Annotated in this window: 49 protein-coding genes, 1 tRNA gene and 1 other annotated feature (1 of these 51 cut by a window edge); of the genes, 33 read left to right on the forward strand and 17 right to left on the reverse strand. The window is 62.3% G+C overall.

Annotated features, from left to right (window positions below; all coding sequences use genetic code 11):
• Positions 1–12: 12 nt before the first annotated feature.
• From ACRTG1_RS18155 to ACRTG1_RS18165, 3 genes are all read right to left on the reverse strand, one after another.
• Entirely contained in the window at positions 13–1,128 is a 1,116-nt protein-coding gene (locus ACRTG1_RS18155; RefSeq protein WP_432516646.1) for a porin, read from the reverse strand.
• Between the two features lie 1,042 nt (positions 1,129–2,170).
• Positions 2,171–2,247: transfer RNA gene (locus tag ACRTG1_RS18160), tRNA-Arg, on the reverse strand.
• A gap of 114 nt (positions 2,248–2,361) precedes the next feature.
• Positions 2,362–3,525, reverse strand: coding sequence for a M20 aminoacylase family protein (locus ACRTG1_RS18165; protein ID WP_206553950.1), 1,164 nt, complete (start codon positions 3,523–3,525; stop codon positions 2,362–2,364).
• Between the two features lie 429 nt (positions 3,526–3,954).
• Here ACRTG1_RS18165 and ACRTG1_RS18170 point away from each other — a divergent pair, with 429 nt between their 5' ends.
• Both ACRTG1_RS18170 and ACRTG1_RS18175 read left to right on the forward strand, forming a co-directional pair.
• Entirely contained in the window at positions 3,955–5,082 is a 1,128-nt protein-coding gene (locus ACRTG1_RS18170; RefSeq protein ID WP_206546071.1) for a D-alanyl-D-alanine carboxypeptidase family protein, read from the forward strand.
• 4 nt (positions 5,083–5,086) lie between these two features.
• Positions 5,087–6,178: a CobW family GTP-binding protein gene (locus ACRTG1_RS18175; protein WP_432516787.1), complete on the forward strand. Its 1,092-nt coding sequence runs from the start codon at positions 5,087–5,089 to the stop codon at positions 6,176–6,178.
• Between the two features lie 320 nt (positions 6,179–6,498).
• Here the strand turns inward: ACRTG1_RS18175 and ACRTG1_RS18180 are convergent, their stop codons facing one another.
• From ACRTG1_RS18180 to ACRTG1_RS18190, 3 genes are all read right to left on the reverse strand, one after another.
• On the reverse strand, positions 6,499–6,729 hold the full coding sequence (locus ACRTG1_RS18180) for a sulfurtransferase TusA family protein (RefSeq protein WP_432516788.1): 231 nt from the start codon (positions 6,727–6,729) through the stop codon (positions 6,499–6,501).
• Positions 6,730–6,731: 2 nt separating this feature from the next.
• Entirely contained in the window at positions 6,732–7,991 is a 1,260-nt protein-coding gene (locus tag ACRTG1_RS18185) for a L,D-transpeptidase family protein (RefSeq protein WP_432516789.1), read from the reverse strand.
• Positions 7,992–8,199: 208 nt separating this feature from the next.
• Positions 8,200–8,379 carry a hypothetical protein gene (locus ACRTG1_RS18190; protein WP_283799917.1) on the reverse strand — a complete coding sequence of 60 codons (180 nt, stop codon included), beginning with the start codon at positions 8,377–8,379 and terminating at the stop codon, positions 8,200–8,202.
• 59 nt (positions 8,380–8,438) lie between these two features.
• On the opposite strand from ACRTG1_RS18190, the gene ACRTG1_RS18195 reads away from it, so the two are divergent.
• From ACRTG1_RS18195 to ACRTG1_RS18205, 3 genes are read left to right on the forward strand one after another with little or no spacing between them, the layout of a single operon-like run.
• Positions 8,439–9,182: an amino acid ABC transporter substrate-binding protein gene (locus ACRTG1_RS18195; protein ID WP_432516790.1), complete on the forward strand. Its 744-nt coding sequence runs from the start codon at positions 8,439–8,441 to the stop codon at positions 9,180–9,182.
• 39 nt (positions 9,183–9,221) lie between these two features.
• Entirely contained in the window at positions 9,222–9,896 is a 675-nt protein-coding gene (locus tag ACRTG1_RS18200) for an amino acid ABC transporter permease (protein WP_432516791.1), read from the forward strand.
• Positions 9,893–10,627, forward strand: coding sequence for an amino acid ABC transporter ATP-binding protein (locus ACRTG1_RS18205; RefSeq protein WP_432516792.1), 735 nt, complete (start codon positions 9,893–9,895; stop codon positions 10,625–10,627). Before ACRTG1_RS18200 ends, ACRTG1_RS18205 begins: the two co-directional genes overlap by 4 nt.
• Positions 10,628–10,735: 108 nt before the next feature.
• Here the strand turns inward: ACRTG1_RS18205 and ACRTG1_RS18210 are convergent, their stop codons facing one another.
• Both ACRTG1_RS18210 and ACRTG1_RS18215 read right to left on the reverse strand, forming a co-directional pair.
• Positions 10,736–11,686 (reverse strand): acetyl-CoA carboxylase carboxyltransferase subunit alpha, encoded by a 951-nt coding sequence (locus tag ACRTG1_RS18210; protein ID WP_113153337.1) that lies wholly within the window; start codon positions 11,684–11,686, stop codon positions 10,736–10,738.
• A gap of 100 nt (positions 11,687–11,786) precedes the next feature.
• On the reverse strand, positions 11,787–12,713 hold the full coding sequence (locus ACRTG1_RS18215; RefSeq protein WP_162742365.1) for a site-specific tyrosine recombinase XerD: 927 nt from the start codon (positions 12,711–12,713) through the stop codon (positions 11,787–11,789).
• A 314-nt stretch (positions 12,714–13,027) separates the two neighbouring features.
• Here ACRTG1_RS18215 and ACRTG1_RS18220 point away from each other — a divergent pair, with 314 nt between their 5' ends.
• The 5 genes from ACRTG1_RS18220 to ACRTG1_RS18240 all read left to right on the forward strand — a co-directional run bounded on the left by ACRTG1_RS18220 (position 13,028) and on the right by ACRTG1_RS18240 (position 16,776).
• Positions 13,028–13,648, forward strand: a complete 621-nt coding sequence (locus tag ACRTG1_RS18220) for a shikimate kinase (RefSeq protein ID WP_297565412.1) — start codon at positions 13,028–13,030, stop codon at positions 13,646–13,648.
• Positions 13,645–14,772 carry a 3-dehydroquinate synthase gene (aroB, locus tag ACRTG1_RS18225; RefSeq protein ID WP_113153333.1) on the forward strand — a complete coding sequence of 376 codons (1,128 nt, stop codon included), beginning with the start codon at positions 13,645–13,647 and terminating at the stop codon, positions 14,770–14,772. Before ACRTG1_RS18220 ends, aroB begins: the two co-directional genes overlap by 4 nt.
• Positions 14,769–16,034, forward strand: coding sequence for an HlyC/CorC family transporter (locus ACRTG1_RS18230; protein WP_113153332.1), 1,266 nt, complete (start codon positions 14,769–14,771; stop codon positions 16,032–16,034). The genes aroB and ACRTG1_RS18230 overlap by 4 nt, the downstream gene beginning before the upstream one ends.
• A 107-nt stretch (positions 16,035–16,141) precedes the next feature.
• Entirely contained in the window at positions 16,142–16,381 is a 240-nt protein-coding gene (locus tag ACRTG1_RS18235) for a type II toxin-antitoxin system Phd/YefM family antitoxin (protein ID WP_113153331.1), read from the forward strand.
• Entirely contained in the window at positions 16,378–16,776 is a 399-nt protein-coding gene (locus ACRTG1_RS18240) for a type II toxin-antitoxin system VapC family toxin (RefSeq protein ID WP_206994956.1), read from the forward strand. The genes ACRTG1_RS18235 and ACRTG1_RS18240 overlap by 4 nt, the downstream gene beginning before the upstream one ends.
• 9 nt (positions 16,777–16,785) lie before the next feature.
• Here the strand turns inward: ACRTG1_RS18240 and ACRTG1_RS18245 are convergent, their stop codons facing one another.
• Positions 16,786–17,067, reverse strand: a complete 282-nt coding sequence (locus ACRTG1_RS18245; protein ID WP_113153329.1) for a BolA family protein — start codon at positions 17,065–17,067, stop codon at positions 16,786–16,788.
• 145 nt (positions 17,068–17,212) lie between these two features.
• Here ACRTG1_RS18245 and ACRTG1_RS18250 point away from each other — a divergent pair, with 145 nt between their 5' ends.
• The 5 genes from ACRTG1_RS18250 to ACRTG1_RS18270 all read left to right on the forward strand — a co-directional run bounded on the left by ACRTG1_RS18250 (position 17,213) and on the right by ACRTG1_RS18270 (position 22,712).
• Positions 17,213–17,830, forward strand: coding sequence for a J domain-containing protein (locus tag ACRTG1_RS18250; protein WP_432516793.1), 618 nt, complete (start codon positions 17,213–17,215; stop codon positions 17,828–17,830).
• A 102-nt stretch (positions 17,831–17,932) separates the two neighbouring features.
• Positions 17,933–18,919 (forward strand): cobaltochelatase subunit CobS, encoded by a 987-nt coding sequence (gene cobS / locus ACRTG1_RS18255; RefSeq protein ID WP_206546232.1) that lies wholly within the window; start codon positions 17,933–17,935, stop codon positions 18,917–18,919.
• 211 nt (positions 18,920–19,130) lie between these two features.
• Positions 19,131–19,478, forward strand: a complete 348-nt coding sequence (locus ACRTG1_RS18260) for a GFA family protein (RefSeq protein ID WP_206548436.1) — start codon at positions 19,131–19,133, stop codon at positions 19,476–19,478.
• A complete protein-coding gene (gene cobT, locus ACRTG1_RS18265) occupies positions 19,475–21,388 on the forward strand; it encodes a cobaltochelatase subunit CobT (protein ID WP_432516871.1) in 1,914 nt (637 codons plus the stop codon). Before ACRTG1_RS18260 ends, cobT begins: the two co-directional genes overlap by 4 nt.
• Positions 21,389–21,743: 355 nt before the next feature.
• Positions 21,744–22,712 (forward strand): esterase-like activity of phytase family protein, encoded by a 969-nt coding sequence (locus tag ACRTG1_RS18270; RefSeq protein ID WP_432516872.1) that lies wholly within the window; start codon positions 21,744–21,746, stop codon positions 22,710–22,712.
• A gap of 259 nt (positions 22,713–22,971) precedes the next feature.
• Here ACRTG1_RS18270 and ACRTG1_RS18275 read toward each other — a convergent pair whose 3' ends face one another.
• Positions 22,972–24,729: a hydantoinase B/oxoprolinase family protein gene (locus ACRTG1_RS18275; protein WP_432516794.1), complete on the reverse strand. Its 1,758-nt coding sequence runs from the start codon at positions 24,727–24,729 to the stop codon at positions 22,972–22,974.
• Between the two features lie 166 nt (positions 24,730–24,895).
• Positions 24,896–26,980: a hydantoinase/oxoprolinase family protein gene (locus ACRTG1_RS18280; protein ID WP_432516795.1), complete on the reverse strand. Its 2,085-nt coding sequence runs from the start codon at positions 26,978–26,980 to the stop codon at positions 24,896–24,898.
• Positions 26,981–27,175: 195 nt separating this feature from the next.
• On the opposite strand from ACRTG1_RS18280, the gene ACRTG1_RS18285 reads away from it, so the two are divergent.
• The 9 genes from ACRTG1_RS18285 (at position 27,176) to ACRTG1_RS18325 (ending at position 37,449) form a co-directional block, all read left to right on the forward strand.
• On the forward strand, positions 27,176–28,003 hold the full coding sequence (locus tag ACRTG1_RS18285; RefSeq protein WP_206546083.1) for a ferredoxin--NADP reductase: 828 nt from the start codon (positions 27,176–27,178) through the stop codon (positions 28,001–28,003).
• Positions 28,004–29,214: 1,211 nt separating this feature from the next.
• On the forward strand, positions 29,215–29,547 hold the full coding sequence (locus tag ACRTG1_RS18290; protein WP_206548431.1) for an ArsR/SmtB family transcription factor: 333 nt from the start codon (positions 29,215–29,217) through the stop codon (positions 29,545–29,547).
• Positions 29,548–29,558: 11 nt separating this feature from the next.
• Positions 29,559–30,068 (forward strand): arsenate reductase ArsC, encoded by a 510-nt coding sequence (locus ACRTG1_RS18295; protein WP_206546085.1) that lies wholly within the window; start codon positions 29,559–29,561, stop codon positions 30,066–30,068.
• A gap of 12 nt (positions 30,069–30,080) precedes the next feature.
• Positions 30,081–31,160 (forward strand): ACR3 family arsenite efflux transporter, encoded by a 1,080-nt coding sequence (arsB, locus tag ACRTG1_RS18300; RefSeq protein ID WP_206546086.1) that lies wholly within the window; start codon positions 30,081–30,083, stop codon positions 31,158–31,160.
• Between the two features lie 11 nt (positions 31,161–31,171).
• Complete coding sequence (gene arsC / locus ACRTG1_RS18305; protein WP_113153320.1) at positions 31,172–31,570, forward strand: arsenate reductase (glutaredoxin); 399 nt, start codon at positions 31,172–31,174, stop codon at positions 31,568–31,570.
• Positions 31,571–31,738: 168 nt separating this feature from the next.
• Positions 31,739–33,544, forward strand: coding sequence for a DEAD/DEAH box helicase (locus ACRTG1_RS18310; RefSeq protein ID WP_432516796.1), 1,806 nt, complete (start codon positions 31,739–31,741; stop codon positions 33,542–33,544).
• Between the two features lie 71 nt (positions 33,545–33,615).
• Positions 33,616–33,671: a sequence feature (sul1 is cis-regulatory element that is thought to sense ions involved in sulfur or methionine metabolism; They are found in Alphaproteobacteria), on the forward strand.
• Between the two features lie 72 nt (positions 33,672–33,743).
• The gene (locus tag ACRTG1_RS18315) at positions 33,744–35,228 is read left to right on the forward strand and encodes a SulP family inorganic anion transporter (protein ID WP_206546088.1); all 1,485 of its coding nucleotides are present in this window, start codon (positions 33,744–33,746) and stop codon (positions 35,226–35,228) included.
• 9 nt (positions 35,229–35,237) lie between these two features.
• On the forward strand, positions 35,238–36,092 hold the full coding sequence (locus ACRTG1_RS18320) for a universal stress protein (protein WP_206994944.1): 855 nt from the start codon (positions 35,238–35,240) through the stop codon (positions 36,090–36,092).
• A gap of 190 nt (positions 36,093–36,282) precedes the next feature.
• Positions 36,283–37,449, forward strand: coding sequence for a diphosphate--fructose-6-phosphate 1-phosphotransferase (locus ACRTG1_RS18325; protein ID WP_206994943.1), 1,167 nt, complete (start codon positions 36,283–36,285; stop codon positions 37,447–37,449).
• A gap of 104 nt (positions 37,450–37,553) precedes the next feature.
• Here the strand turns inward: ACRTG1_RS18325 and ACRTG1_RS18330 are convergent, their stop codons facing one another.
• The 3 genes from ACRTG1_RS18330 to ACRTG1_RS18340 all read right to left on the reverse strand — a co-directional run bounded on the left by ACRTG1_RS18330 (position 37,554) and on the right by ACRTG1_RS18340 (position 40,456).
• Positions 37,554–37,856 (reverse strand): alkylphosphonate utilization protein, encoded by a 303-nt coding sequence (locus ACRTG1_RS18330; protein WP_113153315.1) that lies wholly within the window; start codon positions 37,854–37,856, stop codon positions 37,554–37,556.
• A 68-nt stretch (positions 37,857–37,924) separates the two neighbouring features.
• Positions 37,925–39,487 carry a serine hydrolase gene (locus tag ACRTG1_RS18335; RefSeq protein ID WP_432516797.1) on the reverse strand — a complete coding sequence of 521 codons (1,563 nt, stop codon included), beginning with the start codon at positions 39,485–39,487 and terminating at the stop codon, positions 37,925–37,927.
• Between the two features lie 87 nt (positions 39,488–39,574).
• Positions 39,575–40,456, reverse strand: coding sequence for a LysR family transcriptional regulator (locus tag ACRTG1_RS18340; protein WP_113153313.1), 882 nt, complete (start codon positions 40,454–40,456; stop codon positions 39,575–39,577).
• 145 nt (positions 40,457–40,601) lie between these two features.
• On the opposite strand from ACRTG1_RS18340, the gene ACRTG1_RS18345 reads away from it, so the two are divergent.
• From ACRTG1_RS18345 to ACRTG1_RS18385, 9 genes are all read left to right on the forward strand, one after another.
• Positions 40,602–42,098 (forward strand): CoA-acylating methylmalonate-semialdehyde dehydrogenase, encoded by a 1,497-nt coding sequence (locus ACRTG1_RS18345; RefSeq protein ID WP_113153312.1) that lies wholly within the window; start codon positions 40,602–40,604, stop codon positions 42,096–42,098.
• Positions 42,099–42,469: 371 nt separating this feature from the next.
• Entirely contained in the window at positions 42,470–43,393 is a 924-nt protein-coding gene (locus ACRTG1_RS18350) for an ABC transporter permease subunit (protein ID WP_113153311.1), read from the forward strand.
• A complete protein-coding gene (livM, locus tag ACRTG1_RS18355) occupies positions 43,393–44,784 on the forward strand; it encodes a high-affinity branched-chain amino acid ABC transporter permease LivM (protein WP_113153310.1) in 1,392 nt (463 codons plus the stop codon). Before ACRTG1_RS18350 ends, livM begins: the two co-directional genes overlap by 1 nt.
• Positions 44,784–46,349: an ATP-binding cassette domain-containing protein gene (locus tag ACRTG1_RS18360; RefSeq protein WP_432516798.1), complete on the forward strand. Its 1,566-nt coding sequence runs from the start codon at positions 44,784–44,786 to the stop codon at positions 46,347–46,349. The genes livM and ACRTG1_RS18360 overlap by 1 nt, the downstream gene beginning before the upstream one ends.
• Positions 46,346–47,080 carry an ABC transporter ATP-binding protein gene (locus tag ACRTG1_RS18365; RefSeq protein WP_113153308.1) on the forward strand — a complete coding sequence of 245 codons (735 nt, stop codon included), beginning with the start codon at positions 46,346–46,348 and terminating at the stop codon, positions 47,078–47,080. The genes ACRTG1_RS18360 and ACRTG1_RS18365 overlap by 4 nt, the downstream gene beginning before the upstream one ends.
• Entirely contained in the window at positions 47,080–47,433 is a 354-nt protein-coding gene (locus tag ACRTG1_RS18370; protein ID WP_206546094.1) for a DUF6867 family protein, read from the forward strand. Before ACRTG1_RS18365 ends, ACRTG1_RS18370 begins: the two co-directional genes overlap by 1 nt.
• A 158-nt stretch (positions 47,434–47,591) precedes the next feature.
• Positions 47,592–48,692, forward strand: a complete 1,101-nt coding sequence (locus ACRTG1_RS18375; protein WP_113153306.1) for a branched-chain amino acid ABC transporter substrate-binding protein — start codon at positions 47,592–47,594, stop codon at positions 48,690–48,692.
• A gap of 262 nt (positions 48,693–48,954) precedes the next feature.
• On the forward strand, positions 48,955–52,422 hold the full coding sequence (gene pyc, locus ACRTG1_RS18380; protein WP_432516799.1) for a pyruvate carboxylase: 3,468 nt from the start codon (positions 48,955–48,957) through the stop codon (positions 52,420–52,422).
• A 125-nt stretch (positions 52,423–52,547) separates the two neighbouring features.
• Positions 52,548–53,714, forward strand: coding sequence for an MFS transporter (locus tag ACRTG1_RS18385; RefSeq protein WP_206548422.1), 1,167 nt, complete (start codon positions 52,548–52,550; stop codon positions 53,712–53,714).
• A gap of 11 nt (positions 53,715–53,725) precedes the next feature.
• On the opposite strand, the gene ACRTG1_RS18390 is transcribed toward ACRTG1_RS18385, so the two are convergent.
• The 3 genes from ACRTG1_RS18390 to ACRTG1_RS18400 form a co-directional block, all read right to left on the reverse strand.
• Positions 53,726–53,884, reverse strand: a complete 159-nt coding sequence (locus tag ACRTG1_RS18390; RefSeq protein ID WP_206553936.1) for a DUF3309 family protein — start codon at positions 53,882–53,884, stop codon at positions 53,726–53,728.
• Between the two features lie 133 nt (positions 53,885–54,017).
• The gene (locus ACRTG1_RS18395) at positions 54,018–57,179 is read right to left on the reverse strand and encodes an efflux RND transporter permease subunit (RefSeq protein ID WP_206546098.1); all 3,162 of its coding nucleotides are present in this window, start codon (positions 57,177–57,179) and stop codon (positions 54,018–54,020) included.
• A gap of 115 nt (positions 57,180–57,294) precedes the next feature.
• Positions 57,295–57,403, reverse strand: the 3' end of a protein-coding gene (locus ACRTG1_RS18400) for an efflux RND transporter periplasmic adaptor subunit (protein WP_206546099.1). The gene runs 1,031 nt beyond the window's last position; the window shows 109 of its 1,140 coding nt (coding positions 1,032–1,140); the start codon falls outside the window, past its right edge — the gene reads right to left on this strand; it ends in the stop codon at positions 57,295–57,297.

The following is a 57,403-nucleotide window of genomic DNA, read 5'->3' on the forward strand; positions in this document are numbered from 1 at the left end:
CGTAACTTCTGATTAGAAGTTGCGCTGGAAGCGGATGAAGCCGCTCCAGTGGTCGTCCATGATCGGAGTACCAGCCGGCGCATCAATGTTGGTGTAGTTGACTGCGAGCTTCGCGTCGAAGTTCTCGACGATCTCGTAATCCACGGTCAGACCAGCGTTGATGACATCAACGTCGCCGCCTGCGAGGTTCGAGATGAAGTCATGACCAACGGCGTCGTAGTACTGAGCACCGATAGAAGCCTTCAGCTTCGGCGTGAACTTGTAGCCGATGAGGCCGCCAACGGACCACTCCGAACCGAAGCGAGCAACGTTCGGCGTGCCGAAGCCGCCGAGATCGAACGGATCGGTCGAGTAGAAGTTGATGCCGCTTTCGTAGATCGCCATTGCCTGTGCAAACAGACGCTCGGTCAGGTCAGCCTTGACGATTGCCTTAAGAGCGAACTCTTCTGCAGTTGCGTCGTAAGCAGCGTAGAAGTCTGCAGTGCCCCAACCCTGAGCAACGCCAACCTTACCGACGAAGTTCGGCGTGTAGTCGTAGTTGCTGTCAGCCTCTTCGAGAGCGAGCGTGGCGGTGAAGCCGTTGCCTGCTGCGAAGGTGTAGTTGATGAAGTGAACGCGATCACCACCGCCATTGTCGAACTCACCCGAGATGGATGCGTCGTACAGCGTGTCGGAGAGACCCATGGAGAGGCCGCCGAGCGAGATGATTGCCTGCTGCAGACCAACGGTCGAGCCAACACCCGTGGAGTAGGCGTTGCCGTCGTTGACGTCCCAAGCAGCCGGGAACGTAGCGGTCGCACCGGTCGTGGACGTTGCGCGCAGCTTGATGAAGCCGCCGAGCGTGCCGTATTCGGTCTCGGAGCGGGCGTCGATGTTGAGCTCGCCGCGAGCGTACTTGCGCCAGCCGTCGTCGTTCTCGTTCCAGTTGATCTGGTAACGGACCATGCCGCCGATCTTCAGGCAGGTTTCGGTGCCCGGGATGTAGAAGAAGCCTGCGCCGTAGACGTCGCAAACGCGAACGTATTCCATCGGCTCCGGCTCGGGAACGACAATCGGGTCGGCTGCTTTTGCGCCGGTGGCAGCAGCTGCGAGAGCTGCGGAGCCGATGAGAAGGCTCTTGAGTTTCATGTGTGACCTCCAAAGTCAAACTTACAAACGAAAGCGAAGAGCCTGTAACTCAGACCCCCGTGAAAAGACGTGTGATTCACCCCTCTTTCCGGGAGCATTAATCATCCCGTCATAGAGATAGGCAAGCGCGTAGAGGCCAATTTGACGCCAGTTAGGTGGGTATGTGGCGAGGGCGTGGCAAAAATGCTACACAAGTGCTGGTCACGTTAATCTTCTGTTTACACATTGATCTCCACCGAAATTCAAATCCAGGTGGACCGGAGAACTTCCTTCTGTTTAATTGCGGTTCTCGATCTCCAGTCGAGAGTTGCCCTCAGTCAACGGCTCCAATTCCTGCGGGGCTGCTGGCTGGGTGGCGCTGCCGACATAATGGGGGTGGCGTCTCCTCCGATAACGCGTTGACTCTTGTTGCTGCGGCGCGGTGGCGTACATAGTTTCCTACCTTGCAAAACTTGCGGTGAAGTCTCCATTCTTCGAAATCGCTTCGAAGGTGAGAGCTCGTACTCAACACAATGCAGCGCTCGCAGATCGCAGCTGACCACGATTGTATCTGGCTGAAAGAAATGAAGCCGTCACGCCGTTCTAGACAAATCCAAGAAGTGGTTTGAGAGGTTTCGGGCGCCCTGAGTTGGTTCCGGGTTCGACTAAAATGTTCGCAGTCTAGGCTATCCGCAATTCACCGACGCAATGCTGGATGGCGGTAGTTTCTGATTTGAGTAATCGTTCAGTGACCAATTCAAGGGGCCGGTTCGTCTGAGGTTGGTCAGGGCGCGGTTGCTGAATATGGCGGCAGAGAAGCTTGGTCACCTGTTCAAAGTGAGTGAGTCTCGTCAGCCTGACGCGACGTGCGCGTATTAATTGCCAATCAGAATGTCGACACTTCACGCAATGATCTTCGGTACGAAGAGGGCGAATCTATGTTGCGTCCATGTCGCGTGGAGTAGCCGAGTGCCGCCGGAAGTCCTTGGAAATCAAGGATAGCCAGTTGCAACACAGTGCAACATGGTTTTTGGGGTTGGTTTTGATAAAGCATTGAATTTATTGGCGATCCCGACAGGATTCGAACCTGTGACCCTCAGATTAGGAATCTGATGCTCTATCCTGCTGAGCTACGGGACCGCTGACGCCTCTCATAACGCGATGAGGCCGCTTCGCCAAGAATGAAATGGCATGATCCCCCTGTGGCAGGCATTGCCTGCCACAGCCTTTATGGTCATGCGCTTTTCAGGAGCTTCAGGCCGCGAGCGCCTTTTCGGCGAGGCGCACCCAATAGCTCACGCCATGGGGGATCACTTCGTCGTTGAAGTCGTAGCGCGTGTTGTGAAGTGCTGCGCTGTCGCCGTTTCCGATGAAGATGAACGCGCCGGGGCGCGCCTCCAGCATGTAGGAAAAATCCTCGCCGCCCATGGTCGGGGTGACATTGGTGTCGACCTGCGCCGCACCCGCCACGTCGCTGGCGACGCCGCTGGCGAAAACCGTTTCCTCGGCATGGTTGAAGGTCACGGGATAGTTGGAGTCATAATACACATCCACCTCCGCGCCATGGGCGGCGGCAACGCCTTCGCAGATGGTGCGCATGCGCTTTTCGGCGTCCGCGTTCACCTCTTTCTTGAGGGTGCGTACGGTGCCGGCAAGCTCCACCGTGTCGGGGATGACGTTCAGCGCATCGCCGGCATGGAACTTCGTCACAGACACGACGACCGAATCAAGCGGATGCACATTGCGCGATGCGATGCTCTGCAGCGCCGTCACGATCTGGCTGGCCGCCAGGATCGGATCAACCACCGTATGCGGCATGGCGGCGTGTCCGCCGCGCCCTTTCACCGTGATCACGAACTCGGCCGTCGCCGCCATGATCGGGCCGGGGCAGATGGCGAACTCGCCGACCGGCAGTCCCGGCAGATTGTGCATGCCGAACACGCGCTCAATGGCGAAACGGTCCATCATCCCGTCCTTCACCATTTCGTTGCCGCCGCCGCCGCCTTCTTCGGCGGGCTGGAAGATCACCGCCACGCGGCCTTTGAAATTGCGCGTCTCGCTCAGATATTTTGCTGCGCCCAGAAGCATGGCCGTGTGCCCGTCATGGCCGCAGGCATGCATCTTGCCGGGCACGGTGGAAGCCCAGGGCTTGCCCGTCATCTCGGTCATCGGCAGGGCATCCATGTCGGCGCGCATGCCGATGGTGGGGCCTTCGCCGAGATTGCCCTGAATGATGCCGACCACGCCCGTCTGGCCGAGCCCGGTCACCACTTCATCGCAGCCGAATTCCGCAAGCTTCTCCGCCACGAAGGCGGCGGTGCGATGCACATCGAAGAGAAGTTCGGGATTGCGATGGAGATCGCGTCGCCATTCGGCGATTTCCGGCTGCAATTCGGCAGAACGGTTCAAAATGGGCATGACTTGCGGTTCCCTTCAAAATTTTGCCTGCATTCGGATTTCATTGTCGGCCGATTGTGGTCGTTCCGTTGGAATGCCGCATGGCGGGCTTTGCGGTGGCGTGGTTGTCGGATGGCGGCGCGCCCTGCCGGGACGTCTTTCCGAGATCGGGAATAGGTAAGATGTGGCGATGCCTGATTGCAAGCCGATCCGTTTGGACCAGACGGGGCTTTGCGTATTCGGGTATCACGGGCGGGTATCGCAGGCATCGGCATTTCGGGCGACGGGATGCACGGTTTTTTGCTATAAGCTTCAGCTTCGCGTTAAATGGCCGGGCTGATCTGGACAGGCCGGACAGGATTGACGCCGCCCGTCGAAAAAGTGTCATCGGCACGTAGGACAACGAGAGCGCCTGACGATGCAGGCGGATATGAAATTCGGATAAAGCGCATGTGTTTCTCAAGGGTGGTCACGCCGATCGTGGCCGGGACTGTGGCCGGGGCAGTGATGGGGATGGTGGCGGCAGTCGCACCGGCATCCGCCGGGCCGACGATCGTGATCGACGTCAACAGTGGCAGGGTTCTGTCGCATGAAGATGCGTTCCAGCGCTGGTACCCGGCTTCCATCACCAAGCTGATGACGGCCTATGTGGCTTTCGAAGCGGTGCAGAAGGGCGAGCTGCAGTTCAACTCGCCGATCACCATAAGCAAGAAAGCCACCCGCGAGCCGCCGAGCAAGATGGGCTATCCGGCGGGCTCTGTTCTGACCCTCGACAACGCCATCAAGCTGATCATGGTGAAGTCCGCCAACGACGTTTCGACGGCGATTGCCGAGAATGTCGGTGGATCGGTGGGCGCGTTTGCCGAGCGCATGAACGCCGCCGCCCGCAAGCTGGGCATGACCGGCACGAATTATGTGAACCCGCACGGCCTGTTCTCCACCGAGCAATACACGACGGCGCGTGATCTCGCCCTTCTGGTGCGCGCCATTCGCACCGAGTTTCCGCAGCATGCGCATTATTTCTCGATGGAAGCCGTGCGCGCTGGCGACAAGATTCTGCCGAACTACAACTGGCTGGTTGGCCGTTTCCCCGGCGCTGACGGCATGAAGACGGGCTATATCTGCTCGTCCGGTTTCAATCTGGCAGCCACGGCCACGCGCAACGGGCGCACACTGGCGACCATCGTTCTTGGCGCGCCCTCCCAGGTGGAGCGCGGCGAGGAGGCTGCACGCCTTCTGGCTGAAGGGTTCCAGATTCAGGGCGCGGTTGCGCCCTCGCTTCAGAATTTCGCACCCTATGGCAATGGCCGGAACGTCGCTGTCGACCTGCGTCCGCAGATCTGCTCGGAAGCTGCGGTGAAGGCCCGTTATGAGCGCGGTGATGATGATGGCATGCTTGTGCAGCGTTCGCCCTATCTCACGGCGATGGATCATGAGCCGCGCGCCGTGACGATCGGTCTGGGCGGAGCGACCGGCCCTGCGCCTTCGGTGCCGCGTTTTGCAGATGTGCCCATCCCCACGCCACGGCCCGATTACCCGTTCAAGAGCGCCACGGCCGAAACGGGGCAGGGTGGCTGAGGCGATGGCCGCAAAAATAGCGCTCACGCTGGTCACCGGCTTTCTCGGGGCAGGCAAGACGACCCTGATCAACCGGTTGCTGCGCGATCCGGCTCTTTCGGACACGGCCGTCATCGTCAATGAGTTCGGCGCGGTCGGCATCGATCACCTGCTGGTGGAAGAAGCATCCGACGGTGTCATCGAACTCTCCGATGGATGTCTGTGCTGCACCGTGCGCGGGGCGCTGGTGGACACGCTTCTCGGGCTTGATGAGCGCCTGTCGGACGGGCGCGCGGATGCGTTGAAGCGCGTGGTGATCGAGACCACCGGCCTTGCCGATCCGGTGCCTGTGCTGCAGGCGCTGGCGGCGCATCCGGCGTTGGCCGCGCGCTTCCGGCTGGATGGCGTCGTGACGCTGGTTGACGCGGTGCATGGGCTGGAAACCCTGAAAGCGCATGAAGAGGCCCGCCATCAGGTGGCGGTGGCTGACAGGCTGCTCCTGACAAAGGTGGATATGGCCGATGCCGCGACCCTGTCTCGCCTGAAGGCGCAGCTCGCCACGCTTGCGCCCGGGCTCGAACCGCTCATTGCCGCCGAGCTGGAGCCGGTGGCGGTCATCGATTGCAGCGCGCTGGATATCGGTGCGCGCGCCGCCGGGGCGATGCGCCATCATCATACCCATGAGCACCATCACCATGGCCATGATCATCACGACCACGACCACGACCATGATCACGCGCACAGCGCGGCGTTCGATACGATCCTGCTCACGCATGACCGGCCTATCGGCGGCGCGGCGCTTGAAGGTTTTCTCGACCTCCTGCGCAGCCAGTGCGGGGCGCAGATCCTGCGGCTGAAAGGGCTTGTAGAGCTGGTTGAAAATCCGGAAAGGCCGCTCGTGGTGCAGGGCGTTCGTCAGGTGCTGCACGAGCCGCGTTGGCTGCCTGCCTGGCCCGACGAGACACGCGGCGTGCGCCTGGTGATCATCGGAGCCGGACTGGACGAGCGCTATATACGCGGGCTGTTCTCAGCCTTTGTGGGCGAGGCAAGGGTGGATACGCCCGACAGGGCCGCGCTGGAAGACAACCCTCTCGCCATCGCCGGTTTCCGACGCTGACAGGCGGGGCCGGCCTCCGGTGCTCCATCAAACGCTGCTCGTCCCCTGTGGGGCTGAAGATGGTATACGATAAGCGATACGGTGATGCCGTGCGTGGTTCGACAGGCTCACCATGAGGGATGGCGCTGGTTGTGAAACCTGCGGCGACGCCTCTGGTTGAGACGCTCTGTCAGGCTCTCCATCCCTCATGGTGAGCCTGTCGAACCACGCACGGCGATCTACAGCAGTTTCAGGAAAAGTGGGAACCGGTTTTCCGTCCGGAATTGCGCAAAAACAATAAATCAGAGCGTTTTCGCAATTCCAGCAAAAGCGGAAACGCTCTAGCCCCGCTCGATGAGAAAGCGATGCCCGTCCGGCGTCGCTTCGCTCTCCACCAGTAGGTGCCCGCTCTCATTGCAAAAGGCGGGAATGTCGATCACGGCCAGCGGGTCGGTGGTTTCGAGCCACAAATGCTCGCCCGTCGCCATGCCGGCAAGGCGCTTCTTGGCGCGGAGCACCGGCAAGGGGCAATTCAGCCCCTTGAGGTCGTATGTTTCGGCGATGACCGTCACGCTCAGCGGCTGAACAGGTTCTGGATGCGACGGCGCAGCGAGGTGCCCTGGCTGCCCGCTTCGGGAGCCGGGACGGATGCCGTGCGTTCGGGGCTGGTGTTCGGCCGTGGTGCGGGGCTTGGAACCGTGCCCGCAGCCGGCGTCTCGGTCGCAGCGGTTGTCGTCTCTTCCTGCTGCTCTCCTGCCACGGCTTCCAGAGCCGTCTGAAGCCGCGAGGCGGGCTCGGCCGTGTAGGCAGAGGCCGTTGCGGCAACGGCTGGCGTGGGCGCTGCTTCCGGCGCTTCGGCAACAGCAGTTGGCGAAGGAATGTTCGGCGGCAGGCGCGAAACCTTCTCGCCACGCGCGCGGCGCTTGCTCCAGTCAGCCACGAGGCGCGCCTCGCTGTGTCCGGCAATCGTCTCCGACTGCTTGGACGAGGACTGTTTCTTGAGCGCTGCATTGAAGGCGAAGTCGTACTTTGCCTTATGCTGCTTGTAGGCGGTCAGAAGCGATTCCGGCTGGCTCATCGGCGGGCAGGATGCCGCCGGCGAGAACTTGCCGCCATTTGCGGGCTCGCTGTTGAACACGTAGCGTTTGCCGCAGACATCCACCTTTGGCGGAACCTTGGTCAGCTCGAAATGGTCGTAGCCGACCTTGAGCATCTTCCAGAAATCGTAATTCGGGTCGTTGCGGTAGCGCGCCATGTTTTCCGCTGTCATGCGGAAGGGAAACGCCTGAACCTGAAACTCCCGCTGCCCGCCCTTGAAGGAATCGCGGGCAAACGCGTAAATCTCGGAAATCTGTTCGTCGGTCATCGAATAGCAGCCGGCCGAAGAGCAGGCGCCATGCACCATCAGATGCTTGCCGGTGCGGCCGTTCGCCTGGTCATAGGCGTTCGGGAAGCCGATGTTGAAGGCGAGGTAATAGCTGGACTTCGGATTCATCTGCCCCGGACGGACGGTGTAGAAACCTTCCGGCGCCTGGCGGTCACCCTCGGTGAATTTCGGCCCGAGCTGGCCCGACCATTTGCAGATGTCATAGCTGGCGATGACGTCGTAGCGGCCATTCTGCTTGGCCTTCCAGACTTCCAGCTTTCCCTCTTCCTTGAAGATGCGCATCATCACGGGAGAGGTCTTGCTCATCCCCTTGGCCTTCATCGTCTGAACGACGCGAGACGGCAGCTGCCGCTCGGCCTTGGGCGCGATGTCTTCAAGCGTTTCGTTGCAGGCGGTCAGCGCAATCGCTGCCGACATGAGAAAGGCATATTTGATCAGGCGTGTCATGGGTATTTCGTGTCCCGCCTATTGGCCCCCGCGCGGAGAACTTAGATTGGCATTCTGCTTATAGAAAATGAAGCCTTATGCTTTCTAAAAGATTACCGATCGCACCATGCAATGAAGCCATGCTGTGACCATTTCGCGGCATTTTGTCTGTATTTATGGCCTTTTCGCGGCTTTTAGGCGAGGAAAGGCCTGCGTGCAAGCCTTGTCGTTAGCCGACGGTTGTGCGGAAGCCCGGTTGTCTGCGGGTTTGCGTCGCTATTCTGACGTTGAAAATATGCTCGCCGCTCCGCGCATGGTTGGGTGTGTTTTTCTCCATTTTGAAGCTTTCGACAAAATTTTTGCTTTCTGATTTCGCTGTATCGGCGACCCATAGAAAAATCTTCTCCAATCCCTATTTTCCCGGCACTCATCAATCGGATTGGCGCGCAACGCGCCCTGGAGAACTCAATGCGTAAACTGGCATTTGCAGCAGCCGTCCTCGCCGCCACCGTTTCGGCGTCTCATGCCGAGACGATCCGCGTCGGCATGTCCGGCGGCTATTTCCCCTTCACTTTCGTCAAGCAGGACAAGCTGCAGGGCTTCGAGGTCGATGTCCTGAACGCCGTCGCCGAGGAAACGGGCGATGAAGTTGAATTCGTCACGATGAGCTTTTCGGGTCTGATCGGTGCGCTCGAATCCAACCGGATCGACACCATCGCCAATCAGATCACCATCACGCCGGAGCGCGAGGCGAAGTTTGCATTCTCGCAGCCCTATGTGATCGACGGTGCGCAGGTGGTGGTGAAGAAGGGCAACGAGACCGAGATCACCGGACCGGAAAGCCTGAAGGGGCGCACCGTGGCCGTCAACCTGGGCTCCAATTTCGAGGCGCTTCTGCGTGAACTGCCCTATGCCGACGAGATCGACATCAAGACCTATGAGAGCAATCTCGAGCAGGAGACGGCGCTTGGCCGTGTCGACGCTTTCGTCATGGACCGGGTCAGCGCCACCCAGGTGATCAAGGAAACGCCGCTGCCGCTGGCGCTCGCCGGCAAGCCCTTCTCCGAACTGCGCAACGCGCTTCCTTTCCGCAATGACGATGAGGGCAAGGCCCTGCGCGACCGCGTGAATGCGGCCATCGCCACGCTGAAAGAGAACGGCAAGCTCACCGAGATTTCGCAAAAGTGGTTTGCCGCCGACATCACCCGATAGGCGATCAAGCCTGTCTATAGAGCATGAGAGGCGGGGACCATGAGGCCGCTTGATCTCGAATATATGCTGGGGCTCGTCCCCGTGCTTCTCAAATATGTGCCGCTGACGCTTGCCATGGCGTCGGTGGCCATGATCCTCGCGCTGGTGCTTGCCTCGCTCATGGCCGTTGTCCGCGTCATGCGTGTGCCGCTGCTCGATGGTTTCGTACAGTTCTTCATCAGCTTCTTTCGCGGCACGCCGTTACTGGTGCAGCTGTTCCTGTTCTATTACGGCCTGCCGCAGGTCTTCTCGTCGCTGACCGCGATCAATGGCGTGACGGCTGCGATCATGGGCATCACGCTGCATTTCGCCGCCTACATGGCCGAGAGCATCCGCGCCGCCATTCTCGGCGTCGACCGCTCCCAGTGGGAAGCCTCTTTGTCCGTGGGTATGACCACGCCGCAGATGATGCGCCGCATCGTGTTGCCGCAGGCCGCGCGCATCGCCGCGCCCACGCTGGTCAATTACTTCGTCGATATCATCAAGAGCACATCGCTTGCCTTCACGCTGGGCGTGACGGAGCTGATGGGCGCGGCGCAGAAAGAGGCCGCCGGCAGCTTTCTCTATTTCGAGGCCTTCATCCTGGTGGCGCTCATCTACTGGGGGATTGTCGAGGCTCTGACGATCGTTCAGCGGCAGCTTGAGGCGCGGCTCGGAAAGGCGGTGGCGCGATGATTTCGGTCAAGGGGCTCACCAAGCGTTTCGGCGAGAACACCGTTCTCGATGGCATCGATCTCGATATCCAGGCGGGTGAACGGGTTGCCATCATCGGCCCGTCCGGCACCGGCAAGTCCACCCTGCTGCGCTCGCTGAATTTTCTGGAAACGCCCGATGCGGGAACGATCACGGTGGGGCCGGTCACGGTGGATGCGGCCAGCGCAAAGCCTGCCGACAGGCTCGCGCTCAGGCGGCAGACATCCTTCGTGTTCCAGAACTACGCGCTGTTTGCCAACAAGACCGCGCGCGACAACATCGCCGAAGGGCTGATCACGGTTCGCGGCTGGGAAAAGGCGAGGGCATATGCCCGCGCCGAAGAAATCCTCGCGACCATCGGTCTTGCCGACAAGGCGCAGAGCTATCCGGCCTCCCTGTCAGGCGGCCAGCAGCAGCGCGTCGGCATCGGCCGCGCCATGGCGGCGGAAGCCGAGATCATGCTGATCGATGAGCCCACATCGGCGCTTGATCCGGAGTGGGTGGACGAAGTTCTTCAGCTTCTGAAACGCGTCGCGGATGCGCGCCAGACCATGCTGATCGTCACGCATGAGATGCAGTTTGCCCGCGACATTGCAGACCGCATTCTGTTCATGGATGGCGGGCGGATCGTCGAGCAGGGGCCGCCCGAGGCGATCTTCAGCAATCCGAAAGACCCGCGCACCCGCGCATTCCTGCGCAAGGTTTTGCGATAGCCTCGATCCCGAAACCAGAACGGGCCGCGTTTCCATGAAACGCGGCCCGTTCTGTCATTTTCGTATTCACGGGGGGCGGCAGGTGAGGTCGCCTGACCGCCGGGTGTCTTAGAGCGTGCGGCCGATGGCGAGGAACTTCTCGCGGCGGTGCTCGCGGTAGTCCATCTCTTTGCCCGAAAGCTCGGCGAAGCCCTTCTCGATCTGGGCAGCCGTCGCCTCGAGCACCTTCTCAGGTCCGCGATGCGCGCCGCCGATGGGCTCGGGGATGATCCCGTCGATCACCTTCAGGTTCATGAGATCCTGCGCGGTGATCTTCATGTTGGTCGCCGCATCCTTGGCGCGCGATGCATCGCGCCACAGGATCGAGGCCGCGCCCTCGGGCGAGATCACCGAATAGATCGAATGCTCAAGCATGTAGACCTGGTTGGCGGTGGCGATGGCAATCGCGCCACCCGAGCCGCCTTCGCCGATCACGACGGCAATGTTCGGAACCTTGAGGCCAAGGGACCTGGAGGTCGACTGGGCGATGGCTTCGGCCTGGCCGCGCTCTTCCGCGCCAATGCCGGGATAAGCGCCGGTCGTGTCCACGATGCTGATCAGCGGAATGCCGAAGCGGTCGGCCAGGTCCATCACGCGCACCGCCTTGCGGTAGCCTTCGGGACGGGCCATGCCGAAATTGTGCTTCAGGCGGCTCTGCGTGTCATTGCCCTTTTCCTGACCGAGCACCGCAACGGACTCGCCGTTGAACCGGGCAAAGCCGGCGATGACGGCATTGTCTTCGCCATAGGCGCGGTCGCCGGCCAGCGGCGTGAAATCGGTGAACAGGCCGCGCACATAGTCAAGGCAATGCGGCCGGTCGGGATGGCGCGCCACCTGGGCCTTCTGCCACGGCGTCAGGGAGCGGTAGATTTCTATGAGCGCATCCTTGGAGCGCTTCTCAAGGCGTGCGATCTCGTCGGCAACGTCCACCGCTTCACCGCTTTCGGCGAGCTTTTTCAGTTCGAGGATCTGTCCTTCGAGATCGGCAACGGGCTTTTCAAAATCGAGATAGTTGTACATTCACTCGCCAAATCGAACACGAGACACTGCGATAAAGGCATCTCTAGGTTGAACACGGCCTGCCGCCGGTAATGTGACGCTCCACATAACGTTGATGAAGCTAATCGGCAAGCGGATGGTGCTTTTGAACCAGCTCGGCAAGGCGTTTTTCAAGCACATGCGTATAGATTTGCGTCGTTGATATGTCCGAATGGCCGAGCAATTCCTGTACTGCGCGCAGATCTGCGCCATTCTGCAGGAGATGGCTTGCAAAGGCGTGACGCAACACATGCGGAGAGATTTTGGAGGTCTCTATGCCTGCGCGCGCGGCGACTTTCTTCAACTCCCGCGCAAAGACCTGGCGCGGCAGATACCCGCTTTCCGAGCTCGCCGGAAACAGCCAGGTGCTCTCCGCACAGGCCGGTTTTTCAGCCCTAACGGAAAGCCAGGCCTGCATTGCGGTGCGGGCCTTTCCCGAAAGGGGCACGATGCGCTCCTTGCCGCCCTTGCCGCGCACGGCGAAGAAGCGCTCGTCGCGCAGCGCAACGGTTACCGGCAGGCTCACCAGCTCCGAGACACGCAGACCCGAGGCATAGAGCACTTCCAGAAGCGCATGCAGCCTGACGGCGGCAAGATGCTCCGGCGCGCCTTTCGCGGCTTCGCGCGCTTCGGTCTCGGCCTGTTCGAGCAGGCGGCCGGTCTCTTCCTCGCTCAGCGTCTTGGGCAGGCCGCGCCCCTTTTTCGGGCTGTCCAGAACGCCCGTCGGGTCGTCGCCGCGCAGACCTTCCGCATAGAGGAACTGAAAGAACTGCCTGAGCGCGGAGAGCTTTCGCGTCTGCGTCGTGGCGGCAAACCCCTGTGCCGAAAGCGCGCCCAGAAAATCGCGCAGTTCGTCCGCGCCCGCATCCTGAAGGGCGTTTCCACCGGCGGCGATGTGCAGGGCGGCGTCTTCCAGATCGCGGCGATAGGAGGCCAGCGTGTTGTCGCTCGCACCGCGTTCGGCCGCCATCATTTCCAGAAAGGCTTCGATGCGCGCGCCGCTGCCGATCTTCATTGTCATTGCGTGGGGTTTAGCCTGTCCACGGGAACGCGTACGCTCATCTCGCCGGTCTCCGGTTCAACGAATGTCGCAAGTGCAATCATGGCGCCGTAAACAAGGCCAACCAGGATCGCCACGATAACCAAAAGCCGAAAAAGTGTCGGCATGCATCAAGACCCGATCTGTTTCTTCTGCCCCTGCGCGTTTTATGGGGTGCCGGCCCATTCATTGCAAGCATGTGGGAAAGTATCTGGACCGCCAGCCTGTCAATCGCTTGACGGATCACGGCTTTTGTGTCGAAACCGGCGCACAGAGGCGCGAGTATGACAGTCACCGAATACCCTTCCGTTCCCGATCCCGAGAAACTGGCCCGCCGGCTGGGCAGGCGGTCGCTTGTCTTCGTCGGTCTCATGGGCGCCGGCAAGACGGTGATCGGCCGCCGCGTCGCCGATGCGCTGAAACTTCCGTTCATAGACAGCGATCACGAGATCGAAACGGTCTCCCGCATGACGGTGCCGGATCTGTTCGCCACCTATGGCGAGGCCGAGTTCCGCTCGCTGGAGCGGCGCGTGATCGCCCGGCTTCTGAAGAGCGGCCCGCGCGTGGTCTCCACCGGCGGCGGCGCGTTCATGAACCCGCTGACGCGCCGCGCCGTTGCGCGCCGGGGCGTTTCCGTCTGGCTCAAGGCCGATCTGCCCACTTTGATGGAGCGGGTCAGCCGCCGTTCCCACCGGCCGCTCCTGAACAACAGCGATCCCGAAGGCGTGATGCGGCGTCTCATGGAAGAGCGCTATCCACTCTACGAGGAATCCGACATCACCGTGCACTCGCGCGATGAAGCCAAGGATGTCATCGTCAGCGAGGTCATCGCCGCGCTCGATGAGCATCTGCGCGAGCAGGCAAGGCGACGGGAAGAAGAAAAGCAGAAGGAAAGCCGGTCATGAACGATGCCACGAAGGCGCTTGCCACCGTCAATGTTTCGCTTGGTGCGCGCGCCTATGACATCCTGATCGGGCCTGGCCTCCTGCAGAGCGCGGGTGAGGAAATTGCACGCCGCCTTCCGGGCGTGCGCGCCGCCATTGTGACGGACAGCAATGTCGCGGAAGGTCATCTCGCCACGCTGCAGGCCGGGCTTGAAGCGGCCGGCATCGAGGCGACCGCCATCACCGTTGCACCCGGCGAGCGCTCGAAGCGTTTCGCCACGCTTGAAGAGGTGGTGTCCGGCATTCTCGACGCCCGTCTGGAGCGCGGCGATATCGTCATTCCGCTGGGCGGTGGCGTTGTCGGCGATCTCGCGGGCTTCGCCGCAGGCATCGTGCGGCGCGGCATGCACTTCGTTCAGGCCCCGACATCGCTTCTCGCACAGGTGGATTCCTCGGTCGGCGGCAAGACCGGCATCAACACGGCGCATGGCAAGAACCTTGTGGGCGTCTTCCATCAGCCGCAGCTGGTCATCGCCGACACGGCGGTGCTCGACACGCTGCCACCGCGCGAATTCCGCGCCGGCTATGCCGAAGTCGCCAAATACGGGCTGATCGACCGGCCGGATTTCTTCGCCTGGCTGGAGAAGAACTGGCAGGCGGTGTTCGATGGCGGGCCTGAGCGCGTGGAAGCCATTGCGCAGTCCTGTCAGGCAAAGGCCGATGTGGTGGCGCGCGACGAGCTGGAAATGGGCGACCGCGCGCTGCTCAATCTCGGACACACTTTCGGTCACGCGCTGGAAGCGGCCACGGGCTATGACAGCGCGCGTCTGGTGCATGGCGAGGGCGTGGCCATCGGCATGGCGCTGGCGCACCGCTTCTCGGCCAGGCTCAACCTGGCGAGCCCCGACGATGCCGGGCGCGTCGAGGCCCATCTTTCAGCGGTTGGCCTGCCGACCCGGCTTTCCGATGTTCCCGGCGGCCTCCCTGGCGCGGAGCAGCTTTTGACCTATATCGCGCAGGACAAGAAGGTGTCGCGCGGCGCGCTCACCTTCATTCTCACTCGCGGCATCGGCCAGTCTTTCGTGGCGAAAGACGTGCCGACCAGCCAGGTTCTTTCCTTCCTTGAGGAGTCTCTTCCCCAATGACACCAGAGATGTGGATCACCGGCGGCATCATTCTGGGCCTGATCGCGCTCTCTTTCCTGTTTTCAGGAACCGAAACCGGCATGACCGCTGTTTCGCGGGCCAGGCTGCACACTATGGAGGCCAATGGCGACGCGCGCGCCGGTCTTGTCGACCGCCTGATCCAGCGTCGCGACCGGCTTGTCGGCGCATTGCTGATCGGCAACAATCTGGTCAACATCCTTGCCTCGGCGCTCACCACCAGCCTGTTCCTGAAGCTCTTCGGCGATGCCGGCGTGGTCTACGCCACCATCATCATGACCGTGCTTCTGGTGATCTTCGCGGAAATCCTGCCCAAGTCCTGGGCGCTTGCGAAGCCGGAGCAGTTCGCGCTCACCGTGTCGCCCTTCGCGCGCGTCGTGGTGATGATGTTCGGCCTCCTGTCGTCGCTCGCCAACGGCATTGTGCGGCTGCTCCTGTCCATCTTCGGGGTCGATCTGCAAAGCCGCGAATCCATGCTTTCCGCCCATGAGGAGCTGCGCGGCACCGTCGAGGTTCTGCACCGCGAGGGCGCGGTGGTGAAGCAGGATCGCGACCGCGTTGGCGGTCTGCTCGACCTGCACGAGCTGGAACTTTCCGACGTGATGATCCACCGCACCAACATGCGCTCCGTCAATGCCGACGAAGCGCCGGAAGTGGTGGTGCGTGAAATCCTGCGCAGCCCCTATACGCGCATTCCCATCTGGAAGGGCTCCACGGAAAACATCGTCGGCGTCGTCCACGCCAAGGATCTCCTGCGCGCGCTGGGCGATGTGCAGAACGATTATTCCAGGATCGACATTGCCAAGGTCGCTTCAAAGCCGTGGTTCGTGCCCGACACGACAACCCTGCAAGACCAGCTCAACGCCTTCCTGCGGCGCAAGGCACACATCGCCATCGTCGTCGACGAATATGGCGAGGTGGAAGGCCTGGTCACGCTTGAGGACATCATCGAAGAAATCGTCGGCGATATTGCCGATGAGCACGATGTGGAGGTTCAGGGCGTCAAGCAGGAGGCCGATGGCTCCATCGTGGTGGAAGGCTCCGTGCCGATCCGCGACCTGAACCGCGCGCTCGACTGGAACCTGCCGGACGAGGAGGCAACCACGATTGCCGGTCTCGTCATCCACGAGACGCAGACCATTCCCGACGAGAAGCAGGCCTTCACCTTCTTCGGCAAGCGCTTCATCGTCATGAAGCGCGACAAGAACCGCATCACGAGACTTCGGATCAGGCCGCTTGCCTGATCCGGGCGATTGGACCTGTCAGTGATCGTTGCTCCTAAAATGACCATAGTCATTGCCTATGGTCATTTTCGTTTCTATCTTTCGACAGCAGACGCTGGAGTGTCGATATGACTGTTGAGATATCCAAATCCCGTTTCAAGGCGCGTGCACTTGAGTATTTCCGCGAGGTGGAAAGAACCGGCCAGCCGATAACCATTACGGATCACGGCAGGCCGACACTGGAAATCCGCGCGCTTGAGAAAAAGACAGGTGCGCGCGACGCGCTCGAGCGCCTCAGGGGATCGGTGAAATCCTACGAGCGCCCTTTCGAGCCCGTCGATGAGGCTGACTGGGATGCGTTGAATTGATCGGGATCGACACGCATGTGCTTGTCTGGTGGGCCAATGGCGACACCGACAGACTAAGCCCGGCGGCGCTTGATGCGCTTGATGCTGCTCTGTCGGGCGGAAAAATCTTCATGTCGTCCATTACGGCATGGGAAATCGCCATGCTGGCCGCCCGTGGCAGGCTCCTTCTATCGGAAGATGTCCGCCACTGGCTGGATGTGGTCGCGGAGGTCCCTGCCGTCGAGTTTGTGCCCGTCGACAATGAGATCGCGGTTTTGAGCACCCGCCTCGGGGATGGCTTCCACCGCGATCCCGCAGACCGTTTTATCGTGGCGACATGCCAGAAGCTTGCGGTGCCTCTGGTTACAGCCGATGAGAAAATCAGGCGATACCCGCATCTCACCACAATCTGGTGACAGCGAGCCTTACCAGCGCGTCGGTTCGCCCGGCGCTGCCGGTTCGATGGCGAGTGCGTGCACGCTGTCTTTCAGCTCTTCGGCGAGCAGTTCGTTGACGGCGCGGTGGCGCTCGACGCGGTTCATCTTCGCAAACGCATCGGCGACGATGCGCACGCGGAAATGCGTTTCGCCCGTGCCGTCGAAATGTTCCTGATGGCCCGCATGCAGGTGGCTCTCATTGATCACGGCAAGCCGCTCCGGCGAAAATGCATCCGTGAGCTTGCTTTCTATCGTCGACTGGATGGACAATGACGTCTCCTCACACCATATGGGGGCTATCCCCAAATTCACGTTCGATTCAAGCGCTAGGTCGAACTTTGGCCAAAAGTCAATTCTTGTATCCCGGCGCTGAGCGGCCATACTTCCACACTGATTTGGTGACACGCAGTCCGATATGAAACCCTACTCGAAATATTTCGAGAAAATTCGCATTCGACCCGACCCGCAGGCGGAGGCGAAATCTCGCGCGCCACGCTGCCAGTGGGATGGCTGTGATGAGCCGGGCATGCATCGCGCGCCTGTCGGGCGTCACGCGGAGGGGCAGTATTTCCGCTTCTGCGTCGATCACGCCCGGCAATACAACAAGGGCTACAACTATTTCTCCGGTCTCAGCGATTCCGAGGTCGCGCGCTATCAGAAGGAAGCGCTGACCGGCCACCGTCCGACCTGGAAAATGGGTGGCAGCGGAGAGACACGGGCTGCGGCTGATTTCTCCTCCTATCGGTCGGGCCGCGCGGCTTATCACAACCGGGTGGGTGACCCGTTCAACATGTTTGGCGAGCAGCAGGCCGCGCGCAAGCCGCGCGAAAAGCGGTTGAAGCCGCTTGAGGCCAAGGCGCTCGAAACACTGGGCCTGGGCGCACAAGCGACTGGCGAACAGATCAAGTCGCGGTATAAGAACCTGGTGAAGCAGCACCATCCCGATGCGAATGGTGGCGACCGGGGTTCTGAAGACCGGCTCAGAAGCGTGCTTGAAGCATACCGTCTGTTGAAACAGGCGGGTTTCTGTTAAAGCGGGCGTCTGATAAGACGCGTTGAACAAAGTCTGATGAGACGCTCCGGAAAAACGAACAGTTCAAGCGATGCAGGCAAGGGCCTGGCCGCTGGAGGCATGATGAACAAGATTGACCGCGATATCGCCAATTTGCCCGATACGACCGTTTCGGTGAAAGACACGTTCGGCTTTGAGTCCGACATGGTTGTGCCAGCCTATTCCGTGGCCGATTCCCACGTGCCGGACGTCGATCCCGACTATCTGTTCGACAAGCAGACGACGCTCGCCATTCTGGCGGGCTTTGCGCACAATCGCCGCGTGATGGTTTCCGGTTATCACGGCACCGGCAAGTCGACCCATATCGAGCAGGTCGCCGCGCGTCTCAACTGGCCCTGCGTCCGCATCAATCTCGACAGCCATGTCAGCCGTATCGACCTCGTCGGCAAGGACGCCATCGTGGTCAAGGACGGCAAGCAGGTCACCGAGTTCAAGGACGGTATCCTGCCCTGGGCTTATCAGCACAATGTCGCGCTCGTTTTCGACGAGTATGACGCCGGCCGCCCGGATGTGATGTTCGTCATCCAGCGTGTTCTGGAATCGTCCGGCCGCCTGACCCTGCTCGACCAGAGCCGCGTCATCCGCCCGCATCCCGCCTTCCGCATCTTTGCCACGGCCAACACCGTCGGTCTTGGCGACACGACCGGCCTCTATCACGGCACGCAGCAGATCAACCAGGCGCAGATGGACCGCTGGTCCATCGTCACCACGCTCAACTATCTGCCGCATGACGACGAAGTCGCCATCGTTCAGGCAAAGAACAAGCATTTCCAGAACGAGAAGGGCCGCGAGACGATCTCGCGCATGGTGCGCGTTGCCGACCTCACGCGTTCGGCCTTCATGAATGGCGACCTGTCGACCGTCATGAGCCCGCGTACGGTGATCATGTGGGCCGAAAACGCCGAGATCTTTGGCGATGTCGGCTTCGCCTTCCGTCTCACCTTCCTGAACAAATGCGATGAGCTGGAGCGTGCGCTGGTCGCCGAGTTCTACCAGCGCGCCTTTGGCGAGGAACTGCCGGAGAGCGCTGCCAACGTCGCGCTGAGCTAAGGCTATTCCAGTCAGGTGGAGATACCTGACGCCCGCAAAAATGCGGAAGACAGGTAGTTGGAGCGGAACAGCGTTTCCATGAAACGATGAGCCGCTCCAGAGCATCGGACCGAAAAGTGGGAACCGGTTTTCGGGTTGTTCCGATGCTCCATCAACAGTTTGGATTGTCTTTTATGCGTCCGGATGGATGCACGGCGGTCTAGGAGGGATGATGCATTATCAGGGTGGATGTCATTGCGGCAGCGTGCGCTACAGCGTCGATGTCGATCTCGAAAATCCGATCACCTGCAATTGCTCCTATTGCAGCAAGCGAGGCAGCATTCTCGCTTTTGCGCCCCTGGACAACTTCTCTCTCGAGAAGGGCGGTGAAACCCTGACGGCGTATCGTTTCAACACCAACACGATTGAGCATCTTTTTTGCTCGACCTGTGGGATGGAATCCTTCGCGCGCGGCGCGATGCCGGATGGCACGAAGATGGTGGCCGTGAATGTGCGCTGCCTCGACGGTGTCGACCTGGCGGGGCTCGATCCGCAGGAATATGACGGCCGGGCGCGCTGAGCCGGCCGAGAAAAGACGGACCCGTGAGCCAGACCAACCGCAAGCCCGGACAACCCGCAGACGCACCGCTTGATCCTTTCAAGCGGGCGACCACAGCATGCATGCGCGCCGTTGCCGGCGATCACGAGCTTGAGGTGTCCTTCTCCAAGGACAAGCCATCGCTCACGGGCAGCCGCGCGCGCCTGCCGGACCTGCCCAAGCGGGCGACGGCCGAGGCGCTGACCGTCACGCGCGGCATCGGCGATTCCATGGCGCTGCGCCGCGCCTGCCACGATATCGATCTGCACCGCCGCCTCGCGCCGGAAGGCAATGAGGCGCGCGCCATTTACGACGCCGTCGAGCAGGCCCGCGTCGAGGCCATCGGTTCGATTGCCATGCCGGGCATGGGCGACAACATCGCCGCCATGCTCGAGGACAAATACGAACGCGCCAATCTGGCCGGGGTTTCCGAAAAGGCCGACGCGCCGCTTGAGGAAGCCATTGCGCTGATGGTGCGCGAAAAGCTGACCGGCCGGCCTGTGCCGAAGAGCGGCGAAAAGCTCGTTTCGCTCTGGCGCGACTGGGTTGAGGGCAAGGCCGGGGCCGACATCGACGCGCTTGCCGGGCAGATCGAGGATCAGAACGGCTTCGCCCGCGCCGTGCGGGACCTCCTTTCTTCCATCGATCTCGGCGAGGAGCTTGCCGAGGAAGAGCAGACCGAGGAGAGCGAGGAAGACAGCGACGCGCCCGAGGCCCAGGAACAGGCCGAGCAGAGCGAGGACGACGAGTCCGGCGGCGAGGAAAGCGAGGGCGAGGAGTCCACGGGCGAGAGCGAGGACACTGAGACCGGCGAGAGCGAGGCCGGCGACACCACCGCCGACGATGTTTCCGAGGATGACGAACTGGATTCGGAGACGCCCGGCGAGGCGCGTCGTCCCGACAGCCCGTTCGACCAGGCCGCCCGCGATATCGACTACAAGGTCTTCACCACCGAGTTCGACGAAACGGTCGGCGCCGAAGAGCTTTGCGACGAGGAAGAGCTCGACCGTCTGCGCGCGTTCCTCGACAAGCAGCTTGCCAATCTGCAGGGTGTGGTCGGGCGTCTCGCCAACCGTCTGCAGCGCCGCCTGATGGCGCAGCAGAACCGCTCTTGGGATTTCGATCTGGAAGAGGGCGTGCTCGATACGGCGCGGCTCGTGCGTCTGGTCATCGACCCCATGCAGCCGCTCTCCTTCAAGCAGGAGCGCGACACCAATTTCCGCGATACAGTGGTGACGCTGGTGCTCGACAATTCGGGCTCCATGCGTGGCCGGCCGATCACGGTGGCCGCCACCTGCGCCGACATTCTGGCCCGCACGCTTGAGCGTTGCGGCGTGCGCGTCGAGATCCTCGGCTTCACCACGCGTGCGTGGAAGGGTGGGCAGGCGCGCGAGAAATGGCTCAAGGAAGGCAAGCCCGCCAACCCGGGCCGCCTGAACGATCTGCGCCACATCATCTACAAGAGCGCCGATGCCCCCTGGCGTCGCGCCCGCCGCAATCTCGGCCTGATGATGCGCGAGGGGCTTCTGAAGGAAAACATCGACGGCGAGGCGCTTCTGTGGGCGCACCAGCGCCTGATGGCGCGGCCCGAGCAGCGCAAGATCATGATGATGATCTCCGATGGCGCGCCGGTCGACGATTCCACCCTGTCGGTCAATCCCGGCAACTATCTGGAACGGCATCTGCGCGGGGTCATCGACCTGATCGAGACCCGCTCGCCGGTCGAGCTTCTGGCCATCGGCATCGGCCACGACGTCACGCGCTACTATCGCCGCGCCGTCACCATCGTCGATGCGGAAGAGCTGGCCGGTGCGATGACCGAGCAGCTCGCCTCGCTCTTCGAGGAAGAGGGCGCGCGCCGTAGCGGCGGTGCGATGCGGCGTGCGGGCTAGAGCGTCTGACCGAAAAGCGGAACCCGGTTTTCGGTCATTCCGATGCTCCATCACGCGCGTAGATCATCCTTTGTGCGCCCGGATTGGCGCACGGCCATCCAATCCGTCTGCTTCTAGCCGCCTGCTTCCTGCCTGGCTCGTGCGATCTTTCGGTTTAACGATGCAGGGCGCGTGCCCACACGGCCCTCATGGCGCGCGCCTATACAGCCCCCAACGCGCGCGCCTACGCAGCCCTTATGGCGCGCGTCCACACAGCCCTCATGGTGAGCGCCCACATAGCCCTCATGGTGAGCCTGTCGAACCACGGGGGCGGGGTGAGGGGCTGCGGCACAGCCTGCGCCTCTTCCTTGTGGCACTGGTCTTTGCCCTCGCTGCGCCGGCCTCCGCTCAGGAGCCAGCCATCTCCGTGCCGGTCAAGGCGAGCCCGATCCGTCACTTTGCTGTGGGCTCCCACGAAACCCGTTTTGGCCCGCTGGAATTTGCCGGTGGTCTTTCCATGACCTCGCCGGTCGACCATTTCGGCGCATTCTCCTCCTTCCGCTTCATGTCGCCTGGCGCTGATGTCATCGGCGTTTCCGACACCGGTTTCTGGTTCTTCGGAACGCTCACCCGCGACGCCGAGGGGCGGCCAGCGGGCTTTGCCGATTTCAGCATGCAGCCCATGGTGGACGGCGCAGGCAGTTCCACGCGCGAGAAATGGACCACCGATGCCGAAGGCATTGCGGTGAAGGATGATCTGGCGACGGTCAGCTTCGAGCGCGTGCAGCGCATTGCGGAATTCGGGATCGAGCGCGGATCCATGGGGGCCGCGATCCGCGATCTCGACTTCCTCGTGCCGCGCCACGAGCTGCGCAACAATCGCGGTTTCGAGACCATCGCCTACGCGCCCCCGGCAGGGCGGCTCGACGGTGCGCGTGTCGTCGTGGCCGAGCGCAGCATTGACGAAAACGGCAATTGCTTTGCGGCCATTCTGGAAGGGCCGCACAAGGGCGTCTTCACCGTCGCCCGCTCGGACGGGTTTGACATCACGGATGGCGCATTCCTGCCTGATGGCGATCTGCTCTTGCTGGAGCGGCGCTTCACGCTCGCCCAGGGCGTCGCCATGCGCCTGCGCCGCATCGATGGCGCAACCATCGCGCCGGGCAGCGTCGCCGACGGGCCGGTGCTCTTCACCGCCGGCATGGATTATCAGATCGACAATATGGAAGCGCTGGATGTCTGGCAGCGCGCCGATGGCGCGACCATGGTGTCGCTCATGTCCGACGACAACCATTCGCTCCTGCAGCGCAATCTCTATCTGGAATTCCGGCTGCTTGGGGAGTGAGAGGCGGCTGTTGCTCCCTCGTTCGGGATGCCGGCCCCAACGTTCACGCCCCCTTCCCCGCATGCGGGGAGAGTGGGCGTTTCTGTTGTTCGGTGCCAAGCGTCCTCGCCCTTCGACAGGCTCAGCCCTTCGACAGGCTCAGGATGAGGACTGTTTTGCTGATGACGCCCGCAAATAACGGTTCGGAATGAAGCACCCGCAAGCTCAGTAGCCCTCATCCTGAGCCTGTCGAAGGGCGAGGGCGCTTGGCACTGCCCTCTCAACCGCCGCGCTTCGCCTGCGTGGCCGCTTCGTCCACCGTCATCCCGTCTGCGCTCAGAACAACGCCAAACAGCTCTTCGGCTTCCGCCGCTGTGTAATACCCCAGCGCCACATCCTGCAGCACGCTATCCGGCGCGCGGCGGAGCGGATCGCCATAGCCGCCGCCGCCCGGTGTTCCAACCGCAACACGGTCGCCGGCTTTGAGCGGAATGTCCTGTTCCTTGGAAAGGTGCGGCGGGACATGGGCCGCACCATCCTGCCAGACGGTCACCGCGTTGACCTTGCCGTCCCGCCCGCCAAGCACGCCCTGCGGACCGGTGCGGCCATGGTCCATCACGAAGGAGGCGCGTGCGTTGCCGCGCAGAAGCTCCACCTCGTAGGAAAGGCCGAACCCGCCGCGATGCTCGCCGGCGCCGCCCGAGCCCTCGCGCAGCGCGTAGCGGCGGTAAAGCACGGGGAAAGCCTGTTCCATCACCTCAACCGGAGGCGATTTGGAGATGCCGATGGTGGAGCAGCCATTGGTCAGGCCGTCATGGTCGATATTGCCGCCATAGCCGCCGCCGGAAATCTGGTACATCACGAAATCGCGGCCGCGCGCCGGATCGTGTCCGCCAAGCGCAAAATTTCCGCTGGAGCCGGCGGGCGCGGCGGTGACCTTTTCCGGCAGCGCCTTCACCATTGCGGCGAACACGGCCTCCGCAATGCGCTGCGAGACCTCGGCCGCACAGCCCGACACCGGGCGCGGATAGCGCGCGTCGAGAAACGTGCCTACCGGCCGGTTGATGATCAAGGGCTCGAACGCGCCCGCGCTGAGCGGCACTTCCGGGAAAATGTGGCGCATCGCCAGATAGACGGAGGAAAGCGTGGTGGCGAGCACGCTGTTCATCGGCCCCGCGCAGGGCGGGCTCGATCCCTCGAAGTCGAAGGTCAGCGTGTCGCCCTTCTTTTCGATGGCAAGCGCGATGGTCAGCGGGGCGTCCACCACGCCGTCTGAATCCACGAAAGCCTCGCCGCGATAGACCCCGTCGGGGATCGGCGCAATCAGCGCGCGCATCTGCGTGGCCGCACGCCTGCGCAGCTCCGCAATGGCCTGGCGCACCGTGTCGTCGCCATAGCGGTCGAGCACCTGGGCAAGCCGTTCCGCGCCCACCTCCAGGGCCGCGCCCTGCGCCCGGATATCGCCGATGCGCTGGTCCGCAACGCGGATGTTGGAGCAGATGATCGCGTAGATTTCCGGGTCGAGTTCGCCCTTCTTGAAAAGCTTCACAGGCGGCAGGCGCAGACCTTCCTGCTCCACCGCCGTGGCAGAGGCGGAAAAGCCGCCGGGAACCGCACCGCCAATGTCCGGCCAGTGGCCGGTGTTGGAGAGCCAGCAGAAGATACCGCCATCGCGCCACACGGGCATGGCGAAGCGCACATCCATGAGATGCGTGCCGCCCAGATAGGGGTCGTTGACGATGTAGATGTCGCCGGGTTCGGGCGCTGCCGTCTCACCGCCCGCGATGCGCTCGATGAGCGTGCGCGTGGAATACTGCATCACGCCGACAAAGACCGGCAGCCCGGCCGAGCCCTGCGCGATCAGCGCGCCGTCTTCGGCGGCGTAGATGCCATCCGAACGGTCGTTTGCCTCGGCGATGACGGGAGAGAAGGCGGCGCGTGAGAAGGTCAGGTCCATCTCGTCGCAAACCTGCTGGAGCGCGGCCTGAATGACCGAAAGCGTGATGGCGTCGAGGGCGGGGGTGTTCGTGTCGGTCATCCGTGCCTCTCTTTTGCGTTGCCGCCACGCCCCTCATCTCCCTGCCGGGACCTTCTCCCCGCCTGCGGGGAGAAGGAGGCTTTCATCGGCGTTGCAGCCATCGCCCTTCTCCCCGCAGGCGGGGAGAAGGTGCCGGCAGGCGGATGAGGGGCAGGCGCGGCGTTCATCAGCTTGCTCCCACCGTGATGATGATGTTCCCATCCGCATCGGATGCCGCCCGGTCTCCGGGTTCGATCACCGTTGTCGTGTCGAGCTGTTCGAGGATCGCCGGTCCCTCGATCACCGCATCGAGCGGCAGCTTTTCGCGGGCATAGACCGGGGTGTCATGCCAGGCACCCGAAAACCAGACCCGTCGCGTTTCGCTCAGCGCGTCGGCAAGTGTGGCCACGCGCCCGGCCGGATCGATCAGACTGGCGAGATCGATATCCGCCCGCACACCGATCACGGACGTGTTGAGATTGACGAGATTGGCGCGGATCTCGGGCAGGCGCACCTTGAAGCGTTTGTAATAGGCGTCCTCGAAGAGCGCCTGCAGCCTGTCGCGGTCTATTTCGGGGCCGGGCAGTGGCACGTTGATGAGGTGCGTCTGGCCGACAAACTGCATGTCCGCCGTGTGCACGCATTCGATGCGCTCCGGCTGAACGGTCTCCTGCGCGATCAGCGCTTCGCCCTCGGCGCGCTGTTCATCCAGCACGCTTCTGACCAGCGCCACATCGAGGCTTGCGACAGGGCGGTTTACCGTGCGCACGAAATCGTGCCGCAGATCAGCCACCACGCAGCCAAGCGCATTGGTGATGCCGGGGCGCGCCGGCACCATCACGCGCGGAATGCCCAGTTCACGGGCAAGCGCTGCCGCGTGCAACGGTCCCGCGCCGCCGAAAGCGAACAGCGCAAAGTCGCGCGGGTCGTGTCCCTTGCCGAGCGACACCATGCGGATCGCGCCGGCCATCTTGATGTTGGCGATTTTCAGCACCGCACCGGCTGCTTCCACGCCTGAAAGGCCGAGATCAAACCCGAGTTTCTCGGCAAAGATTTCTTCGACATCGGCAACGGAAACCGGATTGTCGACCGAGAGCAGCTTTTTGGGGTTCAGCCTGCCCAGAAGAAGATTGGCGTCGGAAATGGTCGGCTCCACGCCGCCACGGCCATAGCAGATCGGGCCGGGTTTTGCGCCCGCGCTCTGCGGTCCCACTTCCAGAAGCCCCGCATCGTTGACGCGCGCGATTGAGCCGCCGCCCGCGCCCACCGTATGCACGTCCACCATGGGCACGTGGATCGGCATCGCGTATTCCACCTCGATCTCGTTGGAGACCGCGGGCCGTGCGCCGCGCACCAGCGCCACGTCTGTGGACGTCCCGCCCATGTCGTAGGTGATGAGATTGTCGACGCCCGCTCGCCGCGCGGTGAAGGCGGCGGCCATTACGCCGGAGGCCGGGCCGGACATCACCGTCTTGGCCGCTTCGCGGGCCACATGGGCGGCGGAGATCATGCCGCCATTGCCGTTCATCACCAGGAAGTCGCGCGCATAGCCGAGGCCTCGCAGCTCATTCGAAAGCCGGGCGACATAGCGTTCGAGGATCGGCTGCACCGAGGCGTTGACGGCGGCGGTCACGCCGCGTTCGAATTCGCGCGCTTCCGAGAGCAGGGCGTGTCCAGTGGTGATGTAATCGTTGGGCCAGAGTTCGGCGGCGATTTCGGCTGCGCGCTTCTCATGCGCCGGGTTCGCATAGGCATGCAGGAAATGGATCACCAGCGAAACGCAGCCCGCATCGAGCAGCGCCTTGACCGCTTCGCGCACGCCCTCCTCGTCGAGCGGGGTGAGCACATTGCCGGCAGCGTCCATGCGCTCGCCCACCTCCAGCCGCAGATTGCGCGGCACAACGGGTTTGAACGTGCCCGTCATGCCATAGGCCTGCGGCCGCGTGCGGCGGCCAAGCTCGATGATGTCGCGGAAACCGGCGGTGGTGATCATGCCGGTTCGCGCAAGCTGTCGCTCCAGAACCGCATTGGTCGTGGTGGTCGTGCCGTGCACGATCAGGCCGATTTCGGAGGCCGGTACGCCCGTCTCCCGAATGGCGTTGACGACGCCGAAGGCCTGGTTCTCGATGGTGGTCGGGGTCTTGGCGACACGCACCCGGGGGCCCATATCGCTGCCTGAACGTGTGTCGATCAGGATCAGGTCAGTGAACGTGCCGCCCACATCGATGCCGGCGACCACAGAACCCGAATTGATGCCATTTTTCTCAACCATTGGGAAAATCCGGAATGCGAAACCTTTTTTGACCCGACGATATGAAATAGGTGTCGAACGCTGGAAACTTGACGTCAAATTCATTTGTATACTAATAATCTCGGCAGGCAAGAGCCGCCATTAATGCCGTGATTTGAGTTTGCATCCGCACCCGAAACAGGCATAGAGACTTCCGACCGAACGAGGAAAGTACCGATGGACAGCGCTGCGCTCCGCGAGGCCGAGGCCGAAAAGACAACCGAATTCCCGATTCCCGCCGGCTGTTATGCCGAACGCGTGACGTCGGTGAAACACTACACGGACAAGCTGTTCTCGTTCCGCATCACGCGGCCGCAGAGCTTCCGTTTCCGCTCCGGCGAGTTCGTGATGATCGGTCTTCCCAATGCCGCCAAGCCGGTGTTCCGCGCCTATTCCATCGCCAGCCCCAACTGGGATGAAGAGATTGAATTCTTCTCCATCAAGGTGCCGGATGGTCCGCTGACCCAGCACCTGCAGAAGATCCAGCCGGGCGACACGGTGCTGATGCGCCAGAAGTCCACCGGCACGCTGGTCAACGATGCGCTGACGCCGGCGAAAAACCTCTACATGATCTCCACCGGCACGGGCATTGCGCCTTTCGCAAGCCTGATCCGCGATCCGGAGACCTATGACAAGTTCGAGAACATCATCCTGACCCATACCTGCCGCGAAGTGGCGGAGCTGGAATATGGCAAGGAACTGGTGGCTGCGCTCAAGGACGATCCGCTGATCGGTGAGCTGGTCGAGGGACGTCTGACGCATTTCACCTCCACCACGCGCGAGACCTCGCCTGTCATGGGCCGCATCACGACGCTGATCGAGAATGGCGAGTTGTTCAAGGCGCTCGGCACCGAACCTTTCAACCGCGAAAACGATCGCGTGATGATCTGCGGTTCGATGGAGATGCTGAAGGACGTCAAGGCGCTGACCGAGAAGGCGGGCCTCAAGGAAGGCTCCAACGCCGAGCCGGCCGATTTCGTCGTCGAACGCGCCTTCGTCGGCTAAGTCCTCGTCTGCTGTACTGCCAGCATGACTGATATCCTCCTTGTCTCGACCTGCGGGGAGAATGTCCCGGCAGGGATGAGGGGCGTGCGCCGGCGCTCAAATCCGGCAGTGAGACGTTGCAGAAGCGCGGCGGTTGCGAGGGCAGCGCCAAGCGCCCCGTCCTTCGACAAGCTCAGGATAAGGACTACCGGGCTTGCGGTGTGGTTCATTCCGAACGGTTATTTACGGGCGTCATCAACTCAACAGCCCTCATCCTGAGCTTGTCGAAGGGCGAGGGCGCTTGGCACCGAACAACAGCAACGCTTCCTTCTCCCCGCGTGCGGGGAGAAGGTGCCGGCAGGCGGATGAGGGGTGTGCGCCGGGCTCAAACCCGGCAGTGAGACGTTGCAGAAGCGCGGCGGTTGCGAGGCAGCGCCAAGCGCCCCGTCCTTCGACAGGCTCAGGATGAGGACCACCGGGCTTGCGGTGTGGTTTATTCCGAACTGTTTTATTTACGGGCGTCATCAACTCAACAGCCCTCATCCTGAGCTTGTCGAAGGACGGGGGCGCTTGGCGCTGAACAACAGCAACGCTTCCTTCTCCCCGTGAACGGGGAGAAAGTGCCGGTAGGCGGATGAGGGGCGTGCGCCGGGCTCAAACCCGGCAGTGAGACGTTGCAGAAGCGCGGCGGTTGCGAGGGTTGAGCCAAGCGCCCCCGTCCTTCGACAGGCTCAGGATGAGGACTACCGGGCTTGCGGTGTGGTTCATTCCGAACGGTTGTTTGCGGGCGTCATCAACTCAACAGCCCTCATCCTGAGCCTGTCGAAGGACGGGGGCGCTTGGCGCCGAACAACAGCAACGCTTCCTTCTCCCCGTGTACGGGGAGAAGGTGTCGGCAGGGATGAGGGGCGTGCACCGGCTTCAGTCGGCCCTCTGTCTGCATTGAAGCTTCTTCTTCTTTGAGCCCGTGCGCTGGCCCCTCATCCTCACCTTCTCCCCGTGAACGGGGAGAAGGGGGCATATGCGCCGCGCGCAGTTACACAGCCTCGCGCTGCTTTAGCCGCATGTTTTGTGGACAGGTCCGTTGAGAAAGCCAGCCGACTGTCAGGCAGGTCACCCTTCACATCGCCAGCAAGCAAACCTCCTGCTCCCCAACCCGTCACCCCTTGACCTCACGCATCAGCCATGACAAAAGCCAATCCATAATATCGATAAATCCGGATATTTGGATAATGCAAAAGTCAGAGGCCATCGACGCACTTGCTGCTCTTGGGCAGGAAACCCGTCTCGACGTGTTTCGTCTGCTTGTTCGGACCGGGCCTGAAGGTCTGCCGGCGGGCGAGGTCGCAGCGCGGCTGGGCGTGGTGCAGAACACCGCCTCCACCCATCTCAAGGTTTTGGCTCAGTCCGGCATGATCCGCGCGGAGCGGGAAGGGCGGGTCATTCGCTACAAGGCGGACATGACCGGTTTCCGCGATCTCCTGTCCTTTCTCATGGAAGACTGCTGCAACGGAAATCCGGATCTCTGCCGCCCCGCCATCGAGGCGGCGACCTGCCATTGCTAGGAGGCAAGACCATGCGTGATCAGCCCTTCAACGTGCTTTTCCTGTGCACCGGGAACTCGGCCCGCTCGATCCTTGCGGAAGCGGTCCTGAACCGGGTTGGCGCAGGCCGCTTCAAGGCCTATTCGGCAGGCTCACAGCCCAGGGGTGCGGTGCATCCCTATGCGCTGGAACTGCTGGAGCACATGAACCATGACGTTTCCTTCGCGCGCTCGAAGGACTGGGACGAGTTCGCAACGCCCGATGCGCCGAAGCTGGATTTCGTCTTCACCCTGTGCGATAGCGCCGCCGAGGAGGCCTGTCCGGTCTGGCCGGGCCAGCCGATGACGGCGCACTGGGGCTTGCCGGACCCGGCGGCAGCCACCGGCACCGAGGCTGAGAAGCATCTCGCCTTTGCCGATGCCTATCGCATGCTCAACAACCGCATTTCCATTTTCACGGCGCTGCCGCTCGCCTCGCTCGATCGGCTTTCTCTGCAGCGCCGCCTTGATGATATCGGCCGCACCCCGGCGCATTCCCAATAGGATCCACGAACCATGACTGACCAAACCCTGGACCGCGCGGGCAAACCGGCTGGCGGGATCGGCTTCTTCGAAAAATATCTTTCCGTCTGGGTGGCGCTCTGCATCATTGCTGGCATCGCGCTCGGCAATCTGATGCCCGGCCTGTTCGGCTTTCTTGCCGGGCTTGAATACGCCTCGGTCAATCTGGTCGTTGCCGTGCTTATCTGGGCCATGGTCTTCCCGATGATGGTCAATGTCGATTTTGCGAGCCTCAGCCACATTGGCGACCGGCCGAAGGGCCTCGTTCTGACGCTCTTCGTCAACTGGCTCGTCAAGCCCTTCACCATGGCCGCGCTCGGCGTCCTGTTCTTCGAATATGTCTTTGCCCCGTGGATCGAGCCCGCCGATGCGCAGCAATACATTGCGGGCCTGATCCTTCTGGGCGCAGCGCCCTGCACGGCCATGGTCTTCGTGTGGAGCCAGCTCACCCGCGGCGACGCCACCTACACGCTGGTGCAGGTGTCGCTCAACGATGTGGTGATGATCTTCGCCTTCGCGCCCATCGTCGCCCTGTTGCTCGGCGTGACGGACATCGTCGTGCCATGGGAGACGCTGCTTCTGGCCACAGGCCTCTATGTGGTCATTCCACTGGTCGCCGGCGCCCTGACGCGCAAATGGCTGACCGGCCGCGCCTCTGGCGCAGAGGCTGAAAAGGCGGTCTCAAGCTTCACCGCGTCGCTGAAACCCGTTTCCGTGATCGGCCTTCTGGTCACCGTGGTTCTGCTGTTCGGCTTTCAGGGCCATGTCATCGTTGAACGGCCCATTCTGATCGTGCTGATCGCGGTGCCGCTTCTGATCCAGTCCTATGGCATCTTCTTCCTGACCTATTTCGCGGCCCGCATCTGGAAAGTGCCGTTCAATGTCGCCGCGCCCTGCGCCCTCATCGGCACGTCGAACTTCTTCGAACTTGCGGTGGCTGTGGCCATCAGCCTGTTCGGCTTGAATTCCGGCGCCGCACTTGCCACGGTGGTGGGCGTGCTGGTCGAGGTTCCGGTGATGTTGTCGCTGGTCGCCTTTGCCAACCGCACCCAGGACTGGTTCCCCAAAAGCTGAGCGAGGAAACAATGACCGCAACGATCTATCACAACCCCAAATGCGGCACCTCGCGCAACGTGCTGGCCATGCTTCGCGAAGCCGGTGAAGAGCCGGTGGTGATCGAATATCTCAAGACGCCGCCCGGCCGTGAAAAGCTGGTGTCGCTGATCGCCGCCATGGGCGTGTCGCCGCGCGCGATCCTGCGCCAGAAGGGCACGCCCTATGACGAGCTTGGCCTTGGCGAAGACAAGTGGAGCGATGACGAACTGATCGATTTCATGGTCGAACACCCGATCCTGATGAACCGTCCCATCGTTGAAACCCCGCTTGGGACGAAGCTCTGCCGCCCGTCTGAAACCGTGCTGGAACTCCTGCCGGAAGACGCGGTGAAATCCTTCACCAAGGAAGACGGCGAGGTGGTGAAGTAGCGCGGAAGGTTCGGTAACCGCGCGAAATCCTCCCTTCACCGCTGTACATTTGTCTTCGACGCGCGTAGTACGGCGCAAAAGCGTTGGCAGAATGGCCGCGCTGCGCGCCCGCCAGGCTATCTGCATCAGATGATCTCTTAGAGCGCGCTCATTTCCGAAAGAAGATGAATGACCGAGTTCGAAGGCATTGTGCCGGCGCTTGGCCGGGCGTTGGATAAACGCGGCTATACCGAATTGACCCAGGTGCAGAAGGCTGTGCTGGAACTGGAGCCCGCTGGTGCGGATGCGCTCGTTTCCGCACAGACCGGCTCCGGCAAGACCGTCGCCTTCGGCATCGCGCTGGCGCCCAGCCTGCTCGATGGCGGGGAGCGCTTTGATCGCGCTGCCGCCCCGCTCGGTCTCGCCGTCGCGCCGACCCGCGAACTGGCGCTTCAGGTCAAGCGCGAGCTTGAATGGCTTTACGCCGAGACCGGCGCGGTCATCGCTTCCTGTGTCGGCGGCATGGACATCCGCACCGAGCGCCGTGCGCTTGAGCGCGGTGCGCATATCGTCGTCGGTACGCCGGGTCGCCTGTGCGACCATATCCGCCGCAATGCGCTGGACATGTCGGATCTGCGCGCCGTCGTGCTGGACGAGGCCGACGAGATGCTCGATCTCGGCTTCCGCGAAGATCTGGAGTTCATTCTCGACGCAGCCCCCGCCGAGCGTCGCACGCTGATGTTCTCGGCCACTGTTTCGCGCACCATCGCCAATCTGGCGAAGAACTATCAGCGCGATGCGGTGCGCATCACCACCGCCGCCGAGCAGAGGCAGCATGTCGATATCGATTATCGTGGCTTCCTGGCCGTGCCGCAGGAGCGCGAGAACGCCATCATCAACGTGCTGCGCTATTATGAGGCGCGCAACGCACTGGTGTTCTGCAACACGCGCGCCACCGTCAATCATCTGACCGCGCGCTTCAACAATCGCGGCTTCTCGGTCGTCGCCCTGTCGGGTGAGCTGAGCCAGAGCGAGCGCACCCATGCGCTGCAGGCCATGCGCGACGGACGCGCCCGCGTCTGCGTGGCGACGGATGTTGCCGCCCGTGGCATCGATCTGCCCAATCTGGAGCTGGTGGTTCACGCCGACCTGCCCACCAACACCGAAACGCTTCTGCACCGCAGTGGCCGCACCGGCCGCGCCGGGCGCAAGGGCGTCAGCGCGCTCATCGTTGCCCCCAATGGCCGCCGCCGCGCCGAGCGCCTTCTGCGCGACGCCAAGGTGCGCCTCGAATGGGGCAGCCCGCCCTCCGCTGAAGAGGTTCTGCGCCGCGACGACGAACGTCTCATGGCCGATCCGAACCTTGATGAGCCGATTCAGGAAAACGAGACCGAGTTCGTCGAGGCGCTGCTCGCCAAACATGGCGCGGAGCAGGTGGCGGCGGCTTTCGTGCGCCTTCATCGCGGCAAGCTTTCCGCGCCTGAAGATGTAACAGAAGTCACAATCTTCGATTCAGGCAGCGCGCGTGAAGAGCGCAAGCCGCGCCGTGAGGACTTCGACCAGAGCACCTGGTTCTCGCTGTCCGTCGGACGCAAGCAGAATGCCGAGCCGCGCTGGCTCATCCCGCTTTTGTGCCGTGCCGGCGAACTCACCAAGAGTGAGATCGGCGCGATCAAGATGCAGCAGGACGAGACCTATGTGGAACTTGACGCTGCCTGCGTGCAGCGTTTCCTGTCGACCATCGGTCCGGACGCGCTTCTGGAGCGCAGCATCCGCGTGGTGCAGCTCGATGGCGTTCCGGAGTTTGCGCCGCGCAACGGGCCAAAGCCCTTCGGCGCAAAACGCAGGCCGGCCGGCAAGCCGCATCGCAAGGGCGGTGGCGGCGAGTGGCGTGACGACGCCAAGCCATGGGCCAAGAAGGACGGCAAACCCGGCAAGCCGAAATTCGGCAAGCCCGCCGGCGGCAAGAAGAAGCCCCGCAAGAAACCGGACTGACGGGGCTTTCCTTCAGAGAATCAAGAATGTTGCGCTGCGGAAAGAAATCGGGTTAAACACCGCGCATCCGCTCTGGACCCGGTGAAATTCCGGGTGGCTCTGCCGGCCGCTGATCCGCCGGCGCAACCTTGATAGTTCCTGTCTTGCCCGGCCGCAGAAGACTGACGGTGGCTGGGAAGTCATGTTTTCTGAAGGTTCAATGTTCTCTCTTTCCCATTACCGCGAAGAGTGGTTCGGCAATGTCCGGGCCGATCTCCTTTCCGGGCTGGTCGTCGCTCTGGCGCTCATTCCCGAAGCCATCGCTTTCTCCATCATTGCCGGTGTCGATCCCAAGGTCGGGCTCTACGCCTCCTTTTCCATCGCCGTCATCACCGCAATTGCCGGTGGCCGCCCGGGCATGATCTCGGCCGCCACGGCTGCAACTGCCGTGCTCATGGTCACGCTGGTCAGGGATCACGGCCTGCAATATCTGCTTGCCGCCACAGTTCTGGCCGGCCTTTTGCAGATCGGCGCGGGCCTGCTCAAGCTCGGTTATCTGATGCGCTTCGTGTCGCGTTCGGTCATGACCGGCTTCGTCAACGCGCTGGCCATTCTCATCTTCATGGCGCAGCTGCCCGAGCTGATCGGCGTGCCGAACCTCACCTATGTGATGGTCGCAGCCGGTCTTGCCATCATCTATCTGTTCCCGCGCATCACCAAGGCCGTGCCGTCGCCGCTCATCTGCATCATCGTGCTGACGGCGCTTTCCATCGGCTTCGGTCTCGACGTGCGCACGGTTGGGGACATGGGCGAACTGCCCTCCACGCTGCCGGTCTTCCTGCTGCCGGACATCCCGCTCAATCTGGAAACGCTGCAGATCATCCTGCCCTATTCGGCAGCCGTGGCTGCCGTGGGTCTGCTGGAATCGCTGATGACCGCCTCGCTGGTGGATGAACTCACCGACACGCCAAGCGACAAGAACCAGGAGTGCATCGGCCAGGGCCTTGCCAACACGGCGACCGGCTTCATCGGCGGCATGGCTGGCTGCGCCATGATCGGCCAGTCCATGATCAATGTGAAATCCGGCGGTCGCGGGCGTCTTTCCTGCTTTGCGGCCGGCGTGCTTCTCCTGTTCATGATCGTGATCCTGGGCGACTGGGTGCGCCAGATCCCCATGCCGGCGCTCGTCGCCATCATGATCATGGTGTCCATCGGCACGTTCTCCTGGTCGTCGATCAAGAATTTGCGCGAGCATCCGCTGTCGTCTTCCGTGGTCATGGTCGCCACCGTGGTCTGCGTGGTCTTCACGCACAATCTGGCGATCGGCGTTCTGGTCGGCGTCCTGCTCTCCGGCATCTTCTTTGCCGCCAAGATCGCGCAGATCTTCCGTGTCACCTCCACCCTGTCGGAAGACGGACGTCAGCGCACCTATCGGGTTGAGGGCCAGCTCTTCTTCGCTTCGGTGGAAGACTTCAACGCCGCCTTCGATTTCAAAGAAGCGCTGGACAAGGTCGTCATTGATGTCTCTCACGCGCACATCTGGGACATTTCCAGTGTTGGCGCGCTCGACATGATCGTGCTCAAATTCCGCCGTGACGGCGCAGAGGTCGAACTTGTCGGCATGAACCGGGCGAGCGAGACCATCGTTGACAAGCTCGGCATCCACGACAAGCCGGGTGCGCTTGAAAAACTGATGGGGCATTAGGAGGTAGAGATGTCAAAGATCACTGCATTCATCGACGGCTCCATCTATTCGCAGAGCGTGTGCCAACACGCAGCCTGGATCGCCGGACGGCTCGATGCCTCCGTGGAGCTTCTTCACCTGCTGGGCCGGCACGAAACCGGCAGCGCGCCGTCCGATCTGTCGGGCAACATCGCGCTCGGCGCGCGTTCTTCGCTGCTCAAGGAGCTCTCAGAGCTTGATGAGCAGCGCGCGCGTCTCGCCATGAAGCGTGGCCGCGCCATCCTCGAAGACGGTGAAGCCGCCGTGCGCGCCGCAGGCGTCGAGGCTGTGTCGGGTCGTCTGCGCCATGGCGATGTGGTCGACACGGTCGCCGAGGTTGAGGCCGATTCCGACCTTCTGGTCATCGGCAAGCGCGGTGAGGCGGCGGATTTCGCCAAGCTGCATCTGGGCTCCAATCTCGAGCGTGTCGTTCGCGCAAGTCACAAGCCGGTCTTCGTCGCGGCCCGCGCCTTCAAGCCCATCGAAAAGGTGCTCGTCGCCTATGATGGCGGTGCGAGCAGCATCAAGGCGGTCGACGCCATTTCCCGCTCGCCGCTGTTTGCGGGGCTCACCGTCAAGCTTCTGATGGTCGGAACCGACAACACCGAGGCGCGCAACCGTCTTGCAGAAGCCGAGGCCGTTCTGCGCGGTGCCGGTGTCGCGGTGCAGAGCGAGGTCGTGGCGGGTCAGCCCGAAACCGTCATCTCCGAGCGCGTCGAGAGCGAAAATTTCGGCCTTCTGGTGATGGGAGCCTATGGCCATTCGCGCATCCGCAGCCTGATCATCGGCTCGACCACGACCGAGATGCTGCGCTCCTGCAAAATCCCGGTCATGCTGTTCCGCTAAAGCAAATCCAGGAAAAGCGGGAACCGGTTTTCCGTCCGGAATTGCGTAAGACAATGAATTAGACCGCTTTGCGTCCATACGGACGCACAAATGCACGGATCAACGAGATGACGGGCGCGGCAGCTCTTTCAGCGCCGCGCCCGTCATGTCATGAATGCCAGAACCTCATTCCAAGGAAAGGGCGCAAGCCATGGCCGAAACCTTCGTCATCGCCCAGGGCGGCGGTCCCACCGCCGTCATCAACCAGACCGTCGTTGGCGCAACGCTGGAAGCCATGAAGCGCTATCCCGGCTGTCGTGTGCTCGGTGCGCTGCACGGCGTGCGCGGCATTCGCGATGGACGCTTCGTCACTTTGTCCGATCTCTCTGAGACCGAGCTTCGGCGCATTGCCGCCACGCCAAGTGCTGCGCTGGGCTCCACCCGCGACAAGCCGAATGCGGCCTATTGCGAAGAGATCATGAAGGGGCTGAAAGCCGTCAGCGCGGACGCCTTCATCAACATTGGCGGCAATGACACGTCCGGCACCCAGGCCATCCTGCGCGATGCATCGGGCGGCGGCATGACCTTCATGCATGCTCCCAAGACCATCGACAATGATCTGATGGAAAACGATCACACGCCGGGCTTCATCTCCGCCGGTGAAATGGTGGCCGGCGCGTTCCTGAGCGTCGATCTGGATTTCCGCGCCCTGCCGGGTGTCTATGTGGGCATCGTCATGGGCCGCCATGCGGGCTTTCTCACGGCTGCCGCCGCTGCATGGGCGCTGGATGAGGAGAGCGGTCCGCATCTCGTCTATGTACCCGAGCGCGCCTTCGAGCGCGGTCGTTTCATCGAAGACGTCAAGGCCACGGTCGCCCGCCATGGCCGCTGTGTCGTCGCCATGTCGGAAGGCGTTTCGGACGCCGATGGCCACTCGCTCATCGAAACGCTGGTGCCTGCCGAAATGCAGGAGCGCGATGCGCACGGCAATCTCAAGCTCTCGGGCAGCGATCTCGGTCAGGCCATCGAGCGCATTCTTGCCGAGGATCTCGCCGGTCAGCGCGCCCGTGTCGACACGTTCGGCTATCTGCCGCGCGGCAACATCGCCACGATCAGCGAAACCGATGCGCGCGAAGCCTTCGAGGCCGGTGCATTTGCCGTTGGCTCCGTGGAACAGGGCGATGGCTCTGTCGCCCTGCAGTTCGATGGCGAAAAGACGGTCTGCCGTCTGGTCGATCTCGATGCCGTCGCCGGCAAGACCCGCCACATGCCCGAGAGCTATCTCAAGCCGGATGAGAACCGTCTTTCCGACGAAGGCCTCGCCTATCTGCAGCGCCTCCTGCCGCGCCGCTTCGATCCGGCAAAGCCTTTCGTCTGACGAAAGAAGGCAGGCGGCGCATTTCTGCAGCCGCCTGTTCTTGTTCCAGATTGTAGACCCTGCGCATTTTGCGCTTCCGGAGTTCGATCCGACGGTCGAGTGCTTCAGCGCTTGCGCACGAATTCCGTGCGAAGAACGAGACCCTTGATGCCTTCGTGGCGGCAGTCGATCTCTTCCTTGTTGTCCGTCAGGCGGATCGTCTTGATCACGGTGCCGCGCTTCAGCGTCTGGCCTGCGCCCTTCACCTTCAGATCCTTGATCAGCGTCACGGAATCGCCGTCCGCCAGCGGGTTTCCTTCCGCGTCGACGACCGCGCCGCGCTGTGCTTCAAGAGCGGCCATTTCCGAGGCCGGCATCCATTCGCCGGTCACGTCGTCATATACATAGTCGTCATTGCTGTCGGTCATATCGTGCCTTCTTCTGCACCGGGCCACGGGCCCGGCGCTTCCTCTAACCGGCGGCAGCGTCGTCGGATCTACTTCCGAACGAACGTGCCGTCCTTCAACTGGTCGAAATACTCCACGCGGACCTCTTTGGCCAGATCGCCGTCCATGCTGAACGTGACGGCCGAGACGGAGCCCGCCATGGCGTTCTCGTTGCGCGGGCGGAAAGTGAACGCATCGCCCGTCCAGTGCTCCAGCGGGAAGGTGCTGGACGTGCCTTCCACCTTCATGACGAGGCCGTCCTTGTCTTCCTCGACAATGAGGTTGCCGAAATAGTCATTGGCGAACGTGCCGGTGTAGGCGGCGTGTTCGCGCGCGGGCTTTGCGTCTTCAGGCGCTTTCTGTCCCGCAAGTTCGCCAAACGGCGCCAGCATCGGCGCGAAGGCGATGGGATACATGGCAAGCCAGTCGCGCTGCATCTCGCCAAACTGCACCAGATCCATGAAGCTCATGGAGATGCCTTCAGCCAGGCCGATGGGCTGCGCATTGGTCAGGACCACGATGCCGATATCGGCGGAAGGGATCATGATGAAATTGGTTGCCGCACCGAGGGCAAAAGCGCCCGAATGGCTGATCATGACACGCCCTGCCGGCGAAACGCCGACACCAAAACCGTAACCGTAAAAGCTGGCGCGTGCGGCGGGTGTCGCGGGCTTGCCGGAAACCACCTGCGGGCTGAGAGCCGGCAGGAGAGCCTCGGCGTCGACAATGCTGCGACCGTCATATTCGCCATTGCCGAGCACCATGCGCAGCCATTTCGCCATGTCGTTCACGCTGGCGCTCACACCGCCCGCCGGCGACTGCGCGTCGGGATCACGCTGGAAAAGCACCTCCCACGCATCGCCCTCGCGCATGTGGCCATGGGCGCGGTTGTCGCGCGCCAGAAAATCCTTCAGCCGGGAGGAGGTGCTCTCCATGCCGAGCGGCTTGTAGATGGCATCGTCGCTGAGCGTTGCCCAGTCCTTGCCGGCCACGCCCGCCACGGCCTCTGCCGCAGCCGTCAGGCCGAAATTCGTATAGGCGTATTGCAGGCGGAACGCGCCGACTTTCAGATGCCGGAGCTGTTCCAGGATGACCTGGCGCGGAAAGCCCAGATCTTCGAGATCATCGCCCGCATGGTCGGGCAGGCCCGAGCGGTGCGCGTAAAGATCGCCAACGGTCAGGAGCGCCGTGCTGTCGGGATTGGAAAGCTTGAACCAGGGCAGGATGTCGGCCATCGGCGTGTTCCAGTCGACCACGCCTTCGCCCACCTGTTGCGCCACCACGGTCGCGCCAACGGATTTGGACAGCGAGGCAAGCTGGAACGCCGTGTCGGTGTCGACGGCTGCTTCCTCGCCTGCCTTGCGCACGCCATAGCCCTTGGCGAACAGGACTTCGTCCTTGCGCACCACGGCAACCGCGAGACCCGGCACGCCGGTCTCCTTCATGGCGTTCTGGATGAGGGCGTCGAGCGCCTCGACTGCCTTCTCGATCTGGCCATCGGGAATGGCGACGCCCGCAGTCTGTGCGGGTGGCGGCAGATCGTTGGCCAGCGCGGCTGCCGGCGCGGCGGTCAGGGCCAGCGCGGTTGCGGCTGCGAGAATGCGGGACGCCATGGCGAAATCTCCAGTGTGAACGGGTTGGGCCGCCAGTTGTGGCGACAAGTCTTTAACGAAATAAAAACGCCGGCTTAGCACCTGCCTCTAGCTGAACAGATGCCGCTCTTTTTCCACCAGCTCGCTGATGAAGGCTGCCGCCACCTGAATGCGGCGGGTGGGGCGCATGGATTCATGGTAGACGGTCCAGTAGCTGCGGCGGATCGGTCCCGCCCAGTCAATCGGCACAAGGTCATCGTGCCTGCGCGCGATGAAAGTGTGCAGAATGCCGATGCCCGCGCCGGCGCGCACCGCTTCCACCTGCCCCATGGCCGATGAAACGGCAAAGTCCGTTCTCCAGTTTTCGGAGACCTCGGCGGCGTAATCCAGTGTCGGGCTGAAAACCAGATCGGGCACATATCCCACCAGCCTGTGGGCGGAGAGATCGGCGGCCTGCTTCGGCAGGTCGTGTGCCTGCGCATAGTCTTTCGAAGCATAGAGACCGAGCGTGTAGTCCACCAGCTTTGCGGCCACCAGCCGGCCTTCCGTCGGGCGGTCCACGGTCACTGCAATGTCGGCCTCGCGGCGCGAAAGCGAGAGCGAACGTGGAACGGGCACGAGCTGCACTGAAAGCCCCGGATGCCGCGCGGTCAGCGCGCCCAGCCGGGGCGCAAGAAAGGCAACGCCAAAACCGTCCGGGGCGCCGATCCGCACGGTGCCGGTCACGTCTTCGCTCTCGCCGGCAATCTCGGCGCGCGCGGCGATCATGTCGGCTTCCATGCGTTCCGCCGTTGCCAGCAACTGCTCGCCCGCCGCCGTCAACTCCGTGCCTGTCGTCAGGCGGTGAAAGAGCTTTGCGCCAATCGCATCCTCCAGCGCCGCCACCCGCCTTGAGACGGTTGCGTGATTGAGGCCGAGCCGCTTGGCCGCGCCCAGTATCTGGCCGGCCCGTGCAACGGCGAGAAACACGCGCACATCGTCCCAGTTCATGCCATTCCTCCCGGTTAGGCGTTTTCTGCACGGTATATCCTATTTCGACTTTAATTTTTGCACAACGGTTGCTGTTTGCATCGCGTTGCCAAACAGCCGTCGAGTGAAGACAATGCCGGCGACTTCATAATCAGGGAGAAGCCTCATGGAGGATTTCGGTCATTTCATCGGCGGCAAGCGCGTCGCCGGCACGAGCGGGCGCAGCCAGGACGTCATGCAGCCTATGGATGGCTCGGTGCGTGGCAAGGTCGCCCTTGCGAGCGCAGCCGAGGTGCGCGCCGCTGTCGAGAATGCGAAGGCGGCACAGCCGGGATGGGCGAACACCAATCCGCAGCGTCGCGTGCGCGTGCTGATGAAGTTCCTCGAGCTGGTCCACCGCGAGTATGACGAGCTGGCAGAACTGCTCGCCCGCGAGCATGGCAAGACCATTCCGGACGCCAAGGGCGATATTCAGCGTGGCCTCGAAGTGGTCGAGGTCTGCATCGGCGCGCCGCACATGATGAAGGGCGAATACACCGAAGGCGCAGGCCCCGGCATCGACGTCTATTCCATGCGTCAGCCGCTTGGAGTCGTCGCCGGCATCACGCCGTTTAACTTCCCGGCCATGATCCCGCTCTGGAAGATTGCTCCGGCCATCGCCTGCGGCAATGCCTTCATCCTGAAGCCGTCCGAGCGCGATCCGGGTGTGCCGATGCGCATTGCGGAGCTCTTCCTTGAGGCCGGTCTGCCCGAAGGCATCCTCAATGTCGTCAATGGCGACAAGGAAGCCGTCGATGCGATCCTCGACGATCCGGACATCAAGGCCGTCGGCTTTGTCGGCTCCACGCCCATCGCCCAGTACATCTATGGCCGCGCCACCGCCAACGGCAAGCGCGCCCAGTGCTTTGGCGGCGCGAAGAACCATCTCATCATCATGCCCGATGCCGACATGGACCAGACGGTCGACGCGCTGATCGGCGCTGGCTATGGTTCCGCCGGTGAGCGCTGCATGGCCGTTTCCGTCGCTGTTCCGGTGGGCCAGGAAACCGCCGACCGCCTGATCGAGAAGCTCATTCCGCGCGTCGAAAGCCTGAAGGTCGGTCCGTCGACAGACGCTGCCGCAGACTTCGGCCCGCTCGTCACCCAGCAGGCGCTGGAGCGCGTGAAGGGCTATGTTGATCTCGGCGTCGAGGAAGGTGCGAAGCTCGTCGTCGACGGCCGCGACTTCAAGATGCAGGGCTATGAAAACGGCTACTATATGGGCGGCTGCCTCTTCGACAATGTCACGAAGGACATGCGCATCTACAAGGAAGAGATCTTCGGTCCCGTCCTCTCCGTGGTGCGCGCCAATACTTATGAAGAAGCGCTCGCACTGCCCAACGATCACGAATACGGCAATGGTGTTTCCATCTTCACCCGCGACGGTGATGCCGCCCGTGACTTCGCCGCGCGCGTCAATGTCGGCATGGTGGGTGTGAATGTCCCCATTCCGGTGCCGATTGCGTATTATACTTTCGGAGGATGGAAGGCCTCTGCATTCGGCGATTTGAACCAGCACGGACCGGATGCATTCCGCTTCTACACGAAGACGAAAACGGTCACCTCGCGTTGGCCCTCTGGCGTCAAAGAAGGCGCAGAATTCGTCATTCCGACGATGAATTAGCCTGTTTTTCGCGTTTATCGCTCAATTTTGAAGACACCCGCATCGGTTCCCGGTGCGGGTGTTTTTGCATTTTGAAACAGACGATTTTATCCGGTCATTTTTGTCTCAAACTTGCAATAATGATGCGCGGTAACGGTGAATGCCGGGACGATCCGCCGATTTTTTCAAAATCGCGCCGTTCAATGCGATGACATTGCATTGGTCCAGTGCTAGCTTCCCGCGTCAAGAAGAGCTGGAAAAACCGGCCTCGGTCTGAAACCGGTCGTGGGAACTTTGACATTGCAATCGAATGTCGTTCCACTACGACTACCTAAGGGGAAACAATAAGAAATGCGCTTTACTGGCGACATTTCAGGGGAGTTGCATATCTCATGGAGTATTTTGTCCAGCAGCTTATTAACGGGCTGACGCTGGGTTCCATCTATGGGCTGATCGCCATTGGCTACACCATGGTCTATGGCATCATCGGAATGATCAATTTCGCACATGGCGACGTCTTCATGATCGGCGCGTTCATCGCTCTGGCGATGTTCCTGATCCTGACGACCGTGTTCGGCTTCGTGTTCCTGCCCGTGGTGTTGCTCATTGTGCTGATCGTGGCGATGATCTTCACATCCGCCTGGGGGTGGACGGTTGAACGTCTTGCCTATCGGCCTCTGCGCGGCTCGTTCCGCCTGGCGCCGTTGATCACGGCAATCGGCATGTCGATCGTGCTGCAGAATTTCGTTCAGATCACGCAGGGCGCGCGCGTCAAGCCGCTTCCGCCGCAGATCCAGGGCGGTATCACGCTGATGGAGGGAGGGGCGAACAGCATTTCCGTGCAGCTCTCCTACATGCAGATCATCATCATTCTGACGACCATTGTGCTGATGGCGGGCTTCACGCTTCTCATCACCCGCACCTCGCTTGGCCGCGCGCAGCGCGCCTGCGAGCAGGACCGCAAGATGGCCGCGCTGCTTGGCATCAATGTCGACCGCACCATTTCGCTGACCTTCGTGATGGGCGCGGCGCTGGCCGCCGTGGCCGGCCTGATGTTCCTTCTCCTCTACGGCGTGATCGATTTCTACATCGGCTTCCTCGCCGGGGTTAAGGCCTTCACCGCAGCCGTTCTGGGCGGCATCGGCTCGCTGCCGGGCGCCATGCTGGGCGGTCTCCTGATCGGCCTCATCGAGGTGTTCTGGTCCGGTTACTTCTCGGTCGAGTACAAGGACGTCGCGGCGTTCTCGATCCTCGCAATCGTGCTGATCTTCCTGCCCTCCGGTCTTCTCGGCCAGCCAGAAGTGGAGAAGGTCTGATGGCGATGAACGGTTCCAACAAGGCGGTCGGCACGCAGCCGGCCGACCCGAATTCCTTCGCGGCCTCGGTCAAGGATGCGGCCACCGCCGGCTTCCTGGTCGCGGTGCTCGGGTTCTTCTTCATCGGCGTGCGCACCGACATCGCGCCCGGTGGTCTTGATCTCAAGATGCGCTGGGGCGCGTGGATCGTCTCGATCCTTGTCGTCTTCGCCGGTCGGCTTCTGCTCAATCTGTTCGTCTTCAAGACCAACAGCCCGATCACGCAGAAATTCGCTTCCAGCATGCCCGGCAATGGCCGCTTCGCCGGCGCCGGCAAATGGATGATGCGGGCGCTTTTCGCTTTCGCGCTGATCCTGCCCTTCTTCTTCATCACCTTCTTCCCCAACAAGGACCGTCAGTTCATCGATCTGGCGATCCTGATCATGACCTACATCATGCTCGGCTGGGGGCTGAACATCGTGGTGGGACTGGCGGGTCTGCTCGACCTCGGCTATGTCGCGTTCTATGCGGTTGGCGCATATTCCTTCGCGCTGCTCGCACAGTATCTCGACATCGGCTTCTGGTTCGCGCTGCCGCTCGCCGGCATTCTCGCCGCCTGCTGGGGCATCGTGCTCGGTTTCCCCGTGCTCAGGCTCCGGGGCGACTATCTGGCCATCGTCACGCTGGCCTTCGGTGAGATCATCCGCGTGGTGCTGTTGAACTGGTACGAGTTCACCAATGGACCGGATGGCATTTCGGGCATTCCGAAACCCACCTTCTTCGGTCTGGAACTGAAGCGGGGCGAGGGCGGCTTTGCCGACTTCTTCGGCATCGCCTACGATCCGATCCAGCGCTTCATCTTCCTCTACTACATCATCTTCGTTCTCGCGCTGATCACCAATTTCGTGACCATGCGTCTGCGCAGGCTGCCCATCGGGCGCGCCTGGGAGGCGCTGCGTGAAGATGAAATCGCCTGCCGTTCGCTGGGCATCAACACCCGCAACACGAAGCTGACAGCTTTCTCCATCGGCGCCATGTTCGGTGGCTTCGCCGGGTCCTTCTTCGCAACGCGACAGGGCTTCATTTCGCCGGAGAGCTTCACCTTCCTGGAATCGGCGATCATCCTCGCCATCGTGGTTCTGGGCGGCCTCGGCTCGCAGATCGGCGTTGTCATCGCCTCCATCGTCATGATTGGCGGCATCGAACTACTGCGCAATCTCGGGTTCCTCCAGCAGATCTTCGGTTCGGGTTTCGACCCGGTTCAGTATCGTATGCTGATCTTCGGTCTCGCCATGGTTCTCATCATGGTGTGGAAGCCGCGTGGTCTCATATCGACCCGCGAACCGTCCGTGGCTCTGAAGGAAAAGAAACGCATTGGCGCCGATATGGTGGCTCAGGGTGAGGGACACTGATGGACGCGGCGACGAACATGAACAACAACGCTCAGGCGACGCCCAACTGGGACAAGGACCCGGTGCTCAGCGTCGAACATCTAACCATGCGCTTCGGCGGCCTCGTGGCCGTCGGAGACCTCTCCTTCAATGTCGGCCGGGGTGACATCACTGCCCTGATCGGCCCGAACGGAGCGGGCAAGACCACGGTCTTCAACTGCGTGACCGGCTTCTACAAGCCGACGGAAGGGCGCATCGTCATGCGTCACGGTCCGGGTCGCCAGCAGGAAGACGTGGATGCGTTGACCGATAGCGGCCAGCGCTGGAAGACCACCGGCAACGGCGCGGTCTACCTTCTGGAGCGCATGCCCGATCACGAGATCTCGCACAAGGCCAAGGTGGCGCGCACCTTCCAGAACATCCGCCTGTTCGGCGGCATGACCGTTCTGGAAAACCTGCTCGTTGCCCAGCACAATCCGCTGATGGTTGCGTCCGGTTTCTCGATCGGCGGCATTCTGGGGCTGCCCGGCTACAAGCACGCGCAGCAGGAGGCCATCGACAAGGCGGTCTACTGGCTGGAGCACACGAACCTCGTGGATCGCGCAGACGATCCGGCGGCTGATCTTCCCTATGGCGCGCAGCGCCGACTGGAAATCGCCCGCGCCATGTGCACGAGGCCGCAGCTTCTGTGTCTCGATGAGCCGGCAGCCGGCCTCAACCCGCGTGAATCGGCAGAACTCAACGAACTGCTGAAATACATTCGCGACGAGCACAAAGTGTCGGTTCTCCTGATCGAGCATGACATGGGCGTGGTGATGGAAATCTCCGACCATGTCATCGTGCTGGATTACGGTGTGAAGATCTCCGATGGCCCGGCCGAGTTCGTGAAGAACGATCCGAAGGTCATTGCCGCCTATCTGGGCGTCGATGACGAGGACGAGATCGACATGCCGGAGGTGCGTGAGGATATCGCCAGGGTCTCGAAGGACGAGCAGGCGGGCGATGCAGCCGCGCCCGCAGCCAAAAAGAAGGCGGCGGCGAAGAAGGCGAGCTCAAAGGCTGGATCGACAAAGAAAGCCTCTGCCGCAGGCGCTTCCGGCGCAAAGGCGGCCACGGCCAAGTCTTCACCCAAGGCTTCCGCTGCGGCCAAGCCTGCGGCAGCGAAAAGCAAGGCTGCGAAGCCGGCTCCTGCTGCCAGTGAGGTGAAGATCGCCAATGCCGGAGACTACCCCGGCAGCCAGCCGCACGGCCTCAGGAAGGCGCGCGAGGGCGGGGCCAACAACCTCACCCGCGTGAAGGGCATCGGACCGGCCAGCGAGAAGAAGCTGAACGCGCTCGGGGTCTGGCACTTCGACCAGATCGCGGCGTGGAAGAAAGCCGAGGTGCAGTGGGTCGGTTCCTATCTTGCCTTCCCCGGTCGCATCGAACGGGAGGAGTGGGTCAAGCAGGCCAGGGTTCTCGCCAAGGGTGGCGAAACCGAATTCTCCAAACGCGTTGACAAGGGCGCTGTGCCCTCCAGCGTGCCCGGCAAGCGCGGCGCCAAACCGGCCAGCAAGAAGACCACCGGCAAGGGAGGCAAGGCATGAGCGAGCAGAAGAACCCCTTGCTCTCGGTGCGTGGCGTCGAGACCTATTACGGCAACATCGTCGCGCTGCGTGGCGTCGACATGGATGTGCATCGCGGCGAGATCGTCACGATGATCGGAGCCAATGGCGCCGGCAAGTCGACGCTGATGATGACCATCTGCGGCGACCCGCGCGCCCGCAACGGCCAGATCGTCTATGATGGCGTCGACATCACCCAGATGCCGACGCACGAGATCGTCAGCCTCGGCATCGCGCAATCGCCGGAAGGGCGTCGGATCTTTCCGCGCATGACGGTGATGGAAAACCTGCAGATGGGGGCCGCACTCGTCGATCCCGAATTCTTCGACGAGGATCTCGCCAAGGTATTCAAGCTGTTTCCGCGTTTGAAGGAGCGTATCAGCCAGCGTGGCGGCACGCTCTCTGGTGGTGAGCAGCAGATGCTTGCCATTGCCCGCGCGCTGATGAGCCGGCCGAAGCTTCTGCTGCTGGACGAGCCGTCGCTTGGCCTTGCGCCGTTGATCGTGAAGCAGATCTTCGACGCCATTCGCGAGCTGAACGAAAAGGAAGGGCTTACGGTCTTCCTGGTCGAGCAGAACGCGTTCCACGCGCTGAAGCTCGCCCATCGCGGCTATGTCATGGTCAACGGCAATGTGACCATGAGCGGCACGGGCGCAGAACTTCTCAAGAAGGAAGAAGTCCGCGCTGCTTATCTGGAAGGCGGGAGGCACTGATGGAACACGCAAACGGACTGATCTGGGAAGTCTCTTTCTGGGAGTTCTTCTTTGTCACGGTTCTTCTGGCAGGGAGCGCCGCCTATCTGACGGGACGCGCCATGGCGCGAACCTGGCAGGCCGATGCGCATCTGGCGTTTTACATCGTGCTTCTGACGGCAGCCACGCGCTTCATCCATTTCGCTCTGTTCAGCGGCACGCTTCTGTCGCTGCACTATTACATCGTCGATCTGATCGTTCTGCTGATCATCGCCTTCGTCGGCAAGCGCATCACCCGCGCTGGCCAGATGGCGACACAGTATAGTTTTCAGTATCGGCGTAGTGGACCGCTCGGCTGGGAACGCTCCGGCTGACGGATTCATGGTTAAGCGGCATGAAGCCTTTATTTCTCTTTGGAATTGGGTTTTCATGCCGTTTAAGCGGGCACAATGGTCCGCATAGGCAAAACCGGGAAGCCAAACACCATTTCCGGAAAGCCAAGGGAACTTCTGGTGTTTTAAAGGGAGAAGTCATGAAAAAGGCACTTATGGCTGGCGCTGCACTCAGCCTGATGATGACGGGTTCCGCATGGGCGGACATCACCATCGCCGTTGCAGGCCCGATGACGGGCCAGTACGCCTCCTTCGGTGAGCAGATGAAGGCTGGCGCTGAGCAGGCCGTGGCCGACATCAATGAGGCCGGTGGCGTCAATGGCGAAATGCTGAAGCTGGAAGTGGGCGATGACGCCTGCGATCCCAAGCAGGCTGTCGCGGTCGCCAACCAGTTCGCCGGTTCCGGCGTATCCTTCGTGGCCGGCCACTTCTGCTCGGGTTCCTCGATCCCGGCTTCGTCGGTCTATGCCGAGGAAGGCATCATTCAGATTTCGCCGGCCTCCACCAACCCGGCCTTCACCGACAACCGTCCGGGTCCGGGCGTCTACCGCGTTTGCGGCCGCGATGACCAGCAGGGCGATGTTGCCGGCAAGTTCCTCGTAGAGAACTTCGGCGACAAGAAGGTGGCCTTCGTTCACGACAAGACCGCTTACGGCAAGGGTCTCGCAGACGCCACCATGGCGGCCTATGAGGCTGCAGGCGGCAAGCCGGCTCTGTACGAAGCCTACACCGCCGGTGAAAAGGACTACACGGCGCTCGTCTCCAAGCTGAAGCAGGAAGGCGTTGGCGTTCTCTATGTGGGCGGCTACCACACCGAAGCCGGCCTCATGGCCCGCCAGATGCGCGAGCAGGGCATGGACACCGTTCTCGTTTCCGGTGACGCGCTCGTCACCGACGAGTACTGGGCCATCACCGGCGATGCCGGCGAGGGCACGCTGATGACCTTCTCGCCCGATCCGCGCAAGAACGAGATCGCCAAGCCGGTCGTTGACAAGCTGCTTGCCGCCGGCAAGACGGCTGAAGGCTACGCGCTCTACACCTATGCCGCGATCCAGGCATGGAAGGCAGCCGTAGAGGCAGCCGGTTCCACCGATTACGATCCGGTTGTGGCCGCACTCAACGAAGGCGACTTCGCCACCGTTCTGGGTGACCTGTCCTTCGACGACAAGGGCGATGTCACGCTGCCGGGTTACGTCTTCTACGAGTGGAAGGGCGGCAAGTACGATTACCTCGAGCAGTAAGCTTCTGGCTTGACGAGAGGTTTGAGCGGTCCGGCAGCAATGCCGGGCCGTTTTTCGTTTCAGGGGTGATGAGACAAGCCCGCAGCTGGCCAGGATCAGACGTGCCATATGGTGTTTTCGCACCTGCACAGCTCTCCCAACGTCAAGAAAGTTTGCACTGCAGCATTGTCCACGCTAATCATACCGCGTCTTTTTGGCGCGGGAGGGGAGGCTCGCGTCAGGCAATCCCGCACTCCCTCTCCCCACCCTGGAGCCGTTGCCAGTGCAGATTAAGAAGATCCTCGTCGCAAACCGTTCTGAAATCGCCATCCGCGTCTTTCGCGCAGCCAATGAACTCGACATCCGAACGGTGGCCATCTGGGCCGAAGAGGACAAATATTCACTGCACCGGTTCAAGGCGGATGAATCCTATCAGGTCGGGCGCGGCCCGCATCTGGAGCGTGATCTCGGCCCCATCGAGAGCTATCTTTCCATAGATGAGGTGATCCGCGTCGCCAAACTGTCCGGCGCGGACGCCATCCACCCGGGCTACGGCCTTCTGTCGGAAAGTCCCGAATTCGCCGATGCCTGTGCGGAAAACGGCATCACTTTCATCGGCCCGAAGCCCGAGACCATGCGCCGCCTGGGTAACAAGGTTGCCGCGCGCAATCTGGCCATCGAGGTCGGCGTGCCGGTTGTGCCGGCCACCGAGCCCCTGCCGGATGACATGGCCAAAGTTGCCGAGATGGCTGAAGAGGTCGGCTTCCCGGTCATGCTCAAGGCATCCTGGGGCGGTGGCGGGCGTGGCATGCGCGTCATCCGCAGCCGCGACGATCTCGAAAACGAGGTCACCGAGGCAAAGCGCGAGGCCCGCGCCGCGTTCGGCAAGGACGAGGTCTATCTCGAAAAGCTGGTCGAGCGCGCCCGCCATGTGGAAGTGCAGGTTCTGGGCGACACCCACGGCAACGCCGTGCACCTGTTTGAGCGTGACTGCTCCATTCAGCGCCGCAACCAGAAGGTCGTCGAGCGCGCTCCCGCTCCCTATCTGAACGATGAGAAGCGCGCCGAGCTGTGCGGTTACGCGCTGAAGATCGCCGAGGCGACCGACTATATCGGCGCAGGCACCGTCGAGTTCCTCATGGATGCCGACACCGGCGCGTTCTACTTCATTGAGGTCAATCCGCGCATTCAGGTCGAGCACACGGTCACCGAGGAGGTGACTGGCGTCGATATCGTCAAGGCGCAGATCCACATCCTCGAAGGCAAGAAGATCGGCGACAAGGCGTCGGGTGTGCCGGCACAGGCTGATATCCGCCTCAATGGCGACGCCCTGCAGTGCCGCATCACCACCGAAGACCCGGAGCAGAACTTCATCCCCGATTACGGCCGCATCACCGCCTATCGCGGCGCGACCGGCTTCGGCATCCGGCTCGATGGCGGCACCGCTTATTCGGGCGCGGTCATCACCCGGTTCTACGATCCGCTTCTTGAAAAGGTCACTGCCTGGGCCCCGACGCCGGAAGAAGCGATTGCGCGCATGGACCGCGCGTTACGTGAGTTCCGCATCCGTGGCGTGGCCACGAACCTCACCTTCCTTGAAGCGATCATCAGCCACCCGAAATTCCGCGACGCTTCCTACACGACCCGCTTCATCGACGAGACGCCCGAGCTCTTCACCCAGATGAAGCGGCAGGACCGCGCGACAAAGCTCCTGAACTATCTGGCCGATGTCACCGTCAACGGTCACCCCGAGGCGCGGGGCCGCGCATTGCCCAATGCCGAGGCTGCGGCGCCCAGCGTCCCCTATGTCGACCAGCCCGTGCCGGACGGCTCCAGGCAGGCATTCGACCGGCTGGGGCCGGATGGCTTTGCAAAGTGGATGCGCGAACAGGAGCGGGTGCTTGTCACCGACACCACCATGCGCGATGCGCACCAGTCGCTGCTCGCCACACGCATGCGCACCTTCGACATGGCGCGGATCGCAGGCGTCTATGCGCGTGCGCTGCCCGAGCTTCTGTCGCTGGAGTGCTGGGGCGGGGCGACTTTCGATGTCTCCATGCGCTTCCTGACGGAAGACCCGTGGGAGCGTCTGTCGCGCATTCGCGAGGGCGCGCCGAACCTGCTCTTACAGATGCTCCTGCGCGGGGCCAATGGCGTTGGCTACACCAACTATCCCGACAATGTGGTGCAGCATTTCGTCAAACAGGCGGCGGAAGGCGGCATCGATCTCTTCCGCGTGTTCGACTGCCTCAACTGGGTCGAAAACATGCGCGTGGCGATGGATGCCGTGCGTTCCGAAGGCAAGCTGTGTGAGGCCACGATCTGCTATACGGGCGATCTGCTGGATCCCGACCGCGCCAAGTATGACCTCAAATATTATGTGGGTCTTGCAGGCGAGCTTGAGGCTGCCGGCGCGAACATCATCGCCATCAAGGACATGGCCGGCCTCCTGAAGCCGGGCGCGGCGCGCGTTCTGTTCAAGGCGCTGCGCGAGGCGACGGATCTGCCGCTGCACTTCCACACGCATGACACGTCGGGCATTTCCGCCGCCACCGTCCTTGCCGCGGTGGAAAGCGGCGTCGATGCCGTCGATGCGGCCATGGACGCCTTGTCCGGCAACACCTCGCAGCCCTGCCTTGGCTCCATCGTCGAGGCGCTCAAGGGCGACGCCCGCGACACCGGGCTCGACCGCGAATGGGTGCGCCGCATCTCCTTCTACTGGGAGGCCGTGCGTAACCAGTACGCCGCCTTCGAGAGCGATCTCAAGGGGCCGGCTTCCGAGGTCTATCTGCACGAAATGCCGGGTGGCCAGTTCACCAATCTGAAGGAGCAGGCCCGCTCACTCGGCCTTGAGACCCGCTGGCACGAAGTCGCCCGCGCCTATCACGACGTCAACATGATGTTCGGTGACATCGTGAAGGTGACGCCATCTTCCAAGGTGGTGGGCGACATGGCGCTGATGATGGTTTCGCAGGATCTGACGGTCGCTGATGTCCAGAGCCCGGACAAGGATATCGCCTTCCCGGATTCGGTCGTCTCCATGCTGCATGGCGATCTCGGTCAGCCGCCGGCGGGCTGGCCCCGGGCGTTGCAGAAAAAGGTGCTGAAGAACAGCGAGCCGATCACCGTTCGTCCGGGCTCTCTGCTGGAACCGGCCGATCTGGAGCAGGATCGCAGGGCGCTCGAAGAGAAGCTCGGCCGCGAGGTCAGCGAGTTCGAATTCTCTTCCTGGCTCATGTATCCCAAGGTCTTCACGGACTTTGCGGCGGCCGCAGAGGATTACGGCCCGGTAAGCGTCCTGCCCACGCCGGTCTATTTCTACGGCATGCAGCCGGAGGACGAGATCTTCGTCGATATAGAGCGCGGCAAAACGCTGGTCATCCGCTGTCTTGCGGTGGGCGACGTGGACGAGAAGGGCATGGTCACAGTGTTCTTCGAACTCAACGGCCAGCCACGCCGCGTCAAGGTGCCGGACCGTGCGCATGGCGCATCCGCTGCCGCCGCCCGGCGCAAGGCCGAGGCCGGAAACGAGGCGCATATGGGCGCTCCCATGCCGGGTGTGGTTTCCACGCTGGCGGTCAGCCCCGGCCAGACCGTGAAGTCCGGCGATGTGATCCTGTCCATCGAGGCCATGAAGATGGAGACGGCCCTGCACGCCGAACGCGATGGCACGATTGCCGAAGTTCTGGTCAAGGCGGGCGACCAGATCGACGCGAAGGATCTTCTCGTCGTGTTTGGCGATGGCGACTGAGCCAATGGATTGCCCGGGTCTCAGGATTGATGGGCCTGAGGATTGACGGGCTCTCTTAAACCGATTTAACTGCGGCGCGGTCAGGGCATTCATTCCTGTCGCGCCGTTTCCTTTTGGAGCCCGTTATGTCTTTCCAGAATGCGTCCCTCGGGCGCTGGGCCGTGGCGGCCTGTTTCTTCGTCAATGGGTTCATGGTCGGTAGCTGGGCGCCGCAGATCCCCGTTGTCGCCTCCCGCTTCGAGCTGAGTGAAACGGCGCTTGGCCTTTTGATCCTCGTTTTCGGCTGTGGCGCGGTGTCGGTCATGCCCCTGTGCGGCTATCTGATCGGCCGCCTTGGCTCGCGCCGGGTGCTGCGCGTTGCCGCCGTCGTCTGCGCGCTTTCCTTTGCGGGCCTCGTGGCTGCCACGCAGATCTGGCAGATGGTGGCGGCCCTTTTGTTCTTTGGCGCGTTTCTGGGGGCGATGGACATCTCCATGAACGCCAATGCCGTGGCGGTGGAGCGCTCGCTCGGCCGCGCGGTCATGTCGTCTTCGCATGGGTTCTGGAGCCTTGGCGGCTTCGTCGGCGCAGGCCTCGGCGGCGTGCTTCTGGAGCGCTATGGCTACATGGCGCATGCGGGCATGGTCGTGGCGTTTGCCTTCGTGATCGCGCTCGCCATGCTGCCGTTTCTGATCGTCGAGGCGCGTCCGGTGGCAGGCCAGGCCGGTGGCGCGCGGGCAGGCTTCCCGCGCAACCCGATGGTCTATGTGACGGGCCTGGTGGCGCTCACCTGCATGCTGCCGGAAGGCGCGGTGCTCGACTGGGCGGCCCTCTATCTGCGGCAGGAAATGGGCGCAGGCATTGCCGAGGCAAGCCTCGCCTTCACGGCTTTTTCGGGAACCATGGCGGTGATGCGCTTTGCCGGCGACCGGCTGCGCAACCGTTTCGGTGCAGTGCGCACGCTGCGTTATTCGGGCATCGTGGCGACCATCGGCATGCTGGGGGCGGGGCTTGCGCCCACGCCGTCTCTCGCCATCATCGCCTTCGCGCTGAGCGGCATGGGCATCGCCAACATGGTGCCGATTGTCTTTTCCGCCGCCGGCAATCAGCCGGGGCTTTCGCCCGGCGCGGGGATGAGCGTGGCCACCACGATCGGCTATTCGGGAATGCTGGTTGCGCCATCGCTTGTCGGCTTCATCGCCGAGCGCACCGGTTTTGCGCCCATCTTCCTCGCCTTTTCGGTTCTGCTGGCCCTTGTCCTTTCCATGGCGGGGCTCGTTCGCTCGGCAGACACCATCGCGGCGCACACCTGAAAATCCTGACCCTAGATACTGCCCATCAACATCAGGATGAGCACGATCACGAGGAGAAGGCCGAGTATGCCGGATGGGCCATAACCCCAGCCGCGTGAATAGGGCCAGGCCGGGATGGCCCCCAGCAGGATCAGAATCAGGATGACAATGAGGATTGTCCCAAGCGACATGATGTTCTCCTCGCATTCTTGAAAACCGTGCAATTCAACGCATTTGGCGCGTGCTGGTTCCCTGAAAATGCAAACGGGCTGCCATGCGGTTCAGTGCATGGCGGCCCGTCTGTCTGTCTGCCCTGGATGCTGCCTATTCGGCGGCTTTCGTAAATGTCTCTCCGGGCATATCGGTGTTTGCGGGGTCGTGTTCCTCGTTCTTCCGGCGGCGGAAGAGACGTGCAAAGAGGCCCCGGCGCTGATGGCCTGCAGGCAGCGTTTCGCGCGTGAACACCATCAGCGCCGAGGGCGTGACGATCAGCGTGAGCGCCGTTGCAAAGGTCAGGCCGAAGACAATCGCGCTCGACAGCGAGACCCACCACTGCGTCGAGGGCGCGCCGATGGTCACCTCCTGATGAAACAGCTCAAGCCCAAGCCCGAAGGCGATGGGCAGAACGCCCAGAACGGCGGAGATGGCTGTCAGCATCACCGGGCGCGCACGCTCGCGGCAGGTCTGCAGAATGGCTTCCTGCTTCTTCCAGCCCTCGCGCCGCAACCGGTCATAGGTGTCGATCAGAACGATGTTGTTGTTCACCACGACGCCGGCCAGCGCGATGACGCCGATGCCCGACATGACGATGCCGAATGGCTGCCCGGTGATGAGCAGGCCAAGGAACACGCCGATGGTCGCCATCACCACGGTCATCAGCACCAGGAAAACACTGGTGAACTTGTTGAACTGGGCAAGCAGCACCACGAAGATCAGGAAGATCGCCGCGCCGAACGCCTTCATGAGGAAGGCGCTTGCCTCTTCGCTTTCTTCGTTCGAACCGGCAAGCTTCCAGCGGCTCTCGCCCAGATCCATGTCGCTCAGGGCGTTGATCACCTCCGCCTGCACGGCAGCGACCTGATAGCCGCTCGCCACATTGGCGCTGATCACGATGGTGCGCTGGCCGTCGATGCGGTTGAGCGTGCCGGTGGCGCGCTCCGGCTCGCGGGTCACGAAGTTGGAAATCGGCACCGGCCCCTGCGCCGTCTGCACGCGCAGCTGGTCGAGTGTCGAAAGCGTGCGCCGGTCTTCCGGCAGGCGCAGGCGAATGTCGACCGCGTCATCGACGCCGGCAGGGCGGTATTCCGAGAGCTTCAGACCATTGGTCACGAGCTGCACGACCGTGCCCACCGAGACGGGGCTGATGCCATATTGCGCGGCCTTCGCCCGGTCCACCTTGATCGCCCAGTCGATGCCGGGCGGGGGCAGGCCGTCGGAAATGTCGATCACACCCGGCACCTTTGCGATGGCCTGCGCGATTTCCGCAGCCTGATCGTTCAGGGGCGCCGGATCGGCAGCCGAAAGGCGGATCTGGATCGGCTGTCCGGTGGGCGGACCGGCATCGGGCACGCGAACCTCGATCTCGACGCCCGGCGTGCCGGCAAGCTCCTTGCGCAGATCGTCGAGAATCTCGCTTGCCGGTGCACGCTCGCGCCAGTCGATGAACTCGTACTGGATGACGCTGATGACATCCTCGTCGATATCCTGCCCGCCACCCTGTGTCTTGCCGACGCGCGTGTAGACGGATTCGATGCCCGGCCAGTTGAGCAGTTTTTCTTCAGCCGGCCTTGTCAGGCGGTCCATTTCTTCAAGCGAAATGTTGCCCCGCGCGTGGACATACATCAGGCCGTATTCGGGTTCGACGGAGGGGAAGAATTCAATGCCCGCACCGTATTCGCCATAGAAGTGAATGATGCCGCCGAGCAGCGCGATGGTCAGAAGCAGAACGGTTTTCGGGAACCGCACCGCCTGCTTGACGAGACCCATATACCAGCCGTCCGGCTTCTCCTCTTCCTCGACATGCGCCTTGGCGAAGAGCGCGCCGAGCGTGGGCGTGAAGATCAGCGCATAGATCATCGAAGCGCTCAGCGTCACGATCAGCGTGATCGGCAGATATTTCATGAACTCGCCGACAATGCCCGGCCAGAACAGAAGCGGCGAGAAGGCGGCGATGCGGGTCATGGTGGCGGCGATCACCGGGCCGGCCATGCGCTTGGCGGCCAGCTCGAAGGCCTGCGCCTTGTCCATGCCTTCCGACATGCGCCGCTCTGCGAATTCGGTCACGATGATGGCGTCGTCCACCAGCATGCCCACGGCCAGAATGAGGCTGAACAGCACCACCATGTTGACGGTGAAACCGCCCAGAGAAAGCGCGTAGATGCCCATCAGGAAGGACGCGGGAACGGCGAGGCCGATCAGCAGCGAGGCCCGCCCCGACAGCGTGTAGAGAACGACGATGAAGACCAGGATCACGGCGATCAGCACGTGGTTCTGCAGGTCTTTCAGCATGTCGCGGATCATCACCGATTTGTCCTGGCTGTAAGACACGGTGATGTTGGCGTCGCTGCCTTCCTGGAACGTCGTGGCGATGGCCTTCACAGCGTCCACGGTCTCCACAAGATTTGCGCCGACGCGCTTCTTGACCTCAATGGCGATGGCGTTCTGGCCATTGAGACGGGTGATGGTGCTCGCATCCTTGAAGGTGGAGCGAATGTCCGCCAGATCGCGTGCGCGCACCACCGCGTCGGGGCTCGAGACGATGGGCAGATTGGCCACGTCTTCCACCGTTTCGATCAGCGAAGGCACTTTCACGGCGTAGCGCCCGGCCTGACCTTCCAGCGAGCCGGCGGCAACAAGGCTGTTGGACGCGCCGACACCGGCGATCATCTGGTCGAGCTGAAGATTGTAGGAAGAGAGCTTCATCGGATCGATGAGCACTTCCACCAGCTCGTCGCGCGAGCCCTGCAGCGTGCCTTCCAGAACGCCTGGAATTTCCTCGATCTGGTCACGCAGTTCGCGGGCGGCCGTAGAAAGAACCCGCTCCGGCACATTGCCGGCCAGCGTCACGACGAGGATCGGGAATTCCGAAATGTTGACCTCGTGGACGGATGGTTCGTCAGCGCCCTGCGGCAGCTCGCGCCGCGCATCGGCAACCTTGGCCCGCACGTCCTCGATGGCGTTGGAGAAGTCGTAGCCCGCCTGAAACTCGACCAGCACGAAGCCGCCGCTCTGGAAGGCGGAGGAGCGCATCTCCTTCACGCCTTCAAGGCTTTTCAGCCGCGTTTCGATGGGGCGCAGCAGCAGGCGCTCGGAATCCTCCGGCGAAATGCCCTGATAGCCGAGGCTGACATAGATGATCGGGATCGGAACGTCAGGCTCGGCTTCCTTCGGGATGCTGACATAGGCAAGCGCGCCGGCGATCACGAAGAAAAGCAGGATCGATAAGGTCAGCCTGGCGTTTTGTATTGCAATGCGGACGATGTCCATCGGGCAGTCCTGTCTTGTCCCGTCGGAGCGCAGCCATCAATCTGCGGCGTGGGTGCACCCGGTCTTGTTGTTCCTGCAGTCTCGGGCGGAGATTGCCTCCGCCAACGGGGCTGCCCTAACGGCCGGTCATCTCGGAAGCGAGGACGTCCGCCCATTGCTCGATAAGCTTCTTGTCCGCCGGCTCGGGCTTCACGACATCGCCTTCCGTCACCAGATCCTGTCCG

Source organism: Nitratireductor sp. PBL-C9 (assembly GCF_050877045.1).
Lineage (GTDB): Bacteria > Pseudomonadota > Alphaproteobacteria > Rhizobiales > Rhizobiaceae > Nitratireductor > Nitratireductor aquimarinus.

Bases quoted from the DNA above. Each gene is read 5' to 3' on its own strand.
- ACRTG1_RS18165 (WP_206553950.1), bottom strand. From the start codon at position 3,525: ATGCCCATTTTGAACCGTTCTGCCGAATTGCAGCCGGAAATCGCCGAA.
- ACRTG1_RS18210 (WP_113153337.1), bottom strand. From the start codon at position 11,686: ATGTACAACTATCTCGATTTTGAAAAGCCCGTTGCCGATCTCGAAGGA.
- ACRTG1_RS18235 (WP_113153331.1), top strand. From the start codon at position 16,142: ATGACTGTTGAGATATCCAAATCCCGTTTCAAGGCGCGTGCACTTGAG.
- ACRTG1_RS18310 (WP_432516796.1), top strand. From the start codon at position 31,739: ATGACCGAGTTCGAAGGCATTGTGCCGGCGCTTGGCCGGGCGTTGGAT.
- ACRTG1_RS18185 (WP_432516789.1), bottom strand. From the start codon at position 7,991: ATGACACGCCTGATCAAATATGCCTTTCTCATGTCGGCAGCGATTGCG.
- ACRTG1_RS18350 (WP_113153311.1), top strand. From the start codon at position 42,470: ATGGAGTATTTTGTCCAGCAGCTTATTAACGGGCTGACGCTGGGTTCC.
- ACRTG1_RS18320 (WP_206994944.1), top strand. From the start codon at position 35,238: ATGTCAAAGATCACTGCATTCATCGACGGCTCCATCTATTCGCAGAGC.
- ACRTG1_RS18195 (WP_432516790.1), top strand. From the start codon at position 8,439: ATGCGTAAACTGGCATTTGCAGCAGCCGTCCTCGCCGCCACCGTTTCG.
- ACRTG1_RS18175 (WP_432516787.1), top strand. From the start codon at position 5,087: ATGGCCGCAAAAATAGCGCTCACGCTGGTCACCGGCTTTCTCGGGGCA.
- ACRTG1_RS18280 (WP_432516795.1), bottom strand. From the start codon at position 26,980: ATGGTTGAGAAAAATGGCATCAATTCGGGTTCTGTGGTCGCCGGCATC.
- ACRTG1_RS18365 (WP_113153308.1), top strand. From the start codon at position 46,346: ATGAGCGAGCAGAAGAACCCCTTGCTCTCGGTGCGTGGCGTCGAGACC.
- ACRTG1_RS18200 (WP_432516791.1), top strand. From the start codon at position 9,222: ATGAGGCCGCTTGATCTCGAATATATGCTGGGGCTCGTCCCCGTGCTT.
- ACRTG1_RS18340 (WP_113153313.1), bottom strand. From the start codon at position 40,456: ATGAACTGGGACGATGTGCGCGTGTTTCTCGCCGTTGCACGGGCCGGC.
- ACRTG1_RS18275 (WP_432516794.1), bottom strand. From the start codon at position 24,729: ATGACCGACACGAACACCCCCGCCCTCGACGCCATCACGCTTTCGGTC.
- livM (WP_113153310.1), top strand. From the start codon at position 43,393: ATGGCGATGAACGGTTCCAACAAGGCGGTCGGCACGCAGCCGGCCGAC.
- ACRTG1_RS18360 (WP_432516798.1), top strand. From the start codon at position 44,784: ATGGACGCGGCGACGAACATGAACAACAACGCTCAGGCGACGCCCAAC.
- ACRTG1_RS18155 (WP_432516646.1), bottom strand. From the start codon at position 1,128: ATGAAACTCAAGAGCCTTCTCATCGGCTCCGCAGCTCTCGCAGCTGCT.
- ACRTG1_RS18390 (WP_206553936.1), bottom strand. From the start codon at position 53,884: ATGTCGCTTGGGACAATCCTCATTGTCATCCTGATTCTGATCCTGCTG.
- ACRTG1_RS18370 (WP_206546094.1), top strand. From the start codon at position 47,080: ATGGAACACGCAAACGGACTGATCTGGGAAGTCTCTTTCTGGGAGTTC.
- ACRTG1_RS18345 (WP_113153312.1), top strand. From the start codon at position 40,602: ATGGAGGATTTCGGTCATTTCATCGGCGGCAAGCGCGTCGCCGGCACG.
- ACRTG1_RS18205 (WP_432516792.1), top strand. From the start codon at position 9,893: ATGATTTCGGTCAAGGGGCTCACCAAGCGTTTCGGCGAGAACACCGTT.
- ACRTG1_RS18170 (WP_206546071.1), top strand. From the start codon at position 3,955: ATGTGTTTCTCAAGGGTGGTCACGCCGATCGTGGCCGGGACTGTGGCC.
- ACRTG1_RS18260 (WP_206548436.1), top strand. From the start codon at position 19,131: ATGCATTATCAGGGTGGATGTCATTGCGGCAGCGTGCGCTACAGCGTC.
- ACRTG1_RS18375 (WP_113153306.1), top strand. From the start codon at position 47,592: ATGAAAAAGGCACTTATGGCTGGCGCTGCACTCAGCCTGATGATGACG.
- ACRTG1_RS18285 (WP_206546083.1), top strand. From the start codon at position 27,176: ATGGACAGCGCTGCGCTCCGCGAGGCCGAGGCCGAAAAGACAACCGAA.
- arsC (WP_113153320.1), top strand. From the start codon at position 31,172: ATGACCGCAACGATCTATCACAACCCCAAATGCGGCACCTCGCGCAAC.
- ACRTG1_RS18325 (WP_206994943.1), top strand. From the start codon at position 36,283: ATGGCCGAAACCTTCGTCATCGCCCAGGGCGGCGGTCCCACCGCCGTC.
- ACRTG1_RS18220 (WP_297565412.1), top strand. From the start codon at position 13,028: ATGACAGTCACCGAATACCCTTCCGTTCCCGATCCCGAGAAACTGGCC.
- arsB (WP_206546086.1), top strand. From the start codon at position 30,081: ATGACTGACCAAACCCTGGACCGCGCGGGCAAACCGGCTGGCGGGATC.
- ACRTG1_RS18290 (WP_206548431.1), top strand. From the start codon at position 29,215: ATGCAAAAGTCAGAGGCCATCGACGCACTTGCTGCTCTTGGGCAGGAA.
- ACRTG1_RS18385 (WP_206548422.1), top strand. From the start codon at position 52,548: ATGTCTTTCCAGAATGCGTCCCTCGGGCGCTGGGCCGTGGCGGCCTGT.
- ACRTG1_RS18335 (WP_432516797.1), bottom strand. From the start codon at position 39,487: ATGGCGTCCCGCATTCTCGCAGCCGCAACCGCGCTGGCCCTGACCGCC.
- aroB (WP_113153333.1), top strand. From the start codon at position 13,645: ATGAACGATGCCACGAAGGCGCTTGCCACCGTCAATGTTTCGCTTGGT.
- ACRTG1_RS18295 (WP_206546085.1), top strand. From the start codon at position 29,559: ATGCGTGATCAGCCCTTCAACGTGCTTTTCCTGTGCACCGGGAACTCG.
- ACRTG1_RS18230 (WP_113153332.1), top strand. From the start codon at position 14,769: ATGACACCAGAGATGTGGATCACCGGCGGCATCATTCTGGGCCTGATC.
- ACRTG1_RS18330 (WP_113153315.1), bottom strand. From the start codon at position 37,856: ATGACCGACAGCAATGACGACTATGTATATGACGACGTGACCGGCGAA.
- cobS (WP_206546232.1), top strand. From the start codon at position 17,933: ATGAACAAGATTGACCGCGATATCGCCAATTTGCCCGATACGACCGTT.
- ACRTG1_RS18395 (WP_206546098.1), bottom strand. From the start codon at position 57,179: ATGGACATCGTCCGCATTGCAATACAAAACGCCAGGCTGACCTTATCG.
- ACRTG1_RS18315 (WP_206546088.1), top strand. From the start codon at position 33,744: ATGTTCTCTCTTTCCCATTACCGCGAAGAGTGGTTCGGCAATGTCCGG.
- ACRTG1_RS18250 (WP_432516793.1), top strand. From the start codon at position 17,213: ATGAAACCCTACTCGAAATATTTCGAGAAAATTCGCATTCGACCCGAC.